The sequence below is a fragment of the Pseudomonas syringae genome, assembly GCF_000737245.1.
GTDB lineage: Bacteria > Pseudomonadota > Gammaproteobacteria > Pseudomonadales > Pseudomonadaceae > Aquipseudomonas > Aquipseudomonas syringae_J.
Genome location: NZ_JPQU01000011.1, coordinates 57,672 through 115,342, shown reverse-complemented (window position 1 = coordinate 115,342; position 57,671 = coordinate 57,672). Strand labels below are relative to the sequence as shown.

The 57,671-nt window shown below is 56.7% G+C and carries 50 protein-coding genes, 2 tRNA genes, 1 other RNA gene and 3 pseudogenes (1 of these 56 only partly in view); 22 read left to right on the top strand and 34 right to left on the bottom strand.

Features of this window, described 5'->3' with window-relative positions:
- Nucleotides 1–140 precede the first annotated feature (140 nt).
- The 11 genes from infB to rlmE form a co-directional block, all read right to left on the bottom strand.
- Nucleotides 141–2,669 carry a translation initiation factor IF-2 gene (infB, locus tag IV01_RS23920; protein WP_032624963.1) on the bottom strand — a complete coding sequence of 843 codons (2,529 nt, stop codon included), beginning with the start codon at nt 2,667–2,669 and terminating at the stop codon, nt 141–143.
- Nucleotides 2,670–2,696: 27 nt separating this feature from the next.
- Entirely contained in the window at nt 2,697–4,178 is a 1,482-nt protein-coding gene (gene nusA, locus IV01_RS23925) for a transcription termination factor NusA (protein ID WP_032624962.1), read from the bottom strand.
- Nucleotides 4,179–4,237: 59 nt separating this feature from the next.
- Nucleotides 4,238–4,696 (bottom strand): ribosome maturation factor RimP, encoded by a 459-nt coding sequence (gene rimP, locus IV01_RS23930; protein WP_032625028.1) that lies wholly within the window; start codon nt 4,694–4,696, stop codon nt 4,238–4,240.
- Between the two features lie 138 nt (nt 4,697–4,834).
- Nucleotides 4,835–4,911: transfer RNA gene (locus IV01_RS23935), tRNA-Met, on the bottom strand.
- 96 nt (nt 4,912–5,007) lie between these two features.
- A tRNA-Leu gene (locus IV01_RS23940) sits at nt 5,008–5,093 on the bottom strand.
- A 45-nt stretch (nt 5,094–5,138) separates the two neighbouring features.
- Nucleotides 5,139–5,519: a preprotein translocase subunit SecG gene (gene secG, locus IV01_RS23945; protein WP_032624961.1), complete on the bottom strand. Its 381-nt coding sequence runs from the start codon at nt 5,517–5,519 to the stop codon at nt 5,139–5,141.
- A 4-nt stretch (nt 5,520–5,523) separates the two neighbouring features.
- A complete protein-coding gene (gene tpiA / locus IV01_RS23950; protein ID WP_032624960.1) occupies nt 5,524–6,279 on the bottom strand; it encodes a triose-phosphate isomerase in 756 nt (251 codons plus the stop codon).
- 66 nt (nt 6,280–6,345) lie between these two features.
- The gene (gene glmM / locus IV01_RS23955) at nt 6,346–7,686 is read right to left on the bottom strand and encodes a phosphoglucosamine mutase (protein WP_032624959.1); all 1,341 of its coding nucleotides are present in this window, start codon (nt 7,684–7,686) and stop codon (nt 6,346–6,348) included.
- A 15-nt stretch (nt 7,687–7,701) separates the two neighbouring features.
- Nucleotides 7,702–8,553 (bottom strand): dihydropteroate synthase, encoded by an 852-nt coding sequence (gene folP, locus IV01_RS23960; RefSeq protein WP_032624958.1) that lies wholly within the window; start codon nt 8,551–8,553, stop codon nt 7,702–7,704.
- A gap of 8 nt (nt 8,554–8,561) precedes the next feature.
- A complete protein-coding gene (ftsH, locus tag IV01_RS23965; protein ID WP_032624957.1) occupies nt 8,562–10,472 on the bottom strand; it encodes an ATP-dependent zinc metalloprotease FtsH in 1,911 nt (636 codons plus the stop codon).
- Nucleotides 10,473–10,664: 192 nt separating this feature from the next.
- The gene (gene rlmE, locus IV01_RS23970; protein WP_032624956.1) at nt 10,665–11,315 is read right to left on the bottom strand and encodes a 23S rRNA (uridine(2552)-2'-O)-methyltransferase RlmE; all 651 of its coding nucleotides are present in this window, start codon (nt 11,313–11,315) and stop codon (nt 10,665–10,667) included.
- Nucleotides 11,316–11,419: 104 nt separating this feature from the next.
- Between rlmE and IV01_RS23975 the strand changes: the two genes are divergently transcribed.
- Nucleotides 11,420–11,728, top strand: a complete 309-nt coding sequence (locus tag IV01_RS23975; protein WP_032624955.1) for a YhbY family RNA-binding protein — start codon at nt 11,420–11,422, stop codon at nt 11,726–11,728.
- A 21-nt stretch (nt 11,729–11,749) separates the two neighbouring features.
- On the opposite strand, the gene IV01_RS23980 is transcribed toward IV01_RS23975, so the two are convergent.
- The 8 genes from IV01_RS23980 to grpE all read right to left on the bottom strand — a co-directional run bounded on the left by IV01_RS23980 (nt 11,750) and on the right by grpE (nt 22,273).
- Complete coding sequence (locus IV01_RS23980; protein WP_032624954.1) at nt 11,750–12,190, bottom strand: hypothetical protein; 441 nt, start codon at nt 12,188–12,190, stop codon at nt 11,750–11,752.
- On the bottom strand, nt 12,171–12,647 hold the full coding sequence (gene greA / locus IV01_RS23985) for a transcription elongation factor GreA (RefSeq protein ID WP_032624953.1): 477 nt from the start codon (nt 12,645–12,647) through the stop codon (nt 12,171–12,173). Before greA ends, IV01_RS23980 begins: the two co-directional genes overlap by 20 nt.
- A complete protein-coding gene (gene carB, locus IV01_RS23990; protein ID WP_032624951.1) occupies nt 12,644–15,865 on the bottom strand; it encodes a carbamoyl-phosphate synthase large subunit in 3,222 nt (1,073 codons plus the stop codon). The genes greA and carB overlap by 4 nt, the downstream gene beginning before the upstream one ends.
- 129 nt (nt 15,866–15,994) lie before the next feature.
- Nucleotides 15,995–17,131 (bottom strand): glutamine-hydrolyzing carbamoyl-phosphate synthase small subunit, encoded by a 1,137-nt coding sequence (carA, locus tag IV01_RS23995; protein WP_032624950.1) that lies wholly within the window; start codon nt 17,129–17,131, stop codon nt 15,995–15,997.
- 268 nt (nt 17,132–17,399) lie between these two features.
- A complete protein-coding gene (gene dapB / locus IV01_RS24000) occupies nt 17,400–18,203 on the bottom strand; it encodes a 4-hydroxy-tetrahydrodipicolinate reductase (protein ID WP_032624948.1) in 804 nt (267 codons plus the stop codon).
- Nucleotides 18,204–18,223: 20 nt separating this feature from the next.
- The gene (dnaJ, locus tag IV01_RS24005; RefSeq protein ID WP_032624947.1) at nt 18,224–19,360 is read right to left on the bottom strand and encodes a molecular chaperone DnaJ; all 1,137 of its coding nucleotides are present in this window, start codon (nt 19,358–19,360) and stop codon (nt 18,224–18,226) included.
- A gap of 325 nt (nt 19,361–19,685) precedes the next feature.
- Nucleotides 19,686–21,605 (bottom strand): molecular chaperone DnaK, encoded by a 1,920-nt coding sequence (gene dnaK, locus IV01_RS24010; protein ID WP_032624945.1) that lies wholly within the window; start codon nt 21,603–21,605, stop codon nt 19,686–19,688.
- A gap of 104 nt (nt 21,606–21,709) precedes the next feature.
- The gene (grpE, locus tag IV01_RS24015) at nt 21,710–22,273 is read right to left on the bottom strand and encodes a nucleotide exchange factor GrpE (RefSeq protein ID WP_032624944.1); all 564 of its coding nucleotides are present in this window, start codon (nt 22,271–22,273) and stop codon (nt 21,710–21,712) included.
- A 273-nt stretch (nt 22,274–22,546) separates the two neighbouring features.
- Between grpE and recN the strand changes: the two genes are divergently transcribed.
- Nucleotides 22,547–24,220, top strand: a complete 1,674-nt coding sequence (gene recN / locus IV01_RS24020; RefSeq protein ID WP_032624943.1) for a DNA repair protein RecN — start codon at nt 22,547–22,549, stop codon at nt 24,218–24,220.
- Nucleotides 24,221–24,675: 455 nt separating this feature from the next.
- Here recN and fur read toward each other — a convergent pair whose 3' ends face one another.
- Nucleotides 24,676–25,083 (bottom strand): ferric iron uptake transcriptional regulator, encoded by a 408-nt coding sequence (fur, locus tag IV01_RS24025; protein WP_032625026.1) that lies wholly within the window; start codon nt 25,081–25,083, stop codon nt 24,676–24,678.
- Nucleotides 25,084–25,181: 98 nt separating this feature from the next.
- Between fur and IV01_RS24030 the strand changes: the two genes are divergently transcribed.
- Complete coding sequence (locus IV01_RS24030) at nt 25,182–25,703, top strand: outer membrane protein assembly factor BamE (protein ID WP_032624942.1); 522 nt, start codon at nt 25,182–25,184, stop codon at nt 25,701–25,703.
- 74 nt (nt 25,704–25,777) lie between these two features.
- Here the strand turns inward: IV01_RS24030 and IV01_RS24035 are convergent, their stop codons facing one another.
- Complete coding sequence (locus IV01_RS24035) at nt 25,778–26,089, bottom strand: RnfH family protein (protein WP_032624941.1); 312 nt, start codon at nt 26,087–26,089, stop codon at nt 25,778–25,780.
- Nucleotides 26,082–26,516, bottom strand: a complete 435-nt coding sequence (locus IV01_RS24040) for a type II toxin-antitoxin system RatA family toxin (RefSeq protein ID WP_032625023.1) — start codon at nt 26,514–26,516, stop codon at nt 26,082–26,084. Before IV01_RS24040 ends, IV01_RS24035 begins: the two co-directional genes overlap by 8 nt.
- 331 nt (nt 26,517–26,847) lie before the next feature.
- Here IV01_RS24040 and smpB point away from each other — a divergent pair, with 331 nt between their 5' ends.
- Entirely contained in the window at nt 26,848–27,330 is a 483-nt protein-coding gene (smpB, locus tag IV01_RS24045) for an SsrA-binding protein SmpB (protein ID WP_032624940.1), read from the top strand.
- Nucleotides 27,331–27,466: 136 nt separating this feature from the next.
- Here smpB and IV01_RS24050 read toward each other — a convergent pair whose 3' ends face one another.
- Nucleotides 27,467–28,234, bottom strand: a complete 768-nt coding sequence (locus IV01_RS24050) for a GntR family transcriptional regulator (protein WP_032624938.1) — start codon at nt 28,232–28,234, stop codon at nt 27,467–27,469.
- A 291-nt stretch (nt 28,235–28,525) separates the two neighbouring features.
- Here IV01_RS24050 and IV01_RS24055 point away from each other — a divergent pair, with 291 nt between their 5' ends.
- The 4 genes from IV01_RS24055 (at nt 28,526) to ssrA (ending at nt 34,167) form a co-directional block, all read left to right on the top strand.
- The gene (locus tag IV01_RS24055) at nt 28,526–30,217 is read left to right on the top strand and encodes a lactate permease LctP family transporter (protein ID WP_032624937.1); all 1,692 of its coding nucleotides are present in this window, start codon (nt 28,526–28,528) and stop codon (nt 30,215–30,217) included.
- Between the two features lie 137 nt (nt 30,218–30,354).
- Nucleotides 30,355–33,165, top strand: a complete 2,811-nt coding sequence (locus IV01_RS24060; protein ID WP_032624936.1) for an FAD-binding and (Fe-S)-binding domain-containing protein — start codon at nt 30,355–30,357, stop codon at nt 33,163–33,165.
- A gap of 207 nt (nt 33,166–33,372) precedes the next feature.
- A complete protein-coding gene (locus IV01_RS24065; protein WP_032624935.1) occupies nt 33,373–33,657 on the top strand; it encodes a hypothetical protein in 285 nt (94 codons plus the stop codon).
- 112 nt (nt 33,658–33,769) lie between these two features.
- Nucleotides 33,770–34,167, top strand: a transfer-messenger RNA (tmRNA) gene (ssrA, locus tag IV01_RS26050).
- Between the two features lie 301 nt (nt 34,168–34,468).
- Here ssrA and IV01_RS24070 read toward each other — a convergent pair.
- From IV01_RS24070 to IV01_RS24085, 4 genes are read right to left on the bottom strand one after another with little or no spacing between them, the layout of a single operon-like run.
- Nucleotides 34,469–35,380, bottom strand: coding sequence for a restriction endonuclease (locus IV01_RS24070; protein WP_032624934.1), 912 nt, complete (start codon nt 35,378–35,380; stop codon nt 34,469–34,471).
- Between the two features lie 27 nt (nt 35,381–35,407).
- Nucleotides 35,408–38,608: a type I restriction endonuclease subunit R gene (locus IV01_RS24075; RefSeq protein WP_032624932.1), complete on the bottom strand. Its 3,201-nt coding sequence runs from the start codon at nt 38,606–38,608 to the stop codon at nt 35,408–35,410.
- A complete protein-coding gene (locus IV01_RS24080; protein ID WP_032624930.1) occupies nt 38,608–39,978 on the bottom strand; it encodes a restriction endonuclease subunit S in 1,371 nt (456 codons plus the stop codon). The genes IV01_RS24075 and IV01_RS24080 overlap by 1 nt, the downstream gene beginning before the upstream one ends.
- Nucleotides 39,975–41,951 carry a type I restriction-modification system subunit M gene (locus IV01_RS24085; RefSeq protein ID WP_032624928.1) on the bottom strand — a complete coding sequence of 659 codons (1,977 nt, stop codon included), beginning with the start codon at nt 41,949–41,951 and terminating at the stop codon, nt 39,975–39,977. The genes IV01_RS24080 and IV01_RS24085 overlap by 4 nt, the downstream gene beginning before the upstream one ends.
- 300 nt (nt 41,952–42,251) lie before the next feature.
- Between IV01_RS24085 and fic the strand changes: the two genes are divergently transcribed.
- Complete coding sequence (fic, locus tag IV01_RS24090; RefSeq protein ID WP_032624925.1) at nt 42,252–43,373, top strand: protein adenylyltransferase Fic; 1,122 nt, start codon at nt 42,252–42,254, stop codon at nt 43,371–43,373.
- A 1-nt stretch (nt 43,374) separates the two neighbouring features.
- Here the strand turns inward: fic and IV01_RS0124420 are convergent.
- A pseudogene (locus tag IV01_RS0124420) lies at nt 43,375–43,599 on the bottom strand (glyoxalase/bleomycin resistance/extradiol dioxygenase family protein); the annotation flags it as partial.
- Between the two features lie 103 nt (nt 43,600–43,702).
- Between IV01_RS0124420 and IV01_RS24095 the strand changes: the two are divergent.
- Nucleotides 43,703–44,449, top strand: coding sequence for a class I SAM-dependent DNA methyltransferase (locus IV01_RS24095; RefSeq protein WP_032624923.1), 747 nt, complete (start codon nt 43,703–43,705; stop codon nt 44,447–44,449).
- Between the two features lie 77 nt (nt 44,450–44,526).
- Here IV01_RS24095 and IV01_RS0124415 read toward each other — a convergent pair whose 3' ends face one another.
- A complete protein-coding gene (locus IV01_RS0124415) occupies nt 44,527–45,717 on the bottom strand; it encodes an MFS transporter (RefSeq protein ID WP_032624921.1) in 1,191 nt (396 codons plus the stop codon).
- Between the two features lie 769 nt (nt 45,718–46,486).
- Here IV01_RS0124415 and IV01_RS0124410 point away from each other — a divergent pair.
- From IV01_RS0124410 to tnpC, 5 genes and pseudogenes are all read left to right on the top strand, one after another.
- Complete coding sequence (locus IV01_RS0124410) at nt 46,487–46,834, top strand: hypothetical protein (RefSeq protein ID WP_050507246.1); 348 nt, start codon at nt 46,487–46,489, stop codon at nt 46,832–46,834.
- A gap of 40 nt (nt 46,835–46,874) precedes the next feature.
- Nucleotides 46,875–46,994: pseudogene (locus tag IV01_RS26045) on the top strand (transcriptional regulator); the annotation flags it as partial.
- A gap of 95 nt (nt 46,995–47,089) precedes the next feature.
- Complete coding sequence (tnpA, locus tag IV01_RS24100; protein ID WP_032625018.1) at nt 47,090–47,407, top strand: IS66-like element accessory protein TnpA; 318 nt, start codon at nt 47,090–47,092, stop codon at nt 47,405–47,407.
- Complete coding sequence (gene tnpB / locus IV01_RS24105; RefSeq protein WP_032624919.1) at nt 47,404–47,739, top strand: IS66 family insertion sequence element accessory protein TnpB; 336 nt, start codon at nt 47,404–47,406, stop codon at nt 47,737–47,739. Before tnpA ends, tnpB begins: the two co-directional genes overlap by 4 nt.
- 49 nt (nt 47,740–47,788) lie before the next feature.
- Entirely contained in the window at nt 47,789–49,315 is a 1,527-nt protein-coding gene (tnpC, locus tag IV01_RS24110; RefSeq protein ID WP_032624917.1) for an IS66 family transposase, read from the top strand.
- Nucleotides 49,316–49,436: 121 nt separating this feature from the next.
- On the opposite strand, the gene IV01_RS26930 is transcribed toward tnpC, so the two are convergent.
- Together IV01_RS26930 and IV01_RS0124405 are read right to left on the bottom strand one after the other, a co-directional pair.
- The gene (locus tag IV01_RS26930) at nt 49,437–49,655 is read right to left on the bottom strand and encodes a winged helix-turn-helix transcriptional regulator (protein ID WP_229636070.1); all 219 of its coding nucleotides are present in this window, start codon (nt 49,653–49,655) and stop codon (nt 49,437–49,439) included.
- A gap of 55 nt (nt 49,656–49,710) precedes the next feature.
- Entirely contained in the window at nt 49,711–50,283 is a 573-nt protein-coding gene (locus tag IV01_RS0124405; protein WP_229636069.1) for a TetR/AcrR family transcriptional regulator, read from the bottom strand.
- 149 nt (nt 50,284–50,432) lie between these two features.
- Here IV01_RS0124405 and IV01_RS24115 point away from each other — a divergent pair, with 149 nt between their 5' ends.
- The 3 genes and pseudogenes from IV01_RS24115 (at nt 50,433) to IV01_RS24120 (ending at nt 51,403) form a co-directional block, all read left to right on the top strand.
- On the top strand, nt 50,433–50,795 hold the full coding sequence (locus IV01_RS24115; protein ID WP_032624915.1) for a darcynin family protein: 363 nt from the start codon (nt 50,433–50,435) through the stop codon (nt 50,793–50,795).
- A gap of 105 nt (nt 50,796–50,900) precedes the next feature.
- A pseudogene (locus IV01_RS26925) lies at nt 50,901–51,014 on the top strand (transcriptional regulator); the annotation flags it as partial.
- A 140-nt stretch (nt 51,015–51,154) separates the two neighbouring features.
- On the top strand, nt 51,155–51,403 hold the full coding sequence (locus IV01_RS24120) for a hypothetical protein (RefSeq protein ID WP_032624914.1): 249 nt from the start codon (nt 51,155–51,157) through the stop codon (nt 51,401–51,403).
- A 725-nt stretch (nt 51,404–52,128) separates the two neighbouring features.
- Here IV01_RS24120 and IV01_RS25795 read toward each other — a convergent pair.
- The 3 genes from IV01_RS25795 to IV01_RS24130 form a co-directional block, all read right to left on the bottom strand.
- Nucleotides 52,129–52,677 (bottom strand): hypothetical protein, encoded by a 549-nt coding sequence (locus IV01_RS25795; RefSeq protein ID WP_050507244.1) that lies wholly within the window; start codon nt 52,675–52,677, stop codon nt 52,129–52,131.
- 105 nt (nt 52,678–52,782) lie between these two features.
- Complete coding sequence (locus IV01_RS24125; RefSeq protein WP_032624913.1) at nt 52,783–52,965, bottom strand: DUF1289 domain-containing protein; 183 nt, start codon at nt 52,963–52,965, stop codon at nt 52,783–52,785.
- A gap of 3 nt (nt 52,966–52,968) precedes the next feature.
- Nucleotides 52,969–53,325 (bottom strand): hypothetical protein, encoded by a 357-nt coding sequence (locus IV01_RS24130; protein ID WP_032624912.1) that lies wholly within the window; start codon nt 53,323–53,325, stop codon nt 52,969–52,971.
- A gap of 413 nt (nt 53,326–53,738) precedes the next feature.
- Here IV01_RS24130 and IV01_RS24135 point away from each other — a divergent pair, with 413 nt between their 5' ends.
- The 4 genes from IV01_RS24135 to IV01_RS24150 all read left to right on the top strand — a co-directional run.
- Entirely contained in the window at nt 53,739–54,551 is an 813-nt protein-coding gene (locus IV01_RS24135; RefSeq protein ID WP_032624910.1) for an AraC family transcriptional regulator, read from the top strand.
- Between the two features lie 89 nt (nt 54,552–54,640).
- Nucleotides 54,641–55,027: a cupin domain-containing protein gene (locus IV01_RS24140; protein ID WP_032624908.1), complete on the top strand. Its 387-nt coding sequence runs from the start codon at nt 54,641–54,643 to the stop codon at nt 55,025–55,027.
- 231 nt (nt 55,028–55,258) lie between these two features.
- Nucleotides 55,259–56,509, top strand: coding sequence for an aspartate aminotransferase family protein (locus IV01_RS24145; RefSeq protein ID WP_032624906.1), 1,251 nt, complete (start codon nt 55,259–55,261; stop codon nt 56,507–56,509).
- Between the two features lie 185 nt (nt 56,510–56,694).
- Nucleotides 56,695–57,671: the 5' portion of a VOC family protein gene (locus tag IV01_RS24150; protein WP_032624905.1), read on the top strand. It continues 424 nt past the right edge of the window; 977 of the gene's 1,401 nt are visible here — the first part of the coding sequence; its start codon is at nt 56,695–56,697; the stop codon falls past the right edge of the window.

Here is a 57,671-nt window from a genome sequence, read left to right as displayed (position 1 = left end):
CCGGGGACGAAACCCTCGCGGTCTGAAAGCGGCAAACGCCCGGCCTGACAGAAGTCGGACCGGGCGTTGCGTGTTGAGCCCATGACAGGGGCTGCGGCATTTTCATGCTACGACCTGCCATGGCTCCTATAGCTCGCGACTTAAAGGCTGCGAGCCACTTGGACCTTCTCGAAGACTTCGATCTTGTCACCGACTTTGACGTCGTTGTAGCTCTTGACGCCAATACCACATTCCATGCCGGCACGAACTTCGGAAGCGTCATCCTTGAAGCGACGCAGGGATTCCAGCTCGCCTTCGAAGATAACGATATCTTCACGCAGTACGCGGATTGGACGGTTACGGTGCACAACACCTTCGATAACCATACAGCCAGCAATTGCACCGAATTTCGGCGAACGGAACACGTCGCGGACTTCGGCAACACCCAGGATATTCTCCCGGACGTCGCTGCCAAGCATACCGGTAAGGGCTTTCTTGACGTCTTCGATGATGTCGTAGATCACGTTGTAGTAACGCATATCCAGACCTTCCTGCTCGACGATTCTGCGAGCGCCAGCATCGGCACGCACGTTGAAACCGAACAGTACAGCGTTGGAAGCCAGCGCCAGGTTAGCGTCGCTCTCGGTGATACCACCGACACCGCCACCGACCACACGCACTTGCACTTCGTCGTTACCCAGGCCGTTCAATGCGCCCTGCAGAGCTTCCAGGGAACCACGGACATCAGATTTGAGGACGATGTTAAGCGTCTTCTTCTCTTCCTGACCCATGTTCTCGAAGATGTTCTCCAGCTTGCCAGCGTGGGCACGGGCCAGTTTGACTTCGCGGAACTTGCCTTGACGGAACAGAGCCACTTCACGGGCTTTCTTCTCGTCAGCAACAACGCTCATCTCGTCGCCAGCGTCCGGTGTACCGTCCAGGCCGAGAATTTCGACTGGAATGGCTGGACCTGCTTCCTTGATTGGCTTGCCGTTCTCGTCGAGCATGGCGCGAACGCGGCCGTAGTTCGAACCGACCAGCACCATGTCGCCTTGACGCAGCGTACCGTCCTGAACCAGAACGGTCGCAACCGGGCCGCGGCCCTTGTCGAGACGGGATTCAACGACAACACCGCGACCTGGGGCCGAAGGTGTAGCTGTCAGTTCCAGAACTTCAGCCTGCAACAGAACGGCTTCAAGCAGTTCGTCGACGCCGGTACCCATCTTCGCGGAGACCGAAACGAACGGCGTTTCACCGCCCCACTCTTCAGACGTCACACCGTGAACCGACAACTCGCTACGGATGCGATCGAGATCGGCGCCCGGCTTGTCGATCTTGTTCACTGCAACAACCAGAGGAACACCAGCAGCCTTGGCGTGCTGTACTGCCTCGATGGTCTGCGGCATAACGCCGTCGTCCGCCGCGACAACCAGAATCACGATGTCAGTCGCCTTGGCACCACGAGCACGCATCGCGGTAAACGCGGCGTGGCCCGGGGTATCGAGGAAAGTGACCATGCCGCGTTCGGTTTCAACGTGGTATGCACCGATGTGCTGAGTGATGCCGCCGGCTTCGCCCGCTGCAACCTTGGCACGACGGATGTAGTCGAGCAGGGAAGTCTTACCGTGGTCAACGTGGCCCATTACGGTCACAACCGGCGCACGGGAGAAGGTTTCACCTTCAAACTTCAACGACTCTGCCAGGGAATCTTCCAGAGCGGTGTCGCTTACCAGCGTAACTTTGTGGCCCAGTTCTTCAGCAACCAGTTGGGCAGTTTCCTGATCCAGTACCTGGTTGATGGTGGCTGGAGTACCCAGCTTGAACATGAACTTGATGATCTCAGCTGCCTTGACCGACATTTGTTGTGCCAGGTCGCCGACAGAGATGGTCTCACCGATTTTCACGTCACGAACCAGAGGACCTGTTGGGCTCTGGAAACCGTGAGCATTACGCTTCTTCAGTTTGGCCTTGCCACGACCGCCGCGACGGAAGCCATCGCTTTCTTCGTCGGTAGTGCGAGGCGCCACGCGTGGTGCCGGTGCTTTTTCTTTTACAGAAGCACGATGCGGGGCGTTCTTGCGATCGCCGTCGCCGCCACGTGCATTTCTGTCGTCGCTGCGCGGTTTGTCCGGGCGGCGCTGTTCGTCTCGCTTGCGAGCTTCTGCCGGAGCAGGGGCTGGCGCGGCAACCGGCGCTTCGTGCGCTGGCTGCTGAGCGGCTGGAGCAGGGGCTGCCGGAGCGGCCACGGCTTCAGAAGCAGCATTCGCGGGAGCAGAAGGCTGGTTGCGCGCTTCTTCTTCAGCGCGACGCTTGGCTTCTTCTTCAGCCTTTTGACGTGCAGCATTTTCTACCGCACGACGCTCGTCCAGCTCACGCTTACGCTCGGCTTCGATTTCTTCCGGGCTACGCTGTACGAATACTTTTTTCTTGCGTACTTCAACACTGATGCTTTTGCTGCCAGCAACACGCAGGGTGCTGGTAGTTTTACGCTGCAGCGTAATCTTGCGTGGTTCTTCCACTTTCGCCTTGTGACTGCTCTTCAAGTGAGTCAGCAAAGATTGCTTCTCACTGTCAGTCACATGTTCTTCGGCGGCGGTGTGCGGCAGACCTGCCTCACGCATCTGCTGCAACAGGCGCTCTACCGGTGTTTTGACCTCATCGGCCAGTTGTTTCACCGTGACTTGCGTCATGCACTTCTCTCCTCAGGCCGCGCCTAATTACTCGAACCAGTGGGCTCGGGCGGCCATGATCAACTTGCCGGCACGAATATCGTCGATGCCGTCGATGTCGAGCAGATCGTCAATAGACTGCTCGGCCAGGTCTTCGCGGGTAACTACGCCGCGCACCGCCAGTTCCATCGCCAAATCCTTGTCCATACCCTCAAGTGAGAGCAGGTCTTCGGCCGGATGGGCGTCTGCCAGCTTTTCCTCTGTAGCGATGGCTTTGGTCAACAAACGATCCTTGGCCCGAGCGCGAAGCTCGTTGACGGTTTCCTCGTCAAAGCCGTCGATGTTGAGCATCTCCTCCACCGGTACGTAGGCAATCTCTTCCAGGCTGGTGAAGCCTTCATCAACCAGCACCTGCGCCAGATCTTCGTCGACTTCCAGCTCTTCGATGAAGTTGCGCAGAATGTCACCGGTCTCTGCTTGCTGCTTGGCCTGGATGTCCGATTCGGTCATGACGTTCAGGGTCCAACCGGTCAACTGGCTGGCCAGACGCACGTTCTGACCGCCGCGACCAATGGCCTGAGCCAGGTTGTCGGCACCGACCGCGATATCCATGGCATGGGCATCTTCATCAACGATGATTGCCGCAACTTCCGCCGGGGACATCGCATTGATAACGAACTGAGCCGGATTGTCGTCCCAGAGGACAATATCCACTCGCTCGCCACCCAGTTCGCCCGAAACAGCCTGAACTCGCGAACCGCGCATGCCGATGCAGGCGCCTTGTGGGTCGATTCGTTTGTCCTTGGAGCGAACAGCGATTTTTGCACGCGAACCCGGGTCACGAGAGGCAGCCATCACCTCAATCAGACCTTCGGCAATTTCCGGCACTTCAATGCGGAAAAGCTCGATCAGCATCTCTGGCGCTGTACGCGACAGGATCAGCTGAGGGCCACGGTTTTCAGTACGAATTTCCTTCAGCAGGGCCCGCAAACGGACACCTACGCGGAAGGTTTCGCGGGAAATAATGTCTTCACGGGCCAGCAACGCTTCAGCATTGTTACCCAAGTCAACGATCACGTTGTCACGGGTAACTTTCTTGACGGTACCGGAGATGATCTCGCCCAGACGCTCGCGATACGCATCAACAACCTGCGCGCGCTCAGCTTCGCGAACCTTCTGCACAATGACTTGCTTGGCGGTTTGCGCAGCGATACGACCAAATTCGATAGATTCGATTTTTTCTTCGATCAGATCGCCCGCTACAGCACCCGGGCGCTTCTCTTGAGCCTGATCAACTGCCAACTCGTAAGCCGGATCGTCCAGGTCTTCGTCTTCGACAACAGTCCAGCGGCGGAACGTCTCGTAGTTACCCGTCTGACGATTGATTTCTACACGCAGCTCAACTTCATCTTCAAAGCGTTTTTTAGTCGCGGTGGCCAGAGCCAACTCAAGCGCCTCAAAAATCACTCCTGCCGGGACGCCCTTTTCATTGGACACCGACTCAACAACCAGCAGTACTTCTTTGCTCATCGTACGCCTCGCCTTTCGCAAGCCATTGGATCCGCGGGATCCGCAGTATTTGGCACGTATCAGTCAAACGTGGGAATAATGTTGGCCTTGTCGATCATATCGATCGGCAGCAGGAACTCATGGTCTTCAACCTGCACCACAATGTCCTGCTCTTCTACACCGCGTAGAAGGCCCTGAAAGTTGCGTCGGCCTTCGAAAGGCGAGCGCAGCTTGATCTTCACTTGTTCACCGGCAAATTTTGCGAACTGCTCAAGAGTGAACAGTGGGCGTTCCATGCCAGGCGAGGAAACTTCAAGGGTGTATTCAACGGAAATCGGATCTTCAACGTCCAGGACACCGCTGATCTGACGGCTGACGATGGCGCAATCGTCCACCAGCACGCCGCCCTCTTTATCGATATAAACGCGCAACATTGAGTGGCGACCTTGAGCCGAAAACTCAATACCCCAGCATTCATAGCCTAGGGCCACGACCACCGGGGCCAGCAAGGCCTGCAGCTCTTCTAGCTTGCTCGACACCTGAACCCCCTCGTGCATGTATGTGCATGCTATGCAAAATAAAAAAATGGGCGAAACGCCCATCCTTGAAACGCCGTCGAACAGCGGCGTTGAAAGTATCCAGCTAACAAAAAGCCCCTTAAAAGGGGCTCCTTAAACTGGTTGCGGGGGCCGGATTTGAACCGACGACCTTCGGGTTATGAGCCCGACGAGCTACCAGACTGCTCCACCCCGCGACAAAGCTGGGGCGGAAGTATACGACTGATCCCTTGCAGGGTCAATGTAACCTTCCACCTACAAGAAAGCCCGCAACAGCGGGCTCTCCTGATAATTGGTACCGAGAAGGGGACTCGAACCCCTACACCCTATGGGCACAACCACCTCAAGGTTGCGTGTCTACCAATTCCACCACCTCGGCAATACAACTCTTTGGCAGCCTCAAACATCACTGCCTGTTGAAACCTTACTTCTGCTCTGGAGCTTGAGGTACGTCAGCAGGAACTACTGCTGGCTTTTGCGCTTCGAGCACCGGAACATCATCTGCTGCCGGTTTTTGCTTCACTTCCATGACCGCTGGATCTGGCAAACCTGCTTGAGTCAGCCCATGAGCTTTCTCTTTAGCATAGTAACCTAACCCCAAGCTGGTTATGAAAAAAGCTGCGGCGAGTATACCAGTAAACTTACTAAGAAAGGTAGAGGAACCTTGGCTTCCGAATACAGTATTTGATGCACCTGCTCCGAAAGACGCACCAGCGTCCGCACCCTTACCCTGCTGCAGCAATACCAGAGCAACAACGCCCAGAGCGGCCAACAGATGAAAAACGACTACGACTGTTTCCAGCATTTTTTCAGTTTCCCGCGGCGCGACAGATCGCACCGAACTCAGCTGCATTCAGGGAGGCACCACCAATGAGGCCCCCATCGATATCCGGCATGCCGAACAGTTCGACCGCATTGGCCGCCTTCACGCTGCCGCCATAAAGAAGTCGCACGCCTTGTGCGACCTCAGCATTCTCTTTCGCCAACTGCGCACGTATAGCTGCGTGCACGTCCTGCGCCTGTTGAGGCGAAGCAGTCAATCCGGTACCAATGGCCCAGACAGGCTCGTAAGCGATTACTGCATTTACGAAGGCTTCGATACCCAGCTCTACGATGATGCTATCGAGCTGCTGCCCGACAACTTCAAGCGTTTTACCAGCTTCACGCTCTTCAAGGGTTTCACCAATGCACAGTACCGGCGTAAGGCCGCTTGCCTGAGCTGCAGCGAACTTGCGAATCAGCGCATCATCGCTTTCGCCCATGATCAGGCGACGCTCCGAATGCCCAACAAGCACCAGCTTGCAACCTGCATCGGCCAGTTGAACGGGAGATATCTCACCGGTCAACGCACCCTGCTCCGCCTGGTGCGCACAATCCTGCGCACCTACAGAAATCGATTTGCCCTGCAAACCATCAACCACAAGGTTGATGTGCAGACTCGACGGAAACACCGCCACATCAACACCGCCAGGGAGAACCTGATTACCAAGGCCCTCGATCAGCTCAGCGACGCTGGCGCGGGTACCGTGCATCTTCCAGTTACCAGCTACCATAGGGCGACGCATGCTGTACCTCGTCGGTCAAAGTGGGCGCAGATGTTACCCAACACTTTCAACACTGGCAAGCCGAAATCAGGCGCAAACTTCGCTTACCAGCTTCGCCAGCTCCTCGGCATAGCCGCGGACCTGATCTTCATCCTCACCTTCCACCATTACACGAACCAACGGCTCGGTGCCTGATTTGCGCAACAGCACCCGACCACGACCCGCCATTGCAAGCGTTACACGCTCGCAAGCTTCCTGCACAGCAGGATGAGTCACCGGATCAACGCCACCGGAAAACCGGACATTGATCAGCACCTGCGGACACTTGCGCAGCGCCTGACGGGCCTGAGCAAGGCTTTCACCACTGCGACGCAGTGCGAGCAGCACCTGAAGCGCCGCAATGATCGCATCACCCGTAGTGGTGTGCTGGAAGCAGACAACATGACCGGAGTTCTCTCCACCGACCTGCCAGTTACGCTCCAGAAGCTCGGCAATGACGTAGCGATCCCCCACATTGGCGCGGACAAACGGGATATCGAGATCAGCCAAAGCCAACTCAAGACCCAGATTGCTCATCAACGTGCCGACGACACCGCCCTGCAGACGACCACGCGCATGAAGATCGCGAGCAATGATAAACAGCAACTCATCACCATCAACTACAGCGCCGGTGTGATCAACCATCAGTACCCGGTCACCATCACCGTCAAAACCGATGCCGAGATCAGCATGCCCGGCGAGAACCGCAGCCTGTAGCGCACCCATATGGGTAGAGCCGCAGTTTTCATTGATGTTCAAACCGTCAGGCTGCGCTGACAGCACAGTCACTTGCGCACCCAATTCGCGAAAGACATTGGGCGCCACTTTGTAGGTCGCGCCGTGAGCACAGTCGATGACCAGCTTCAGGCCAGCGAAATCGGTGCTGGTCGGGACGCTGCTTTTACAAAACTCTATATAGCGACCGGCCGCGTCGTTGATACGCGAAACCTTGCCGAGCTTCTCCGATTCGACCACGGTCATCGGAGTATCCATCAACTCTTCGATCATGAGCTCAATCTCGTCAGGCAACTTGGTGCCCTGACCCGAGAAGAACTTGATCCCGTTGTCGTAGTGCGGATTGTGCGATGCGCTGATCACAATGCCCGCTTCTGCGTGGAACGTACGCGTCAGATAGGCAATGGCAGGCGTTGGCATCGGGCCCAGCAGCATCACATCTGCACCGGCAGCGGAAAGTCCGGCCTCGAGCGCAGATTCGAACATGTAGCCAGAGATACGCGTGTCTTTTCCGACCAGAATGCGGCAGGCACCAAGACGACGGAAGGCCATCCCTGCCGCCCAGCCCAGCTTGAGCATGAATTCGGGAGTGATGGGGAATTGCCCGACTCGACCGCGGATACCGTCGGTTCCGAAATATTTTTTTGTAGTCATGAGTGCTCCGTGTTCTTACTTCGCCGCTTCAACGGCGGCAATCATGCGCACAACATCAACCGTTTCGGCGACGTCGTGAACACGCAAAATTTTTGCACCCTTGGTCATGGCCAGCGCAGCAAGCGCCAGACCACCATAGAGGCGCTCACCCACCGGACGACCCAACGCGGCCCCGATCATGCTCTTGCGCGATACACCGACCAACAACGGTCGCCCCAGCGCATGCAGCTCCTGCATATGCTTGAAGAGACTTAAATTATGGTCGAGGCTTTTCGCAAAGCCAAAGCCAGGATCAAGAATAATCCGCTCGTGGGGAATGCCTGCTGCGGCGCATTGCTGCATGCGCTCACGCAGGAAGGCACCGACCTCAGCCAGCAGGTTTTCGTATTGTGGATTGTCCTGCATGTCTCCAGGCTCGCCAAGCATGTGCATCAGACACACAGGCAGTCCGGTCGCTGCGGCGGCCTTTAGCGCACCCTCTCGACGCAACGAGCGAACGTCATTGATGAGCCCTGCACCGAGGCGGGCTGCCTCAGTGATGACTGCAGGAGTCGAGGTATCAACCGAGATGATGACATCGAGCTCGCGACTCAACGCTTCAACGACTGGTGCCACGCGCTCAAGCTCTTCTGAAGAAGTGACTGCCCGCGCGCCAGGACGAGTTGACTCGCCGCCAACATCAATCAGGGTCGCGCCTGCCGCGACCATCGCTTCTGCATGGCGCAAGGCGGCATCCAGCTGCGTGTAGCGACCGCCGTCAGAGAAGGAGTCTGGAGTGGCATTGAGAATACCCATCACGTGCGTGTGGGCTAAATCAAGAACCCGGTTGCCGCAAGGCAACCGGGTTGGGTACAGCGCAGAAGTCATGTCAGACCTTAGTGTTCAGCAGCTGGGCCGCCAATCGGGGCTTCCGGACGAACATCCGGAGGAGTTGCCGGCGTACTTGGAGTACCCGAACCACCTTCCCAATCGCGCGGCTCACGCGGAATACGGCCAGCCATAATATCGTCGATCTGCTCGGCATCAATCGTTTCATACTTCATCAACGCATCAGCCATCGCGTCGAGCTTCTCACGATTGTCGGTGAGGATCTGCTTCGCGGTGCCATAGCACTGATCAATGATGCTGCGAACTTCCGAATCGATCAGGCGAGCCGTGTCAGCCGACAGACCACTGCTCGGGCCACCGCCACCACGCCCCAGATAACCCTGGTCTTCATCTTCACCGTACAGCAGCGGGCCCAGCTTCTCGGACAAGCCCCACTTGGTCACCATGTTCCGCGCAATCTGACTTGCGCGCATGATGTCATTGGATGCACCAGTTGTTACGCCATCAAAGCCCAAGGTCATTTCTTCAGCAATCCGACCACCATACAGCGAACAGATCTGGCTGATGAGCGCACGCTTGGACAAGCTGTAACGATCTTCCTCTGGCAGGAACATCGTCACACCCAGCGCACGGCCGCGAGGAATGATCGACACTTTGTAGACCGGGTCATGCTCAGGCACAACACGACCAACGATTGCGTGACCCGCTTCATGGTAAGCAGTATTGCGCTTCTCTTTCTCGGACATGACCATGGATTTGCGCTCGGCACCCATCATGATCTTGTCTTTGGCGAGCTCGAACTCTTTCATCTCGACAATGCGCTTGCCGGTACGAGCCGCAAACAGAGAGGCCTCGTTGACCAGGTTGGCGAGGTCGGCGCCGGAGAAGCCCGGTGTACCACGAGCAATAACACCCGCATTGACGTCGTCGCCCATCGGCACTTTACGCATGTGGACTTTGAGAATCTGCTCACGACCACGAATGTCTGGTAGACCAACCACAACCTGGCGGTCAAACCGGCCTGGACGCAGCAGAGCCGGGTCCAATACATCCGGACGGTTGGTTGCGGCGATGACGATGATGCCGTCATTCATCTCGAAACCATCCATCTCTACCAGCAACTGGTTGAGGGTCTGCTCACGCTCATCATGACCACCGCCCATGCCAGCGCCACGATGACGGCCGACGGCGTCAATTTCGTCGATGAAGATGATGCAGGGAGCGTGTTTCTTGGCTTGCTCGAACATGTCACGGACGCGGCTCGCGCCGACACCTACGAACATCTCAACAAAGTCAGAACCGGAAATGGTGAAGAACGGTACTTTGGCTTCGCCAGCAATCGCCTTGGCTAGCAAGGTTTTACCGGTACCGGGTGGACCCACCATCAGGACACCACGAGGAATTCGCCCCCCCAGGCGCTGGAACTTGCCCGGATCGCGGAGGAACTCAACAAGCTCGCCGACCTCTTCCTTGGCTTCGTCGCAACCAGCAACGTCCGCAAGGGTAGTCTTGACCTGATCTTCAGAGAGCAGGCGCGCCTTGCTCTTGCCGAAACTCATCGGCCCGCCCTTGCCTCCAGCGCCACCTTGCATCTGACGCATGAAGAACATGAACACGGCAATGATCACCAGGATCGGGAAGCTCGCAACCAGCAGCTGAGTCCAGATGCTCTGCTGCTCAGGCTGTTTGCCTTCGACAACAACGTTGTTATCAACCAGGTCGCCGATCAGGCCATTGTCCTGAATTGCCGGACGGATGGTCTTGAAATTGTCGCCATCGGTGCGCTTGCCCGTAATGACGTAGCCATCGACAGCAACTTTCTCGACCTTGCCATCCTTGACCTGCTGGATGAACTCAGAGTAGTTGAGGGTCTGCGGCTCGTTCGGGCTGGAGAAGTTGTTCATCACCGTCACAAGGACAGCCGCGATGATCAACCACAGGATCAAATTCTTTGCCATATCGTTCAATTAGCTACCCTCTGAAGCAAGCTCCACGCTGGAGCGTGCCTCGCATGATATTCACCGGCCTAACTTACTACAGATGTTACAGATGTGGCAGGCGCCGTCTGTAACCCTTTGTGAAACTTTGACTACACGATGCTCGGTGATGCTGCATCGACAAGGCCATTTAAAAAAATCTATCGCTCACTATCAGAAACGCTCGATGCTCTCCGAGCCATCAATGCCCTTGAAGCCGCGCCCCAGCAGATATTGCTCACGGGAGCGATCACGGGACGACAAAGGCTTGCGCATCTGCACCTTGTCGAACAGTTTCCGGATGTCCTTGTGGTAGGTATCGAAGCCTTCACCCTGGAAGACCTTGATCAAAAAATCACCACCTGGACGCAAAACCCGGCCGGCAAGGTCGAGTGCCAACTCGCAAAGAAACATTGCTCGCGGCATATCAACAGCGCTCAATCCACTCATATTGGGGGCCATATCGGAAATCACAAGGTCCACTTGCGTATTACCAACGGCTTCCAGGATCTGAGCCAGCACCGCGTCCTCTGTAAAATCGCCCTGAATAAAGGTCACATCCGGGATGCTGTCCATTTCAAGGATATCGGACGCAATCAGGCGGCCCTGACCACCAATCAGACGACTGGTCACCTGCGACCAGCCACCAGGGGCCGCGCCAAGGTCGATTACGGTCATGCCAGGACGGATGATTTTGTCCTTTTCCTGGATCTCCAGCAGTTTGTAGCTAGCACGTGAACGATAGCCGTCCTTTTGCGCCATTTTGACGTATTTGTCGTCGAAGTGTTCTTTGAGCCAGTTATGGCTTGTCTTGGAACGGGCCACGGGGCACCTCAAAAATAAACGAGTCGTGATTAAGTGGGCGGTCCCGGACTCGCTCGGGTAAACTGGCCGCCGCTTTTTACAAGATCAGACGCAGGGGTCAGATTATGCCGCTCACTCAAGAGCAGAAGAAACAGTACAAATCCATTGGCCACCATCTGAAACCGGTATTGATCGTGGCGGACAATGGTTTGACTGAAGGTGTGTTAGCCGAACTGGAACGCGCATTGAGCGATCACGAGCTGATCAAGATCAAGCTCAATATCCTCGACCGCGAAAGCCGTCTGCAGACCATTGCAGAATTGTGCAAGGCTGGTACCGCGGATCTCGTGCAGGTCATCGGCAAAATGGCGCTGATCTATCGCAAGAATCCGAAGGTTAACAAACAGCTTTCAAACGTACACCGCGCACACTGATAAAACGAAGCCAGGGCCGCATCAGCGTGCCCTGTTGCCTCTTCCCGGCACGGGCTGCAAAACCAACAGCAAGCCTGCCAGACCTAGAAACAGATAACTCATCAACAGCCAGTGCACCGCATCGGGCAACCAATGCCTGAGACCGTAGAAGCTGATCGCAGAAAACAATGCGACCAGCAGCAACCGCCCTCGCACATCCCGCCAAATACTCGAAGCGCGCTCGATCCTGATCAGCACCGCCATCTGCATCATTGCGCACAATCCTGCAAAACCGACCAGCAATGCGCCAGGAATGCCAACAAAGCCGTGGATCAGCAACGGTATCAGACCTGTCTGGTCCAACACCGTCAGGATCGCCAGATGCAACAACACCAGGCCGCCCACCCAAAAGGTCTGGGTAAGCTGCCAAATCGATGCGCCCGCCAGAAACGGGCGACTCGAGTTAAATGTGGCGAACTTCAACGATCTCGTACTCGATCACGCCACCTGGGGTCTTCACCGAAACCACATCACCCTCTTCCTTGGCAATCAAGGCGCGAGCCAAGGGTGAGCCAACCGAGATCTTACCGAGCTTGAAGTCAGCCTCATCCTCACCAACGATGTGGTAGGTGACGCGATCATCCGTCTCGACGTTAGCGATTTCCACGGTAACGCCGAAAATCACTTTGCCGGTATGAGGGATGGACGTGACATCAATGATGACCTGATTCTGAATCCGGCCTTCAATATCACGAATCCGCGCCTCAACCATACCTTGCTGCTCACGAGCTGCGTGGTACTCGGCATTTTCCTTCAGATCCCCCAGCTCACGGGCCGTACCAATGTCCTGGCTTAGCTTGGGACGCACGACCTTGGTGAGGTGAGCATGTTCTTCTTCCAGGGCCTTGGCGCCCTGGACCGTCATTGGATATTTGATCATGCCTTCAATCCTGCATGTAGATCCTGCAAGCGACGCACGGTTTTTTCAGGACCGAACTTGAGCGCTTCGCAGATAGCTTCGCCAGCAGCAATCGTGGTGGTGCAATAGATCTTGTGCTGCAAGGCATTACGACGAATGGAATAGGAATCAGCGATCGACTGACGCCCTTCCGTAGTGTTGATAATCAGGGTGACTTCGTCATTCTTGATCATGTCGACAACGTGTGGACGACCTTCAGTCACCTTGTTCACACGACGGACCTTCAAGCCTGCATCTTCAATCAGTTTCGCGGTGCCGGCAGTGGCAACGATTTCGAAGCCCAGGCTGATCAGGTCGCGAGCAACCCCGGCTACCAGCGGCTTATCGTCATCACGAACGCTGATGAAGGCAGTGCCACCTGTGGGCAGCACTTCGCTTGCACCCATCTGAGCCTTGGCGAACGCTTCACCGAAGGTATCGCCGACGCCCATGACTTCGCCTGTGGATTTCATCTCAGGGCCAAGGATCGGATCAACCCCAGGGAATTTGGCGAATGGGAACACCGCCTCTTTCACGCTGTAGAAGTTCGGGATGATTTCCTTGGTGAAGTTGAGCTCTTTCAGGGTTTTGCCTGCCATGACGCGCGCCGCGATCATTGCCAGGGAAACACCGATGCACTTGGAAACGAACGGCACGGTACGCGAGGCACGCGGGTTCACTTCGATCACGTAGATGTCTTCGCCCTGCAAGGCTAGCTGCACGTTCATCAGGCCAACCACGCCCAATTCGAGAGCCATCTTCTTGACCTGCTCACGCATCTCGTCCTGGATGTGCGCCGGCAGCGAGTACGGCGGCAGCGAGCAAGCGGAGTCACCGGAGTGAACGCCAGCCTGTTCGATGTGCTGCATGATCGCGCCGATCACGACATCAGTGCCGTCGCAAACAGCATCCACATCCATTTCGATAGCGCAGTTCAGGAAGTGGTCAAGCAGCACCGGGCTGTCGTTGGACACTTTCACCGCGTCGCGCAGGTAGCGCTTGAGCTCTTCTTCTTCGTATACGATTTCCATCGCCCGGCCGCCCAACACGTAGGAAGGACGAACCACCAGCGGGTAACCAATCTTGCCAGCAGCGCGAATGGCTTCGTCTTCACTGCGAACAGTGGCGTTCGGTGGCTGACGCAGGTTCAGACGCTCAACCATTTGCTGGAAGCGTTCACGGTCTTCTGCACGGTCGATTGCGTCAGGGCTGGTGCCGATGATCGGTACGCCAGCTTCTTCCAGGGCGCGAGCCAGTTTCAAAGGGGTCTGACCGCCGTACTGGACGATCACACCTTTTGGCTTCTCGACGCGGACGATTTCCAGCACGTCTTCCAGTGTTACGGATTCGAAGTACAGACGATCCGAGGTGTCGTAGTCGGTGGACACGGTTTCCGGGTTGCAGTTGACCATGATGGTCTCGTACCCGTCTTCGCGCAGAGCGAGAGCCGCGTGCACACAGCAGTAGTCGAACTCGATACCCTGGCCGATACGGTTTGGACCGCCGCCCAGGATGATGATCTTGTCACGATCCGACGGATTGGCTTCGCACTCCTCCTCGTAGGTGGAGTACATGTAAGCGGTGTCGGTGGCGAACTCGGCAGCGCAAGTGTCAACGCGCTTGTAGACCGGGAACACTTCAAGCTTGTGGCGATGACGACGCAGGTTCTTCTCGGTGACGCCCAGCAGCTTGGCCAGACGCGCATCGGAGAAGCCCTTGCGCTTGAGGCGATACATCAGATCGCGGTCAATGGTCGCCAGACCCAGGGTCTTGATCTTCTCTTCGTCCTTGATCAGATCTTCGATCTGAACCAGGAACCAAGGGTCGATCATGTTCATGGCGAAGATTTCTTCGACAGTCATGCCAGCGCGGAATGCATCAGCGACGTACCAGATACGCTCGGCACCTGGAACGGTCAGCTCACGCTTGAGTACGCTCATGCTTTCCGGGTTGCTCAGGTCCAGCTTTGGATCCAGACCGCTAACGCCGACTTCCAGACCGCGCAGGGCTTTCTGCAAGGATTCCTGGAAGGTGCGGCCGATAGCCATGACTTCGCCAACCGACTTCATCTGAGTGGTCAGACGCGCGTCAGCCTTGGAGAACTTCTCGAACGCGAAACGTGGCAGCTTGGTGACGACGTAGTCGATCGAAGGCTCGAAGGACGCCGGAGTCTTGCCGCCGGTGATTTCGTTTTGCAGCTCGTCCAGGGTGTAACCGATGGCCAGCTTGGCGGCGACGCGAGCGATCGGGAAGCCGGTCGCTTTCGAGGCCAGTGCCGAGGAACGCGATACACGCGGGTTCATCTCGATCACGACCATACGGCCAGTGTCCGGGCAGATGCCGAACTGAACGTTGGAACCGCCGGTTTCAACACCGATTTCACGCAGTACCGCCAAAGAGGCGTTACGCATGATCTGGTATTCCTTGTCGGTCAGCGTTTGGGCTGGCGCAACAGTGATGGAGTCGCCGGTGTGCACACCCATCGGGTCGAAGTTTTCGATGGAGCAGACGATGATGCAGTTGTCCTTTTTATCGCGGACAACTTCCATTTCGTACTCTTTCCAGCCGATCAGGGATTCGTCGATCAGCAATTCCTTGGTCGGAGACAAGTCCAGACCACGGGTGCAGATTTCTTCGAACTCTTCACGGTTGTAAGCAATACCGCCACCGGTGCCGCCCATGGTGAACGACGGACGAATGATGCACGGGAAGCCGAGCTTTTCCAGAACCGCGTAGGACTCTTCCATGGAGTGGGCAATACCCGAACGCGGGCAGTCCAGACCGATGGATTTCATCGCCTTGTCGAAGCGCGAACGGTCTTCAGCCTTATCGATGGTGTCGGCATTGGCACCGATCATCTCAACGCCGAACTTCTCCAGAACGCCTTCGCGCTCCAGATCCAGTGCGCAGTTCAGTGCAGTCTGGCCACCCATGGTTGGCAGAAGTGCATCAGGACGTTCTTTTTCGATGATCTTGGCAACGGTCTGCCACTTGATCGGCTCGATGTACGTCGCGTCCGCCATGGACGGGTCAGTCATGATCGTCGCTGGGTTGGAGTTCACCAGAATGACGCGATAACCCTCTTCGCGCAGGGCTTTACAGGCCTGGGCACCGGAGTAGTCGAATTCACAGGCCTGACCGATCACGATAGGACCGGCGCCGAGAATCAGGATGCTTTTTATGTCTGTACGTTTTGGCATGGGTTGTCACTCAAATCCGTAGGTCAGTCGGCAAGCCGTCTTGAATTTCTCTGCAGTGCCGGGCGGTCTTCGCCGAACGTTGTTCAGGTCCGGCCCGGCAGCTGCGCATTACATTCTCAAGGCAACCGCTCAGCGTCGCTTGGCCATGGTTTCGATAAAGCGATCAAACAGCGGAGCCACATCGGTAGGGCCCGGACTTGCTTCAGGGTGACCCTGGAAGCTGAAGGCGTCCTTGTCGGTGCGCTCGATGCCTTGCAGGCTACCGTCGAACAACGACTTGTGGATGGCGCGAACGTTGCCGGGCAAAGTCGCTTCATCGACTGCGAAGCCGTGGTTCTGGCTGGTGATCATCACGACGCCAGTGTCCAGATCCTGAACCGGGTGGTTGGCACCGTGGTGGCCGTGACCCATTTTTACTGTCTTGGCACCGGAAGCCAGGGCCAGCAACTGGTGACCCAGGCAGATACCGAATACCGGAATATCAGTTTCCAGTACTTCCTTGATGGCCTTGATCGCGTAGTCGCAAGGCTCAGGGTCGCCAGGTCCGTTAGACAGGAACACGCCGTCCGGCTTGAGCGCCAGGACCTCGCTCGCTGGCGTCTGAGCTGGCACCACGGTGATGCGGCAGCCACGCTCAACCAGCATGCGCAGGATGTTGACCTTGACGCCGTAGTCGTAGGCAACAACATGGTACTTCAGGTCGCTAGCCGGGATTTCCGGGCAGCTGTCAGTCTTGAGTGACCAGACGCTGGAACGCCATTCGTAGCTTTCCTTGACGCTGACGACTTTCGCCAGGTCCATACCCTTCAGGCCCGGGAAACCGCGCGCTGCTGCGATTGCCGCTTCTTCAGTAATATCGTCACCGGCCATGATGCAGCCGTTCTGAGCGCCTTTCTCACGCAGGATGCGGGTCAGGCGACGGGTGTCGATACCGGCGATCGCTACCACGCCATTGGCTTTCAGGTAATCGCCAAGGGACATCTTGTTGCGCCAGTTGCTGGCAACCAGCGGCAGGTCACGGATGACCAGGCCAGCAGACCAGACGCGGTCAGATTCAGCATCTTCCGGCGTGGTGCCGGTGTTGCCGATGTGCGGGTAAGTCAGAGTTACGATTTGCTGGGCATAGGAAGGATCGGTAAGGATTTCCTGATAGCCTGTCATGGCAGTGTTAAACACTACCTCGCCAACGGTTTGACCGTCGGCTCCAATGGCTTCGCCGCGAAAAATGCTGCCATCAGCAAGGGCGAGTATGGCTGGCTTAGTCAAGAAGACCTCCCGTAAGTAAAGCCTGAAAGGGCGTTCGCAGGTTGCAAAAAAGCGGAATGACGTAGTTACGTCACCCCGCTTTCTTATGGAATCATCTGCGCGCTTTTAGTGGACACACTAAAGCTGTAGCTTACAGAAAAAGGCTATTTTGGTCTACCGCCAATGAGGCAAAAAGACGGGGGATTGCGACAGAAGTTCCCTCGAGCGGGAAATAGAAGGCGCAAACCCTGCTGTTGACGGGTTGCGCCTCTGCTGCATGATCAGGCGATCAATGCAGTTCAAGCACGTCCTGCATGTCGTACAAGCCTGCCTCGCGACCCTCAAGCCACAACGCAGCACGAACCGCGCCCTTGGCGAAGGTCATGCGGCTGGATGCCTTGTGCGTGATCTCGACACGCTCACCCTCTGCGGCGAACAGTACGGTGTGATCACCTACTACATCGCCAGCCCGAATAGTCGCAAAGCCGATGGTCTGGCGATCACGCGCGCCGGTCTGACCCTCACGACCATAAACCGCGACCTTCTCAAGATCACGACCCAAGGCATTCGCAACCACTTCACCCAAACGCAAGGCAGTGCCCGAAGGCGCATCAACTTTGTGCCGGTGGTGAGCTTCGATGATTTCGATATCCACATCATCACCCAGCACGCGCGCAGCGGTATCAAGCAACTTCAGGCAAAGGTTAAGACCCACGCTGAAATTGGCAGCAAAGACGATTGGAATGTCTTTGCCCGCTTCGGCGATGCGCAGCTTCTCTTCAGCACTGAAACCGGTCGTGCCGATAATCATGGCTTTGCCGGCCTTGCGGCAGAACGCCAGATTTTTCAGCGTCACTGAAGGATGCGTGAAGTCGATCAGCACATCGAACTCATCGACCACTTTGGCCAGATCACCCGACAAAGGCACACCGATGCGACCCAGTGCAGCCAGCTCGCCTGCGTCTGCACCCACCAGCGTGCTATCCGGACGATCGATCGCCGCCGTCAAACCCGCGCCTGGCGCTTGCTGAACGGCTTCGATCAAGATTTTGCCCATGCGCCCAGCGGCGCCCATCACAGCAATACGTCGCATATTCTGCTCCCGTTAAAGCGTTACAGATCGCCGAAGAAACGCTTCACACCGTCGAACCAACCCGTGGCTTTCGGTGAGTGAGAGCTATCACCCTCAAGCGTTGAGCGGAACTCTTCCAGCAGTTCGCGCTGACGGCGACCCAGATTGACCGGTGTCTCTACGGCCACACGGCACATCAAGTCACCCGCACCGCCGCCACGTACCGGAGCAACGCCTTTGCCACGCAGACGGAATTGCTTGCCGGTCTGCGTACCCTCAGGAATCTTCAGTTTCACGCGACCATCGAGGGTTGGCACTTCAAGCTCGCCGCCCAAGGCAGCGTCAGTGAAGCTGATCGGCACTTCGCAGAACAGATGCTTGCCATCGCGCTGGAAAATCGCGTGCTCACGAACATTGATCACGACGTACAGGTCGCCAGTCGGCCCACCCTGAGTGCCCGCTTCACCCTCACCCGACAGACGAATGCGGTCACCAGTATCAACACCAGGCGGCACTTTGACGGACAGGGTTTTGTATTCTTCAACACGACCTTCGCCGTGGCAGGAATCGCACGGGTCGGAAATGATTTTGCCGTGGCCATGGCAACGCGGGCAGGTTTGCTGCACCGAGAAGAAGCCTTGCTGCATACGAACCTGACCGATACCGCCACACGTAGGGCAGGTCACCGGCGATGAGCCCTTCTTGGCACCGGAACCGTCGCACGGTTTGCAGTTGACCAATGTCGGAACGCGGATGTTGACCGTCGTACCGCGCACAGCCTCTTCGAGATTCAGTTCCAGGGTGTAACGCAGATCACTACCGCGCTGTGCGCCGCCACGTCCACCACCACCGCCGCGACCGCCACCGAAGAAGTCGCTGAACACGTCGCCGAAAATGTCGGAGAAATTCGCACCGCCTGCGCCACCACCGAAACCGCCACCGCCCATGCTCGGATCAACACCGGCATGACCGTACTGGTCGTAAGACGCACGCTTGCTGGCATCGGAAAGAACTTCGTAGGCCTCGTTGGCCTCCTTGAACAGCTCTTCAGACGCTTTATCGTCAGGATTGCGATCAGGGTGATGCTTCATCGCCAGACGACGATAAGCCTTCTTCAGATCTGCTTCGCTGGAGCCTCGCTCCACCCCCAATACTTCGTAATAGTCACGCTTTGCCATAATTCTTCCGCACTCTTGAGGACGTCCGGCAAAACCCTCCTGAGCCTTGCCAAACTCGTTGAGCCCCATACAGGCCCGGACCCAACTCACGTCAATTCAACGATCCTGGTTTCTATTTCAACGGCCAGACAGACCGAGAAAGCGGCAGAACAAGCCGCCATGCAGGAGCATAACGGCCTTGCCACATGGGCCAGCGGTACATAAACCACTGACCAGAAAATTTCGCTTGTTCCAGACACGCCAACGCGGGAGCAAGCTCCCGCGCGGCGACATCCTACCAGTCACCGCCCAAAAGCGGGCAACTGGCTTACAAGTGAGCCTGCGCTTACTTGTTTTCTTTCACTTCTTCAAACTCTGCATCGACAACGTCGTCAGCAGGCTTGGCTTCTTCCTTCGCCGCCTGAGCACCGCCTTGTGGCTGCTCAGCCTGCTCGGCGTACATTTTCTGGGCAACAGGTGCCGACACTTTGGACAGCTCTTCAACCTTGGCGTCGATAGCAGCTTTGTCGTCGCCTTTGACAGCAGCTTCCAGAGCAACCAGCGCAGCTTCGATCGCAGTTTTTTCTTCGGCAGTGACCTTGTCGCCAGCGTCGGAAATCATTTTGCGAGTCGAGTGAACCAGTGCGTCGCCCTGGTTGCGGGCTGCTGCCAGCTCTTCGAACTTGCGATCTTCTTCAGCGTTGACTTCAGCATCACGAACCATCTGCTGAATTTCTTCCTCGGACAGACCCGAGTTAGCCTTGATCACGATCGACTGCTGCTTGCCGGTCGCCTTGTCTTTGGCGCCGACGTGCAGGATGCCGTTGGCGTCGATGTCGAAAGTTACTTCGATCTGTGGAACGCCACGTGGTGCTGGTGGAATCTCGGCCAGGTCGAACTTGCCCAGAGACTTGTTCTGACCAGCTTGCTTACGCTCACCCTGCAGCACGTGAATGGTCACAGCGCCCTGGTTGTCGTCGGCAGTCGAGAACACTTGGGATTTCTTGGTAGGAATCGTGGTGTTTTTCTCGATCAGCGCAGTCATCACGCCGCCCATGGTTTCGATACCCAGCGTCAGCGGGCTAACGTCCAGCAGCAGAACGTCTTTAACGTCACCAGCCAATACCGCGCCCTGGATAGCAGCACCCATTGCCACAGCTTCGTCCGGGTTAACGTCTTTACGTGCTTCTTTGCCGAAGAACTCGGTAACCAGCTTCTGAACCAGCGGCATACGAGTCTGACCACCGACCAGAATCACGTCGTTGATAGCGCCGATGTCGATACCAGCATCTTTCAGAGCGATACGGCATGGCTCGATGGTGCGCTGAACCAGGTCTTCAACCAGCGATTCCAGCTTCGAGCGGGAGATTTTCACGTTCAAGTGCTTAGGACCGGTAGCGTCTGCAGTGATGTACGGCAGGTTAACGTCGGTCTGCATGCTCGAAGACAATTCGATCTTGGCTTTCTCAGCGGCTTCTTTCAGGCGCTGCATGGCCAGCGGATCACCTTTGAGGTTCATGCCGCTTTCTTTCTTGAATTCGTCAACGAGGTAGTCGATCAGACGGATGTCGAAGTCTTCACCACCCAGGAACGTGTCGCCGTTGGTCGCCAACACTTCGAACTGGTGCTCGCCATCAACTTCAGCAATTTCGATAACCGAAACGTCGAAAGTACCGCCACCCAGGTCATAAACGATGACAGTGTGGTCGCCCTTCGCTTTGTCCATACCATAAGCCAGAGCGGCTGCGGTTGGTTCGTTGATGATACGTTTTACGTCCAGCCCCGCGATGCGGCCGGCGTCTTTGGTCGCCTGACGCTGGCTATCGTTGAAGTAAGCCGGAACGGTGATCACCGCTTCAGTCACTGCTTCACCGAGGTAGTCTTCGGCAGTCTTCTTCATCTTTTTCAAGATTTCAGCGGAGATCTGCGGCGGAGCCATTTTCTGACCGTTGACTTCGACCCATGCGTCGCCGTTGTCAGCCTTGACGATCTTGTAAGGGACCATCTGGATATCTTTCTGCACGACTTCTTCGTCGAAACGACGACCGATCAGACGCTTCACCGCGTACAGGGTGTTATGCGGATTGGTCACTGCCTGACGCTTGGCCGATTGGCCAACAAGAATTTCGCCGTCATTTGCGTAAGCAATGATCGAAGGTGTAGTACGAGTGCCTTCGGCGTTCTCGATAACCTTGACGTTGCCGTTTTCCAGAATGGAGACGCAGGAGTTGGTGGTCCCCAGGTCGATACCGATAATTCTGCCCATCTTTGACTCTCCCGAAAATTTTGAATTTGGTTGCCGCAACTGCGTTTACAAATTGCGGTAGCTCTTAAACGCTTGGCCTATAAATGGGGGCCAGACAGCTGATTTCAAGCCTGCTCATCAATTGATGGCTGAACAGGCGATGGAGCCTTGCTGACCACGACCATTGCCGGGCGCAGCAGACGACCATTGAGCTGATAACCCTTCTGGAACACTTTCAATACGCTGTTTGGCTCGACATCCGCGCTTTCCTGCATCGCCATTGCCTGATGGTGCTCGGCGTTGAATGGCTGGCCGTGCGGATCAATGGCTTCGAGCTGATAACGCTTGAGGGTGTCGTTGAACATTTTCAGCGTCAGCTCGATACCTTCACGCATCGGACGAATGCTTTCGTCGTCCGGATTGGACAGGTCCAGCCCGCGCTCCAGGCTGTCGACAATCGGCAGCAAATCGCCAGCGAATTTCTCGAGGGCGAATTTGTGGGCCTTTTCTACATCTTGCTCTGCACGGCGGCGGACGTTCTGCAAATCCGCAGCCACTCGCAGGGACTGGTCCTGCGCCGCAGCCAATTGCTCTTCGAGCACTTGCACGCGGGTCACCAATTCTTCACCGGAAACTGCATCGGCAGTCTGGTCCTGAGTCTGCGCATCCAGATTCTGTTCGTCAGCCATAGATTTCTCCTTTCAAATACGTCCGCGAGCTCAACTCGCGCTTCTGTCCCCCTATATGGGAGCGGATTTCTCAGCTTCAAGAGCGAATTCACGCAGATCGATGAAAGCCCGCACAAATTTTCCGGTCACCGCCAAGCCCTTATCCGGCTTGAACAATTTCCCGGATCGACTACAAAAAGGATGAATGACATCGAACAAGGCCAAATCAGGGCATTGTCAGCAGCAAATAAAACACTGTATAAATAACCAGACAAATCGCCTGGGAGCCACTCCATGCTGGTGCACCTTTCCGTACATAACTACGCCATCGTTGAACATCTCGATCTCGAGCTGGACCGAGGCATGAGCGTAATCACCGGCGAAACCGGTGCTGGCAAATCCATCATGCTCGATGCATTGGGCCTGACCCTGGGTGATCGCGCTGACAGTGGCGTGGTTCGCCCTGGCGCGGAAAAAGCCGACATCCTGGCAACTTTTGATCTGGCAGATATTCCCGAAGCCCAGACCTGGTTGCAGGAACGCGATCTGGACAACGATGGCCCGTGCATTCTGCGCCGAGTCATCACTGCCGAAGGTCGCTCGCGCTCTTACATCAATGGCACCCCATGCCCCCAAGGCGATTTGAAGGCGCTGGGCGAGTTGCTGATCGATATTCACAGCCAGCACGAGCACCAGTCGCTCCTTAAGCCTGATACCCACCGCCGTCTATTGGATGAATACGCTGGCGCAACCGATCTTGCCCGTCAGGTTCAGCTTGCCGCGCAACGCTGGCGTCAGACACGTCAGGAGCTTGACCGCCTGTCCAATTCCGGCGATGAACAGCGTTCACGTCACCAGCTCCTGAGTTATCAACTGGAAGAGCTGGAAAGCCTGAGCCTGGGCGAGGATGAACTGGAACAGTTGGAACAGGAACACAAAAACCTGACCAACGCCGAAAGCCTGCTGAGCATCTGCCGTCAGGTGGTTGAGCAATGCAGCGAAGACGATTCCGGCAATGTGCTCAATGCATTGACCGCCAGTCTGCACCGGCTAGGCAGCGTCAATGATTCGCCCGTGGCCTTGAGTGAAGCGACCAACCTGCTGTCCAGCGCGCAGATTCAAGTGGAAGAGGCCATGGGCGAGCTCAATCGCTTCCTTGACCATTTCGACGCCGATCCGGCGCGCCTGCAACAACTGGAAGAACGGCTCGACGCGATCTATACGCTGGCGCGCAAGCATCGTATCCAACCCACGGAAGTGGCGACACTTCAGCAAAAGCTGCTGGATGAAATCGAAACACTGAATGCCAATGACGAGGCAATCGAGCGCCTGGAAAACGAACTGGCTTCCTTCGCTCGCCACTATAAAGAGAAGGCACGGGAGTTGAGCGACCTGCGTCATCGCGCGGCGCCGGAGCTTGCAACAGCCGTCGAACATGAAATCCAGCGCCTGGGTATGCCGGGCGGACGCTTCAGCATCGCACTCAAAGCTAACCCCGAAAAAGAGTTGTTACCCAACGGGCTGGAGCAAGTCGAACTGCTGGTCAGTGCCAACCCTGGCCAACCTTTAAAGGCACTGGCCAAGGTTGCGTCCGGTGGCGAGCTTTCGCGTATCAGTCTGGCGATTCAGGTGATCACCGCACAAACGTCGCGGGTACCCACGCTGGTATTCGATGAAGTGGACGTCGGCATCGGCGGGCCAACGGCAGAGATTGTTGGCCAACTACTAAGAAGACTCGGGGACCGCGGCCAGGTGATGACGGTAACGCACTTGCCTCAAGTGGCGGCTCAGGGCCATCAGCATTTGTTTGTGCACAAGGTTCGAGACAGCGAAGCAACGCGCACTGCCGTCTCGAAACTGAGCAAGACCGAACGCATAGAAGAAGTGGCGCGCATGCTGGGCGGCATAGACCTGACCAAAGAATCATTGGCTCATGCCAAGAAGATGGTGGTCACAGCCAAGGGCTGAGCCTTCGCCGAATCGAAATGCGCCCCGCCCCTGTAAGAGCGCGCGAGCACCGCGAGGCCACGATGGCGGTGCATCAGACACACCGCTAGCGCTGCCTCGCGGTGCTCGTGAGCTCTTACAGGAACCGTGGTTATCTATTGGAGCTGGGCTTGCCCGCGAAGAACGATAACGCCGTGTATTTGACAGACCCCAGCGCCTGAATCGCGGGAAAGCACCCACAGATCAGTTGAACCCGTATGACCGGCTTAAGCCGGGAGGACGTCGGTACAGTCGTTGCATCTCCTTTGTCAGAAACGCAGCTCTCCCGGCGAAAGCTGGTCCTACGAAAATGGAATGCAGGCAAACATAGAATCTGCCACAGAATTAAATCTCAGGGTTCCAAAACCCTTTCTGCCCCCCCAAAAACGCACAAAGGCGACCCTAAGGTCGCCTTCGCTGTTTGCCGCAAAAAAGACTTAAGCCTTTTTTTGGCGCACGTACAGTACCAGGTTGTGATCCACCAACTCGTACCCGTGCTTCTCGACGATCGCCTTCTGGAGCTTCTCGATTCCTTCGTCGAAGAATTCGATCACTTCACCAGATTCCACATTGACCATATGGTCGTGGTGGCCGCCGTCAGCCAGTTCGAATACCGCATGTCCACCGTCGAAGTTGTGGCGAACCACCAATCCGGCAGCTTCGAACTGGGTCAGGACACGGTAAACCGTGGCCAGTCCGACGTCCTCGCTAGCTTCCATGAGAGCCTTGTAAACATCCTCGGCACTCATGTGTCGCTGCTCGGCAGAATCGAGCATTTGTAGTATTTTGACCCGTGGCAGGGTCACTTTAAGTCCGGCTTTTCGTAGTTCGCTATTTTCAACCATGGTCAGCTTTCTCGCAGACGCTGCTTCGCAGCTTCTCTTAATGCAGGTATGATCGGGGTTTACGTTGTCCCAGCCAAGATAGTGGAAGTCGCCCACCGATGCAAAACACCAAGCTCCTGCTAACCAGTTTCACCCTCGTGGGACTGCTCGCACTCGCCGGTTGTTCATTCCCCGGGGTTTACAAAATCGACATCCAGCAAGGCAATGTCGTCACGCAGGACATGATAGACCAGTTAAGGCCGGGAATGACCCGACGGCAAGTACGGTTTATCATGGGCAACCCTCTGCTGACCGACACTTTCCACGCTGATCGCTGGGATTACCTGTACAGCCTGCAGCCAGGCGGTGGTGAACGTCAGCAAGAACGCATGACTCTGATCTTCAATAGCAACGATCAGCTTGTCAGCCTCAATGGCGACTTCATGCCAGGCGTAAGCCGTGATGACGCCATTCTGGGTCGCGGCAATGACACCAACGTCACGCCGGCCAATGGCGAACAGCCAAAAGCAGAAGAGCCACCGAAGCCGGGCTCGATGCTGGAGCAGATCCAGAACGACGTCGACAAAGTCGAGACCGTGCCGGTACCTAGCCAGGAACCGCTGGAAACATCGCCGCAGTAATAACGGCAGCGAAAGAAAAAGCCCGGCATGCCGGGCTTTTTGCTATCTGCAGTTTGCTTTGAGAAGCAAAGACGCTATTTAGTCAGATCCTTCCGCGCCTTCGCCGCCTTGGCTGCCCGTAGACGCCGAACTTCCATGGGGTCGGCCAGCAACGGTCGGTAGATCTCGATGCGCTCCCTGTTCTCCAGTACCCGCTCCCCATCCACCACTTTGCCAAAAATACCGACAGGGCAATGGGCGACATCCAGCTCTGGAAAAGCGCTAGTCACTTCAGCCAGCAACAAAGCCTGCCGGACAGTCGTCCCAATGGGCACGCTGATACTGAGTAGCGCCTGACAATCAACGGCAGCGTAGACCACCTCGACCGAAATCATGTGCTCAGCCATGCAGCTCTTTCGCCCGCTGGCAAAAGGCGTCAACCAACGTGTTGGCCGCCTGATTGAACAGCGGACCCAAGGTAGCCCGCACGATGGGACCGGCGTAATCGAAGGATAGATCCAGGCTGATCTTGCAGGCCTTTTCGCCCAGAGCCTTGAACGTCCAGACACCGTGCAACTGATTGAACGGGCCTTCCACCAGATCCATCACGATGGACTGCCCTGGCACCAGGGTGTTTTGTGTAACGAAATGCTGGCTCAACCCGCCCTTGGCGATTTCCAGGCTGGCGCGCATATGGCCTTCGCTCGCATCAAGCACTTTGGCGGCGGAGCACCATGGCAGGAATTCAGAGTAGCGGGCGACATCATTGACCAGGTCGTAGAGAACCTGAGCCGGGTAAGGTAAAAGGGCAGAACGTTGAATATGCGTAGTCATGTCAGCGTCACTTCCAAAGCTGAGCGGCAAACCCGACAGGTCCGCCGAACGGCGCCACATAGCGCATCAAAAGAACGTCAAAGCAAAGAGCGCCAAGGCCCGTCACCCAAACCTGCAATACGGTAGCGGTCACTCATCGACGAAAAGTCGCAGGGTGATCAGTCGACCCGACAAGCCTGCATCGGTTCGCTCTAAATGCTACCGGGTTTCGATTCAGGGCGAAGAACACAGCCCGTCGAAGCAGGCGCATTGTCCGGGATTCAACCAACGTGCTCAAGCACGCAGGTTGCCCATAGCCGAGTTTGAAGCGAGTCCCTATAATGCGTCGCCTATGGCTAAGCTCAAGAAACACCCTACAGGGACCATCGCGCAAAATAAAAAGGCGCGTCACGATTACTTCATCGAACACAAGTTCGAGGCCGGTCTGGTCCTGGCTGGCTGGGAAGTAAAAAGTCTGCGTGCCAACAAGGTACAGCTGGTAGACAGTTACGTGCTGCTCAAAGACGGTGAGGCATGGCTGATGGGTAGCCATATCTCGCCGTTGACGACCGCAAGCACCCACGTCATCGCTGACCCGACACGTACCCGCAAACTGTTGCTGAACCAGCGTGAGCTTGAAAAGCTGACCACGTCTGTTCAGCAAAAAGGCTATGCCTGCGTGGCCCTTTCCCTTTACTGGAAACAGCACTTGATCAAGTGTGAAATTGCTCTGGGTAAAGGCAAGAAGGAATACGACAAGCGCCACACCGAGCGTGAACGCGATTCCGATCGCGAGCTGCAACGTGCCGTGCGGACCAAGGGCAAGGATGATTAGTCGTCCTGCCTGATCATCCCACGTGGGACCGGCTTCAGCCGGGAAGAGGCCGGTACAGTCGCAGATTCTGTATAGGCAGGAGCGCCGCCTTCCCGGCTAAAGCCGGTCCCACGGGTTAAACCGCACAATCCCAATCTCACATCCCATTGCGCCGCTCAGCCCGAGCCGTGCGCTGAGCCTGCTGCCTGACCTCCTCCAGCACCTCCTGAACATAAAGCAGATGCTGACTGGAAATCTCCCGCGCGTCGTCCGCACGACCTTCGATGATCGACGCATAGAGCTCCCGGTGCTGACTGATGAGCATGTCGCGGGTTTCACTGCGTTGCTTGTACATCCCGCCGATATTGATCACCACGTTGCGCTTGAGCAGATCAAACAAGCCGCGAATCGTATGCAGCAAAACCGCATTATGACTGGCTTCGGCAATTGCCAGGTGGAAGCTCGCATCGGCAGCACCCTCCTCTGCCCGGCTGACCTCGCCAGCTCGTGAGTAGCAATCCTGCAGTGTTTCAAAAGCCTGTCGCAGCCGTTCTCGGTCTAGATCAGTGGCGCGCATGGCCGCGTAATAAGCGCAGGACGCCTCCAGGGTGTGACGAAACTCAAGCAAATCCCGCTGAGCCTCCGGGCTGCTTTCGAGCAAGTGCAGCAGCGGATCACTGAACGTCGAGCCGATATTTTCCACCACATAATTGCCGCCACCCTGCCGACTTACCAGCAAGCCTTTGGCGGTCAGCTTCTGAATCGCCTCACGCAGTGAAGGCCGTGAAACGCCGAACTGCTCCGCCAGGGCACGCTCGGCAGGCAAGCGACCGCCCGACTTGAGCGTGCCTTCCAGAATCATTTTTTCCAGCTGTTCCACAATATCGTCAGACAAACGGCGCTGACGCACCTGATCAAAGCCCATAACCCTCACTCCACATCCCCGATCAGTTACCGGGACCGCACATTCTGGCTGATTGCCGCTACGCAAACACCCCTCAGATGAAGCCGCCAATGGCGTGTCAGTTGAGAATTCAACGAAATCTGCGACGAAAGTCGCACCAACTCAAATTGACACAGCAATAGCAAGGCTTCTACCCTACGATCACGACATTGTAAATTGGTATTACCAATTTACAAATGATCATTAGTGACTAACCTTCACTTCGCTACAAGACCTTTTGAGCCTATCCAAAAATAATTCGGGGCCATACATATGCAAACCTGGCAACAGTTCTACACTCCGCTGGGCAGCCTGGGCCTTTCGGCCGTCGCTGCACTCATTCCCATCGTGTTTTTCTTTCTCGCATTAGCGGTGTTCAGGCTCAAAGGCCACATCGCCGGTAGTATCACGCTGGTCTTGTCTGTGCTGGTGGCGATATTCGCCTTCCAGATGCCGGCCGACATGGCGATTGCAGCCGCGGGGTATGGATTTGCATACGGCTTGTGGCCGATTGCCTGGATCATCGTAGCCGCCGTTTTTCTCTACAAATTGACCGTCAAGAGCGGACAGTTCGAGATCATTCGCAGCTCGGTCATGTCGATCACCGACGACCAGCGCCTGCAAGTCCTCCTGATCGCTTTCTGCTTCGGCGCGTTCCTCGAAGGTGCAGCCGGTTTCGGCGCTCCAGTGGCGATCACTGCTGCGCTGCTGGTTGGTCTCGGCCTGAACCCCCTCTACGCTGCGGGCCTGTGCCTGATCGCCAACACAGCGCCGGTTGCTTTCGGCGCGCTGGGGATTCCGGTGATCGTTGCTGGCCAAGTGTCCGGGATTGATGCGTTCAAGATCGGCGCCATGGCCGGTCGGCAACTGCCCTTCCTGTCACTCTTCGTGCCGTTCTGGCTGATGTTCATGATGGACGGCCTCAAAGGCGTCAAGGAAACCTGGCCAGCCGCGCTGGTGGCGGGGGCGAGTTTCGGGATTACCCAATTCTTCACCTCGAACTACATCGGCCCTGAGCTGCCGGACATCACCTCAGCCTTGGTCAGCATGGTTTCCCTGACCCTGTTCCTGAAGGTCTGGCAGCCACAGCGCGCCACTGAAAGCGCGGTCATCGGTTCCGGTGGCGCAGCCATCATCGGCAGCCCGGGCGGCTTCGGTCAGCCACGCAATTCGGTGAAATCGCCTTACACACTCGGGCAGATCATCAAAGCCTGGTCACCGTTCCTGATTCTCACGGTAATGGTCACCATCTGGACCCTCAAGCCCTTCAAAGCAATGTTCGCCGCCGGTGGCGCGATGCAGGCGTGGACCTTCAACCTGCCGATTCCGCATCTGGACCAGCTGGTGATGAAAACTGCCCCTATCGTCGCCAACATCACGGCCATGCCAGCGGTATACAAATTCGACCTGATTGCCGCATCGGGCACCGCGATTCTGTTCTCGGCCATCCTCGCGATGTTCGTCTTGAGAATCAGCCCCCTCACTGGCCTGACCACTTTCAAGGAAACGCTGAAAGAACTGCGCTGGGCGATAGTTTCCATCGGTATGGTGCTGGCCTTCGCCTTTGTCATGAACTACTCAGGCATGTCGTCGACACTGGCGCTGGTTCTGGCCGGTACCGGCGCTGCGTTCCCGTTCTTCTCGCCGTTCCTCGGCTGGCTGGGCGTGTTCCTGACCGGCTCGGATACCTCGTCCAACGCGCTGTTCGGCTCCTTGCAGGCGACCACTGCGCATCAGGTGGGCGTTAGCGATGTGTTGATGGTGGCGGCCAACTCCACCGGCGGCGTAACCGGCAAGATGATCTCGCCGCAATCCATCGCCGTGGCCTGCGCAGCCACCGGATTGGTGGGCAAGGAATCCGATCTGTTCCGCTTTACCCTCAAGCACAGCATTTTCTTTGCCACCATCATCGGCTGCATGACCTACGCCCAGGCCTACTGGTTCACCGGCATGCTGGTGCATTGATAGACGCAACACTGCGCAACCCGACGGCGCACTCACCTGCGCCGTCGACTCTTTTCCAACTGCTTGGTCTGCCGAGCGGTTTTACCTGTACGACGCACACGGCGCTCATGCCTTGATGTGCTGACTCTGGAGGATGCATGAGCCTGCCCGCCGCCTTCCTGCGCGACGCCCGACAGCTGATCCCCGAACAAAGGCGCTTCGACGACGCATTGTCGACCCTGGCATTCGGCACCGACGCCAGCTTTTATCGGCTGATTCCCAAGCTGGTGATCCGGGTTGAATCAGAAAATGAAGTGGTGCAGCTACTCAAGCTGGCCCAGCGCGACAAGGTCTCGGTCACTTTCCGCGCAGCGGGCACCAGCTTGTCAGGCCAGGCCATCAGTGATTCGGTACTGCTGGTGCTGGGTGACAATTGGAATGGCCGCGAACTACGCGATGAAGGCGCACAAATCCGCCTGCAACCCGGGGTGATCGGCGCGCACGCCAATGCCTGGCTCGCTCCGTATGGCCGTAAGATCGGACCCGACCCAGCGTCGATCAACGCCTGCAAAATCGGCGGGATCGTCGCCAACAACGCCAGCGGCATGTGCTGCGGCACCGCGCAAAATACCTATCACACCCTGGCGGGCATGCGGCTGATACTGGCCGATGGCACGGCAGTGGACACTGAAGACCCACAGAGCGTCGCGGCTTTTCGCATCAGCCATGCCGACCTGCTGCAACAGCTGTCAGTACTCGGCCAAAAAACCCGTGCCAACGCCGAACTGGCCGCTCGAATTCGCCACAAATACCGTCTGAAAAATACCACTGGCCTGTCGCTTAATGCCCTGGTGGATTATGAGGAACCGCTGGATATCCTCAGCCACCTGCTGGTGGGTTCCGAAGGTACCCTGGGCTTTATCAGCTCGGTTACCTACGACACCGTGGTCGACCACCCCAGCAAAGCGTCAGCCCTGATTGTTTTCCCGGATGTGGAAACCTGCTGCAACGCAGTCACCGTGCTGAAAACCCAGCCCGTCGCCGCAGTAGAACTGCTCGACCGCCGCAGCATGCGCTCGGTGCAGGACAAACCGGGAATGCCGGCTTTTGTGCGCGAACTGTCGAGCAACGCCTGCGCGCTGCTCATCGAAGCCCGTGCCGCCTCGCGCGTACTGCTCCATGAGCAACTGGCGCAAATCATGGGCTCCCTTGCTTCGTTCCCCGTGGAAAAGCAGGTCGACTTCACCGAAGACCCTGTGGAAAACGCCCGCCTGTGGGCAATCCGCAAGGACACCTTCCCTGCCGTCGGCGCTGTGCGATTGACCGGGACGACGGTGATCATCGAAGACGTCACCTTCCCGGTCGAGCAACTCGCCGTCGGCGTGCGTCGGCTGATCGAACTGTTCGACAAACATCATTACGACGAAGCCATCCTGTTCGGCCATGCCCTGGAGGGCAATCTGCATTTCGTCTTCACCCAGGGCTTCAACAACCCGGAAGAAGTCGCGCGTTATCAAGCGTTCATGGAAGACGTTGCGCAGCTGGTGGCGGTGGAATTCGGCGGCTCATTGAAGGCCGAACACGGCACCGGTCGCAACATGGCGCCCTTTGTCGAGTTGGAATGGGGTAGTGATGCCTATCAACTGATGTGGCAACTCAAACGCCTGCTCGACCCTAACGGCATCCTTAACCCAGACGTGGTGCTGAGCGAGGATCCGCAGATCCATTTGAAGCACCTGAAACCCCTGCCAGCCGCTGATGAAATCATCGATAAATGCATCGAGTGCGGCTTTTGCGAGCCGGTTTGCCCTTCCAAAGGCCTGACCCTCAGCCCACGCCAGCGCATTGTGATCTGGCGCGACATTCAGGCCCGCAAACGCGCCGGTATCAATACCGACGAACTGGAAAAGGCTTACCACTATCAGGGCATCGAAACCTGCGCCGCGACCGGCTTGTGCGCGCAACGCTGCCCGGTGGGGATAAACACCGGGGAACTGGTCAAAAAGCTGCGTAGCCAGGAGGCCAGCCACCGCCAGGTGGCAGGCTGGATGGCCCAGCACTTCAGAACCATGCTGCAAGGCGCGCGCTTCACCCTGCACGCCGCCAACGGTGCGCGCATGCTGCTGGGTGCTCCACGCCTGGCGAAAATCTCCGCCGCGCTCAGCAAAGCATCAGCCGGCCGCGTGCCACAGTGGACACCCGCCATGCCTCAGGCCGAGCATGCGATCAGCTTTACGCCGCCAGTTGAAGATCAGCGCCCACGCGTGGTTTACCTGGCGGCCTGCGTGTCCCGAGTGATGGGCCCGGCCGCGGCTGACAAAGAGCAAATGTCGCTCATGGACAAAACACGCGGCCTGCTGGAGAAAGCCGGGTACCAAGTGGTGTTCCCCGAGGACCAGGACAGCCTCTGCTGCGGCCAGCCATTTGCATCAAAAGGTTACAACGAACAGGCTGACAGCAAGCGCGAAGAACTGCTCGCCGCCCTGAGCAAAGCCAGCCGTGGCGGGCTTGATCCGATCTATTGCGATACCAGCCCCTGCACCCTGCGCCTGGTGCAAGACCTCAAGGACACCCGCCTGGATCTGTACGATCCCGTGCGATTTATCCGCACTCATCTGCTGGACAAACTGACCTTCACCCCGCAACGGGAACCCATCGCCGTTCACGTCACGTGCAGCACTCAACATTTGGGAGAAAGCCAGGCGCTGATCGAACTGGCAAGGCTGTGCAGCATCAACGTGGTCATCCCCGAAGGCATCCATTGCTGCGGCTTCGCGGGCGACAAAGGCTTCACCACCCCCGAGCTGAATGCCCACTCGCTGCGCTCTCTCAAGGACGCCGTGCAGTATTGCAGCGAAGGCATCTCCACCAGCCGCACATGCGAGATTGGCCTGACCCAACATGGAGGTATCGACTACCACGGGTTGGTGTATCTGGTGGATCGCGTCACACAGGCCAAAACCACCTGATCGCCGCATAGAAGCGGCGTTCGCCCTATTTTGGTGCCGAGATCGTCAAATATGGCTTTTTCACATGAGTGCAAAAAAAAATAGAACCCCTGCGTTTGTGGACAGTCAGTTTGTTTAAGCCCGCCAATGAAGTCGGGCTATTTTCAGACCTCGGCACAGGCCTTATCGACCGGCCACACCGAGTCCACAGGCTTAAGGAGATACACCATGAAGCGCACAGCACTCACAGGTTTGTTCCTCACCGCTGCACTGTTGGGTTCCCCGGTTTTTGCCGCAGATGACCTCTGTGATGCCAACCTTCAAGCTCTGAAGGATGCTCACACGTCCTCGGCTACCAACATGTCGGCTGACGACAAAATGGAAATCGAGAAAACTGAAAAAGCTGCGATGGCCGCTAAAGCTGCTGGTAACGAAAAAGAGTGCATCGAGATCACCACCAAACAAATCACTGCGTTGAAAAACATCGGCTCGGGCAGCGAAGGCGCCAAGTAAAACACCAGCCGGGCCAGACACATGGCTGGCCCGCAGGTGGTTTGCGTCAGAAGGTCGACGCGAACGCCTCGTTGGAGTACACTCCACGACCTGACCGCGAAAGCAGTCAGCTGGGGCCGATTAGGATTCGACGCCGGTGATGAAACTTTAGGTGCATGCCGACTTGGTAACAGAAGTCGTAAATCCACTGTTGCAACTACTTATAGTTGCCAATGACGCTAACTACGGCCAGGAAGAAATTCTAGCTGCGTAAGCAGCCTTAGAACCTGAGCTTCTGGTGCCTTCGGGCCCAGCAATCACTAGGGGATGTCTGTAAACCCGAAGTGATTGTCATATAGAACAGAATCGCCGTGCAGTACGCTGTGGACGAATCGGCTAAAACTTACACAGCTCGCCCAAAGCACCCTGCCCGTCGGGTCGCTGAGGGTTAACTTAATAGACACGGCTAAGCATGTAGGACCGACAGCGGAGTACTGGCGGACGGGGGTTCAAATCCCCCCGGCTCCACCAAATCCAGCAGTACAAAAAAGCACCTCGCGGCGACGCAGGTGCTTTTTTTGTGGCTGCAAGAAAGGTTGTTGAGGTTGCGTGATGCCAGCTTCAGAGCAGCCTTGCTAACACAGCCACATCTGCGGCTAGAGCCTGGTGATGTAGAAAATCAGCGAATGTGATGCAGTCATTCAGCATCTCGCCGAGTGCGAAGAACAATGACTACTCAAGCACAGAGCCCCCTGCAAGGGATAAAAACTGCCGGCCCAACAGTGATCTCCATCCTCACCTACGTGACTGAGCCTGCAAGCAGCCTTACGAATTACTCCTCCGCGAAATAATCACTGTCCAGATGCTTCACCTCGTAGACCTGCTTAACGCTCACGCCCAGATTGTTCTCCACCATCAGTCGCGCAAGTTCAACACCGTCGATCAGCACCACTTTAATGTCCAGACCCAGCGCTGCAGTACGGGCTCCTTCGGAGAACTCTGAAGTGGTGATAAACACCCCCTTGCGTGCACGCTGTCGGGTGAGTGCACCGATAAACTTGTCGATCTCCGGACGATGCACAACGTTGGTCCAGCGCTTGGCCTGCAGGTAGATCACGTCGAGGCCGAGCTTGTCTTCTTTGATGATGCCGTCGATACCGTCATCATTGGTCGCCTGAGTCGCTTTACCGGCCTCCTTGCGGGAGCCGCCATAACCCATGGCGATCATCAGATCGACCACCAACTGCTCAAAGAACCTAGGTGTAGCTGCCCGAACTTGTACCAGCAGCTCGTCTGCGAGGGACTGCACCAACGCCTGGTGCGCCTCGGCCAACTGCTCGTCCGGCGTAGTTTCGGCAATATCAACGTTCAGCGAGACGGGTACGTCAACTGATTGCGGCCTTGCCGTATGGAAGTCCGCAAACTCGGGGAACTGCTTCAACCAGCGCACAGTGATGCGCTCCGGACCATCAGCCAAGGCATCGAGGCCACGTGGCGTGATCTGCACCATGCCCTTAGCCGGAATTGTCAACAGCCCGGCTTTGTTCAGATAAGTGCGAGCCCAGCCTACGCGGTTGTTGATCACCGTCTGATTGCCAGATGGCAGGCGCTCCTTGCGCTCCTCCTCATTCAGTTGGAACTGATCTGCCACTCGCTCGCGCAACTCATTAAGCGGCAAAGGCGCGCCACTCTGTACGGTGCTCAGCACTGGGCGCATCACGCTTTGAAAATCCGGAATCGCCATTGTCACTCCCTACCCCTGCCGCCGCTTTCAGACACCACGCACGCCGCTCTCATCGAGGGCAGACGCCGTCTTCAGCATCTTCAAAATCACCAGAGCAAACGCCCGACTCTTAGTCTCGTTATCCAGCACTTCCAGCGAAAGCTTCTCATGATCGGTCATGGCGTCCAGCACTGTATCCAGTACTCGCTTGGGAAACAGGCCATGCATCACCTGATCTACCGAGTGGTTATTTACCTGAGCCATCACATCTTCTTGGCGACTAATACGCTGGGCGATGCCGGTGAGAAATTGCAGTTGGTCGTCATCGCTTACCTCAGCACCAAAGATGTCATTGAGCGCTTCGATGATTTCCGACAGCCTCTTCTTCTCCGGGTCATGCGGCTTACCACTGCCAACGTCACTACCAGGCTTGAGTCCGTATGTGCCCCCCTCCTCACTCAGGCGCAACTGGTGCTCGGCACGTTTGCTCAGGCGGTAGTGGCTCAGTTGCAATTCGCCCACGTCCACGTCGTCCTGTAAGAGACGATCTACTCGCAAAAGCGGGTGAAGGTGTTTGGCATACACACAAAGTTGCTCCAGCTCGCGATCCTCATAGGGAACGATCTGTGAGAGAAACTCATACAGGCGCACGAAACTTTGCAAGTTCTTGCGGAACAGGTCGAGCTGGTCAACCTGCTCGCCAGCCTCTTTCAGCGCATGCTCAGCTTTCTTCAGGCCGGCACTGTCGCCATTGCCTTCAGCGGTGCGTTTGTAGTCCAGCGCTTGCTGGCGTGACTCCAGCGAAAATGCATAACGCTTGGCAAAGCGCTCCTTGGCCGGGGTGCAGTAATAACTGAGCTTGCTGGCCGCCGCTTTGGGATCGAAGAAAGCCATGGCGAACGCCTCGACCTCCTGCCAATGATAGATCCCTTCGGCATCCAGTTTTTTCTGCAGGTCATAGATGATCTGCGGGTCGGTTACATCGGTCAGCTCGGCCTTGGTGTAGTACGGCAAAAAGGCGTCGAGGATGTCCTGCGGCTCATTGAAGAAGTCGAGGATGAAGGTTTGCTTGCTATCACCGAAAGTGCGGTTCAGCCGTGACAGGGTCTGCACGCAGTCCACGCCTTGCAGCTTCTTGTCCACGTACATCGCGCACAGTTTAGGCTGATCGAAGCCGGTCTGGTACTTGTTGGCCGCGATCATCACGTTGAAGTCCTGGGTGTCAAATGCGTCGGCTAGGTCGCGGCCATTCAGGCCAGCGTTCAGCAAACTGCTATTTTCCGTCACCTCTTCGGGGATCACCTCATCCGCCAGCACACTGCCGGAGAAGGCCACCAGTGGATGAACATCGGCGTAACCCATCTGCTGCACATATGCCTTCACTGCCAACTGATAACGCACCGCTTCTTGGCGGCTGCTGGTCACCACCATGGCCTTGGCTTGGCCATTCAATAGCCCGCGGATATTGGCGCGGAAGTGCTCGACGATAACCTCGACCTTCTGGCTGATGTTGTAGGGGTGTAAACGCACCCAGCGCGCTAGCTTGATACGCGCCTTCTTGCTATCCACCTCATCGTCTTCGCCATCGGGGTGGGCGATCTTCCAGGCAGTGCTGTAAGTGGTGTAGTTACGCAGAACATCGAGGATGAAACCCTCCTCAATTGCCTGACGCATGGAGTACAGATGAAACGGTTCGGGCTTGTTGCTGGAGCTGGCTGGCAACGTTGGATCGGCCGGACGACCAAACAGCTCCAGGGTCTTGGCCTTGGGTGTAGCGGTAAATGCGTAGTAACTGATGCGCTCATTCGGTTGCCGGGCCTGCACAGCGGCATCGAGCAGCTCTTCGGCGCTTACTTCCTCGGCATCCAGCGCATCGCTGCCTAGAATCTGTTTCAGCTTGCTGGCGGATGAGCCGGTCTGCGACGAATGCGCCTCATCGGCGATTACCGCATAGCGCCCGCTGGCCAGCTTGGGGTATTTGTCCAGAGCGTCAAACAGTGCAGGAAAGGTCTGGATGGTGACGATGATGATGCGCATCTGCTCAGCCAGCGCCTCGGCCAGTTGTTCGGATTTGCTCTGATTGCCGACATCACGGCTGATCGGCTTGACCACGCCCTGCGCGTGCTCGAACTGATAAATCGTGTTCTGCAATTGGCTGTCGAGCACGGTGCGGTCAGTGATAACGATCACTGAGTTAAACAGCCGCTGCCCGTCCGCGTTATACATCGAGGCGAGTTGGTGTGCAGTCCAAGCGATAGAGTTGGACTTGCCGGAACCCGCGCTGTGCTGAATCAGATAGCGTTTCCCCGGCCCTTCACCATGGGTAGTTTCGATGAGTTTGTTGACCACTTCCCACTGGTGGTAGCGCGGGAAGATCATTGTTTCCTTGGTAACCAGCGTACCGTCAAAGCCTTCGCTGATTGTTTTCTCCAAGTGCAGAAAGCGCCCCAACAGTTTTAGCCAGGCGTCTGGCTGCAACAGCCGTTCCCACAGGTAGCCGGTTGCATATTGGCTATCGTCGGCAGGCATTGGGTTGCCAGCTCCGCCTTCGTCACTGCCGAGGTTAAATGGCAGGAAAAAAGTGTCCTTCCCGGCCAGCTTGGTGGTCATGGCCACCTCGTTCTGACCGACAGCAAAATGCACCAGTGCGCCGCGTTTGAAGGTGAGCAGAGGTTCGTGCTTGCGCGTCAGCGGATCTTTTACCGGGCGGTCGTCACGGTATTGGCGCTTGGCGTTTTCCACCGACTGCTTGAACTCGCTTTTCAGCTCCAGTGTTGCGGTGGGAATGCCGTTGACGAAAAGCACCAGATCCAGACGCGGGTCGTAACTCTGCCCGCCCTTGCCAGCATCACGCGCATGCGGCGAATAAGACACTTCCGGCACCACGCGCAACCGGTTGCAGTGGTAACGCTTGAGGGTGTCCGGGTTCATGCCGTGGTCAGGCTGAAAACTGCACAGTTCCACCTTCACTGCGGGCAGTTTGAAGCCATGGCGCAGCACATCGAGCGTGCCGCTCTGCTCCAGCTCGCGTACCAGCTTTTGTACCAACACATCATCCGGGTTATTCGGATTGGCCTTGGCGAACTTGTCCCAACGCTCAGGCCAGGCGTCTTTGAAGTAGCCCAGCACATCTTCGGTATATAACGCCGTGCGACGGTCGTAGCCGCTAGCAGTACCGACTAACCAGCCTTGGGCCACCAGAGCCTCAATGATGTCCTGTTGGAATTGCGCTTCCTTGCTGTTCGCCATTACGCGGTCTCTTGTACTAATTCGAGGGATGTTGCGCTGGCTGGGGGCTGCCAGCCGCGTACGTCGATTTTGCCGGTGACGGCGGCGGAGATTAGGGCGGAGCGGCGTTCGCCAAGTAACCTCGTAACGGTAGCTGCCTCAGCAATCAAATCATCGATCTTGCTTAACTCCATACTCAAAACCTCACAAATCCGGATCTGCTCCTCTCTAGGGGGAAGCGAGAACCAAATTTTAATCATCCGGGTCAAGCCAAGATCCTGATTGGTAGCGCCGCGAGTATACAACTGAGACTGCTCATAACAACCTATGCTATTAAGCGAAAACGCCATGTAATACGGGTCAACCTGCTCACGATCAAGTTTAAGAACCGCGACATGTACCCAGACTTGAAACCTGTCATCCAGATCAACAACTCGAGCAATTCCTGTAGTGCCGCCCTTTGTGTAAAGAACATCACCCTTTTCCGGGATGATACGACGGCAGAACTCTAGGTAATCTTCCTCAGATACAAATTTTGCATCGTCAAGTTGCCAACCATCCATAGCGATATTTCTTGCCGAAAGAAACATCACGCCTTCATCAACATAGTTAGGCGAGAAATGCGGCCCATCAGAAACCTTTCGGCAAACCCTGCCTACCTGAATAGAACTCCAATGCGCCGGCACCTCGCCGAGCCACTCCACGCCTGAATCTTTCATCGGCACCGTGGGGTCTAGGCCTTTGGTGACGGCGTGGGAGATCACGGCCTGGCGCTTTTCCTTGAGCAGTTCAATCAGGCGCTGCTGCTCTTCGATCAGCGCGTTGATGCGGGCGGTTTCATGGTCGAGGAAGCGGGCGATTTGGGTTTGCTCGGATTTCGTCGGCATTGGCAAAGGGACGGCAGCAACTTTTTCAGCCGTAAAATGCGCAATAGTCGATTTATTGCAAAGCACATCGATATAGCCATTTGTCTTGATAGCTATCATCCAAAAATACAGGAACCGCGTGCTATTGCCGTCAATTGATCTAATTCGATTGATTGAGTTCTGGAAGTAACACTCCTCATCATCAAAGTCCCAGATTGCGGACCTACCAACATCTCCCCCTTCACTGACTAACAAATCGCCTCGACGCAGTAGAAGTGATTTCTTTTCTTCTGCGCCAAACCACATCCGCTTCACATTCCCAGTATCAACGCCTGATAACTGGATATTTGCTGCTCTTAGATAAGGCAAAAATTCGTCATCGTCGCGCCTAGGTTCTGGTTGAAGCATCTTGCCTAATACAACCTGATAGCCCCGCTTCAACAACGTGACGGCCCAATGATCAGGAACAACTCCTAGCCACTCGACATCTGAATTTTTGTACGTGGGATACGCAGGAAAACTCATGCCGACATCCCCTCAATCATCTGCTTAATGCGGTCGGTACAAGCTTTCAGATCACGGTCGATCTCGGCCAGTGGACGCGGCGGCTGGAACACGTAGAAGTGGCGGTTAAAGGGAATCTCAAACCCAACAATGCCGACTTCACCATCCTGCACATCGGTCTTGCTCTCGTCGATCCAGGCATCTGGCACGTGGGGGATGACTTCGCGCTGGAAGTAGTCGTACACCGACTCGCCCATCGGCACGTTCTCGTTATCACGCAGGCCAGTGTCCGCTTCCGGTTGGCCTTTGGTCATACAGATATCCGCCTCAGAATCACGCTCGCTCAAGGCATTGAGCAGGGCTCTTAGTTCCGGCGCGCTAAGGCTGACGCCATGCACGGTCAGGGCTTTTTTCAGCAGCTTGGTGAATTGCTCGCGGTTGCGGTGCAACACGCTGGCGTCCATCGCTTGCAGGGCGGTCATCAGTTGCTGCCGGATGGCGCTGTCGAGCTTCTGCAGGGCCTTTTCTTCGAGTACTTTGCTGAGACGTTCGGCATTGGTTTGGAAGTTCAGGCGCAGCGGGCGCTCAACGGTAATACGACGGTAACCGAAGGCATCGATGGGGAGGATCTTGCTCTGCGCAGTTGCCTCGAAGCTGCCATACAGACGCACCAGCTCGCTGATTTGATCCTCGGTTATGTACTGGCGCTTGCTGCCCAGCGATTTGCGCATTTTGGCGAAGTGCTGGCTGCCGTCGATCAACTGCACCTTGCCTTGGCGCACGGCGGCTTTGTGATTGCTTAGGATCCACACATAGGTGGCGATGCCGGTGTTGTAGAACATGTCTGTCGGCAACGCGACGATGGCTTCGACCAGATCGTTCTGCAGCAAATAGCGGCGAATCTCCGACTCGCCCGAACCCGCGCCGCCAGTAAACAGCGGCGAACCGTTGAGGATAATGCCGATGCGCGAGCCACCTTCACGCGGGTCACGCATCTTGCTGACAAGGTGCAGGAGGAACAACAACGAACCGTCGGACACGCGCGGCAGGCCAGGGCCGAAGCGGCCGTCAAAACCTTTGTGGCTGTGCTCATCGGTGATCTGCTTTTGTACCTTCTTCCACTCCACGCCGAACGGCGGATTGCTGAGCATGAAGTCGAAGTGCTTGCCGGCCAGTTGGTCGTTGGACAGGGTGTTGCCGAGCTTGATGCTGGCCACGTCCTGACCCTTGATCAGCATGTCCGCCTTGCAGATGGCGTAGGACTCGGGGTTCAGCTCTTGGCCGTGCAGGGAGACGCTGACCTTTTCGCTGATGGACTGGATGTACTCGTCGCCCTCGGACAGAAAGCCACCGGTGCCCGCGGTTGGGTCGTAGATGGTGACGATGCTGTTTGGCGCGAGCTTGCCATCCTGCCCGGTAATCACCAGGGACGTCGTCAGGTGCACGATATCGCGGGGGGTGAAGTGCTCACCGGCGGTTTCATTGGAGCTCTCTGCAAACTTGCGGATCAGCTCTTCGAAGATGATGCCCATGCCGAAGTTGCTGATGAACTCGGGGCTCAGGTCGGTAGCGGCGAAACGCTGCGCCACCTGATACAGCAGATTGGCGTTTTCCAACTGCTGCACGAAATCCTCGAAGTGGAAGTGCTCAAAGATCTCGCGAGCATCCTTGCTGAAGGCCTGCACGTAGCTCATCAAATCGGAGGCCGTCTGCGTGTCGGACAGAGTGCCGAGAGTCAGCGGCGAGGCATTGAAAAATTGCTGACCAGCAGTGCGCAGCAGAATCATTTCGCGCACGGTATCCGGGCGGCCTTCTTGCGCGAAGGTCTGCTTGATCACTTCGTTCTTTGTCGGCGCCAGCACGCACTCCATACGGCGCAAAAGGGTAAACGGCAGGATGATGCGCCCGTACTGAGACTGCTTAAAATCACCGCGCAGCAGATCGGCAATGGACCATAGAAACGCGGCCGTCTGGGAATGATTTTCCGTATTCACGCAACAATTCCTTGGGGTAGGGGCAAATGCCGAGAGTTTATCATCCGAGCGTGCTCATCAGGAGCTGCTGCTTTAGTTATCCACACTCGCCAAGCGCCGCGCTAACACATCGCCAAAAATCCATCCCAAGAACACGTTATGCATATGTGTCGCCGCCAGCGACACGAGTTCTAGACATGTCGCCGAAACAAGAAAACAGCGACACGTAATAAACACATGTTTACACTGACGACACGAAAGCGGCGCTCATCTGAGCTCCCTTGCTCTTAGATGGATACACCAAGGATCAGGATCCCATCCATGACCAAATCTCCCCTCCCCTGGCAGGCCGACAGGGCCTACAACCAGCTGCCGCCCCTGCCGCCAGGAGCCGAATTAGAAACCCGTGCTGTGCTCAAGCGTTGTATTGAGGCCCGAACAGCCTTGGCCGAGTTGAAACAGGCGGCCGAGCTGATTCCCAATCAAACGATGCTGATCAACACCATCCCGCTGCTGGAGGCCAAGGACAGCTCGGAAATCGAAAGTATCGTCACCACCACGGATTTGCTCTTTCAGCACGCCCAGGATGGCGATAGCCACGCCGATCCCGCGACCAAGGAAGCGCTGCGCTACCGCAAGGCCCTTCATCATGGTTATCAGTCCCTGGACGAGCGCCCACTCTCCACTGGCACGGCAGTCGAAATCTGCCGCACGCTCAAGGGCGTGAACATGGATATACGTCGGGTGCCGGGCACTCAACTGGCCAACGAACGCACTGGAGAAATCATCTACACGCCACCGGAGGGTGAAGACCGCTTGCGCGACATGCTCGCCAACTGGGAGCGCTTTCTGCACAACGAGACCGACCTGGATCCGCTGGTGCGCATGGCCGTCGGGCATTATCAGTTCGAGGCTATTCACCCGTTCACCGATGGCAATGGCCGTACCGGGCGCGTGCTCAATACCCTGTATCTAATCCAGGAAGGTCTGCTGAATCTGCCGATCCTCTACCTCAGCCGCTACATCATCGCCCACCGTGCCGACTACTATCGCCTGCTGCTGGATGTCACCCGCGAACAAGCCTGGGAACCCTGGCTGCTGTACATGCTAAGTGCTGTTGAAGAAACCGCCCGCTGGACCACAGCCAAGATTGCCGCCATCCGCAGCCTGTCCGAGCACACTGCCCAGTTCGTTCGCGAACAGCTGCCGAAGACCTATTCCCGCGAGTTGGTGGACGTAATTTTCGAGCAGCCCTACTGCCGCATCAGCAACGTCGTCGACAAGCAGATTGCCCAGCGTCAAGCCGCCTCTCGTTACCTCAAGGAGCTGGTAGTCATCGGCGTTCTGCAGGAAGTGCAGGTAGGTAAGGAAAAGCTCTTTATTCACCCCAAGCTGATGCAGTTACTGATTCGCGATACTCACGATTTCAGGCACTACGCCTGACTTCAAGATCATCCGCGTACAGGATCACCAGCGGCCCGCCTGGTCGAACGGGTTCTCCGGTAGTGAACCCGCCGGTCAGTCGACCATCGCTGAACTCGGTGTAGGTAGGGCCGTAATCGACGAATGTCCAGCCGAAAACTGCACCATAGAAGGCTTTACTGCGGGCGATGTCGCCCACGTTGAACTCGATATTGTCGATCTGTCGGTCTTGCCCGCGGACGCTCATGGCTGCCTCCTTGGCGGATGGTTGAGGTGCGAGCATAGCGGTTTACGCCCAGGACTGGGTTACCATGCCGCCGCGAAATTCCCGCCGAACCCTCTGGCCACTTATGTCCTCCAATGCGCTGTACACCGACCTGTCCATCTACTACGACCTGATGTGCGCCGACATCGACTACCTGGCCCAGAGCGACAGCGCACGCCGCCTGCATCAACTGTTCGGCAATAGCGGGCGCCGCCATCTCGATCTTGCCTGTGGCACCGGCCCGCATGTGCGCCATTTCCTCGACTTCGGCTACGACAGCGCCGGTCTGGACATCAGCCAACCGATGCTGGACCTCGCCCAACTGCGCTGCCCCGAAGCACAGTTCAGCCTCCAGGACATGGCCGTTTTCAAGGTGGACGAACCGCAAGACCTGATCACCTGCTTCCTGTACTCGACCCATTACAACTCCGGGCTGGCCCAACTGCGCGCCTGCTTTGCCAGCGTGCATGGCGCACTCGCAGAGAACGGCGTGTTCTGCTTCAACGCGGTGGACAAACTGCATATCGACAATCGCTTGCTTGTGCGCCATAGCGTCGAGTTTGAAGGCAGCCAATTCACCTTCGGCTCCGGCTGGCATTACAGCGGAGAGGGCGAGCAGCAGGCGCTGCGCCTGAGTATCGAAAAGACCACGGCGGGGGTGACTGAAGCTTGGCAGGATGAGCATGCAATGGTGGCGCTGAGTTTCATCGAGTTGCAGACGCTGTTACAGCCGTACTTTGAAGTGCAGGTTTTTGAGCATGACTATGAGCGGATCACGCCTTGGGAGAGCGTGACCGGGAATGCGCTGTTTGTGTGTGTGAAGCGTTCATAGACTGCTAGAAAGCTCTGAGGCGGCGATGGTCGGCATTCATTGTTCTTGATTGGGTGAGTCCTGACCGGTCGCCACAACTACCCATCCCCCTTGCCCACTTCCTCATGCACCTGAATCTTGCGCACCACCGGCGCACCCGCCGCAACGATCGCGGCGATGAACCAGAACACCGCACTGACACCAATCAGCGCGCCGAATGATCCGGCCACCATGGGTATCAGGAAGCCCGATGCGTTGATGGCGGTCATGCGGATGCCTAAGGCTTCGCCGTGGCGGGCGGTGGGTGTTACTTGCATGAGCAGGCTTATGATCATCGGTTGAACGCCGCCCAGTGCTGCGCCGAGTACGACGGAGCAAGCGATCATTTGGGACGGCAGCGCGGCGAATGGGTAGGCGATAAACACGCTGACGGTGATGACGAAGGACGTAGTAATGATTTGCTTTTCGCTGAAGCGGCTGGCGATCAGCGGCAGGACCAACCGTATCAGGCCGGTGGCGAGGGCAAACGCGCCGAGGACTACGCCGATGGTTGAGGCATCAATCCCCCGTTCGAAGCCCAGCACAGGGACGAGAAACGAGTGGATATCCCAGATGCAGGAGAGCAGCCAATTGACGAAGAGGATGTAGCGAAAGTTGGGCGATTTCAGCAGCCCCCAGGCCCGTGTCGGTAGAGCGCTGGAGTCACGCGGTTCAATAGGGAGTTCGCGGACAAAAAACAGCAGTAACCAGGTCACCAGCGGCAGGCAGCCCAGCACGGCGAAACAGATGCGAAAGGAGGACAGATCACTCGACGCCTGGGTGGCGTGATCGATGATCAGCCCTGCCGAGTACGGGCCGATAAAGCTTGATATGGAGGGTGATATCGCCAGCCAACTGAAGAACTGCCGTCTTTGCACGATTGAGTTTGCGGCGCGGCCAATGTGGCGCTGCAGCACGATCTGCGTCACCCCCGCGGCGGCACCGACCACCATGGCAGCCACACACAGTGATGCGATATTCGGGAACAGTGTCAGCGCTGCCAATGCCAGTACCGCTGCGAATATCGCGTAGGTCATGGGCCGCTTGAAGCCTTGCCGGTCCGAGTACTTGCCGACCGGAATGGCCATGAACATCTGGCTCAGCGCGAACAGCGCGACAAGCGCACCCACCGCACCGGCGCTGTATCCAAGCGAAAGAGTAAACAGCGGAGCCGCCAGACGCAGACCACTCATGGCGGTAAGCAGAAATACTTGGGCGAAGATCAGTTGCAATAATTCTTTTCGCGACATGAACGACTTCTTTTCACACGCTCAGGTTTCAAGCAGATCGGTGCTTGAGAGCGAAATAAGAATACGGACTTTGAGGTGCAAGAGATCCCAAACGGGAGCTGTTGCATCACAAGACAAGAGCGGAAAAAAACGCGATGCAGCGGTTGCCGATCTTATCTAGCCAGCAGCGATGTTGCCAGCACGCTGCACCCTCTGTACCGATTTTTGTAGGAGCGTGTTTGTTTAACGCACGCTTCACTGTCGCGCAGCCAACACGATCCCGGTAGGAGCGCACGAGCACCGCGAGGCCGCGATGGCGTCGCATCAGGCCGACCGCTATCGCTGCCTCGCGGGGCTCGTGAACTCCTGCAGAAAAGCATTCCAATTCAGAAAGTTATTTCATGTTGAGGGGAGCTGCCGCAGGCTGCGAAAGTGATCTGCCTGGCACACCGTTGTTCGCAGCCTTCGGCAGCTCCTACGGGTCGGTTGTCCGGCTTTAATGCCTGGTAATAGATGCGGGCTTTGATTGGGCGAAGGGATAGATATAAATACCGCATTCGCAACCTGCTGAAGCTCTAATCTGCGCACCGTCGTTGCCAAATCAGCGACCGGATTTGACGATCCGTTTTCACATAGGTGCAGCAGATGTCACCGTTATGGTGGCTGTGCGTGGAAGGCTTTCGAGCCTGCCGGGTTCCTATGTCACCGGTTCGTCAATCCACGTACAGCCGCCACCCTGATCGCTTGACGACGGTCTTTAGGTTTCCATATGACATAGGATTTTCGATAAATGACCGACAGCAACCTGCCTCCCCGCTACATCCCCCTCACCCAACCCGGCCAGGAAAACCCGGTCTTTCTCCTGGACACCCATGCGCCACTGAAAGACCTGCACGCCTGCGCCGAACTGCGGGTCAGCCTCGCCACGCGCTTCCTCGACGCCATGGTCAACATGAAGCCCTCCAACGCAGACGAACACGACCTGACGACCATCGCCAGCACTGCGCATTTGTTGATGCTGGAAGCCTGCGATGTGCATCGGGTGATTGAGAGGCGGCTCTGGCAGTCCGACGCCGCAGCGTTTGCTGATCGGAGCCGATGTTCAGTCACTAAGAGTTGTCAGCATTCGAGAGGTTAAAAAAGTGATGAATTAAGCTACTGACGCTCAAATCCTCAACGACCTGATCCCTCATGAGGTTGTGAGCCGGATTGTCGATGGAGCCTCTCCTATCCGCGCCTGCCGTGAATACCTGCACCTGACTCAAGAGGAGTTAGCCAATCGACTGGGCATCAGTAAGCGGATGGCGAACGCATCTATCGAACTCCAGCATTAAGGGCGATGGTGGCCGCGTATTTTGAAGCGGACGCGATCGCCCTTATCGCCAGGATATCCATGCGCCAACGAAGCTCTTACCCCAAACCATTTAAAGCCCAAGTCGTCCAGGAATGCCTGCAACCCGGAACGACGATTTCCAGCGTAGCCATCCATCACGGCATCAACGCCAACGTGATCCGCAAGTGGCTACCGACTTACAGGGATCAGTCGCCTGCAACCTTGCCTGCTTTCGTTCCGGTAAAAACGGCACCATGGCGAGCATCAGAAGAGATGGTGATCATCTCGCTGCCTCTGGGCGATAAGTCCATCACCGTAAAGTGGCCAGCCTCGGATCCGGACGGCTGCGCGTGTTTCATTCGTGGCTTGGCCCTATGATTCGCGTCGATGCAATCTGGCTCGCCACCGAGCCCATGGACATGCGCGCCGGCACTGAGACTGCATTGGCCAGAGTGGTCGCGGTGTTCCGTGCGGCGAAGCCGCACTGCGCTTACCTCTTTACCAATCGCCGGGCCAACCGGATCAAAGTCCTGGTGCACGACGGCGTCGGTATCTGGCTGGCGGCGAGGCGCTTGAACCAAGGTAAGTTTCATTGGCTAGGCATCCATCGTGGGACGGAGGTCGAACTCGACCTTGAACAACTTCAGGCGCTGGTACTTGGATTGCCCTGGCAACGCGTCGGTGCGGGCGGCGCAATTACATTGCTTTAAACGCTCCTTTCAGCTGTAGCACTCGGGCTGCTTTGGTAAAATCCACGGCATGACTGCCTTGCCCGATCTCGATCAAATGACTCCCGAACAACTGCGCGCACTGGCTGCGCAGTTGATGTCCAAGATCGAGACCCAGGACAGAAAGATTCATCGTGATGAGACGATCATCGAGCAACTCACTCACGAAATCGCCATTCTCAAACGCTACAAGTTCGCCAAGCGCAGCGAGCAGATCAGCCCGGCGCAAGGCAGCCTGCTCAATGGCCTGCTCAGTACCGACCTCGAAGCCATCGAGGCGGAGTTAAAAGCCCTTCATCCCGCACCTGCGCAGACAGAACCACGCCAGCAACCCAAGCGTGCGCCGTTACCGCCGCAGTTCCCGCGTACCGTGATCCATCACGAGCCAGACAACACCCAATGCACCTGCGGCTGCCAGCTTCAGCGTATCGGCGAAGATGTCAGCGAGAAACTGGACTACACGCCGGGCGTGTTCACCGTCGAACAGCATGTGCGTGGGAAATGGGCCTGCCGGCAGTGGGAAACTCTAATCCAGGCGCCGGTACCCCCGCAGGTGATCGACAAGGGCATCCCCGCCGCCGGCCTGCTGGCGCACGTGATGGTGGCCAAATTCGCCGATCACCTGCCGCTTTATCGACAGGAAAAGATCTTCGGTCGTGCCAGTCTGGCCATCCCGCGTTCGACCCTGGCACAGTGGGTGGGCCAAACTGGCGTGCAGCTTCAGCCCTTAGTCGATGCGCTGCGCGAAGTGGTGTTGGCCAAGCGCGTGGCTCATGCCGATGAAACGCCGGTACAAATGGTGGCGCCTGGCGAAAAGAAAACCCACCGCGCCTATGTCTGGGCCTACAGCACTACACCGTTCTCGGCCCTCAAGGCCGTGGTCTACGACTTCAGCCCCAGCCGTGCTGGCGAACATGCGCGTAACTTCTTGGGCACCTGGAACGGCAAGCTCGTCTGTGATGACTTTGCCGGCTGCAAGGCCAGCTTTGAGCTGGGCATCACCGAGATCGGCTGCATGGCCCATGCACGCCGCAAGTTCTTCGACCTGCACATGGCGAATAAAAGCCAGTTGGCGGAGCAGGCACTTCACTCGATTGGCGGGTTGTACGAAGTCGAGCGACACACCAAGAAAATGAGCGACGAAGACCGTTGGCGATTACGTCAGGAAACAGCCGTGCCCATCGCTGAAAAGCTGCATGAGTGGATGTTGGCCCAGCGTGAACTTGTGCCTGAGGGTTCGGCCACGGCCAAGGCTCTGGATTACAGCCTCAAACGTTGGGTAGCGCTGACGCGCTACCTGGAAGATGGTGCTGTGCCCATCGACAACAACCAGATCGAGAACTTGATCCGGCCATGGGCGCTTGGGCGGTCGAACTGGTTGTTTGCGGGGTCGCTGCGCAGCGGCAAGCGGGCGGCGGCGATCATGAGTCTGATACAGTCGGCGCGCATCAACGGGCATGATCCGTATGCTTATTTCAAGGATGTGCTGACGCGGCTGCCGACGCAGCGAGCAAGCGAGATTGACCAACTGCTGCCGCATCAGTGGGTGCCGGCCTGAATTACGCAAGGTTAGCTGGACAGACGATGTCATCGGACTGGCGACTCTTGACCCAGAGCCCAAACCGTTTCATTACCTCGACAACATGCTCTAACCGCCGTCCGTCAACGGTGAGTTCGTATTAAACCGTGACGGGCACGATGGGAAATACTGTACGTTTTACGAGTCCTGCTTCCTCAAGAGCGCGTAAATCGATGGTTAGCATTAGTTGCGAAATAGCGGGAATGTCCCGCCTAAGCGCATTAAAGCGCTTTGGCCCATCTAGCAGGTAGGATGCAAGGAGCAGGCGCCAGCGGCCACTTAATCGGCCTGCGCGCTCCGCTCGCTTAAGGATCGACATCATCCTCGGCGCGTGTAACTAGCTAACCATCCCAAATGATTAAAAGCGCAAATCATCAATGCTGGTCAGGCCGCAGGAGTTGCGCTCCATCATCAAGCGACAAATAACCAAATACCGCGCGCTTAACGCGCCTTTCCACTGCTGCTGGTTCAACATCGGCGTCCGAACCTGACGCATCAACGATCCCTTTAATAACTGCAATAACATCCCGCGCAGCTATCCGCACATCCACCAATATAGGGAAGTCAAGACGTCCAATTATTTGCATAGCGATTTCTCCGACTCGCTCGTTAACATTCTGAGTGGCCACATCGAATGGTAAACGCGCTTCTTCAAAGTCGAGAATTCTTGCAAGCTTCGGTCGTTTAAATTGGTGCTCAATGGCAGCCGCAATCAAAACTGTTAGAGCATCTTTGGCGAGTGGCTGGTCAAGCGCAGTGGAAGCACGTGAAAGAAACTGCGTCGTTTCTCGGGCAATGAGTGCTCCCAAGATGGCGTTTTTGTCCGGGAAGTATTGGTACAGGGTGCCGATACTGACTCCGGCTTTGCCTGCTACAGCATTGGTTGAGAAACCACTGTGGGCATCAGTCTCCAAAATGCGAGCTGCTGCTTCGATAATGATACCCACTGTCTCCACAGACCTGGCCTGTGTTGGGCTCTTACGGGGCGGAGGGCGATTTTTCGAGGTTGAAGGCATAGGCGGAAGAATGCGAGTAGTGAAACATGAGTGATAACTCGCATACTACACGCTCCTTCTACAGCTTGATAGGCTCGAAAATGAATCAGCCAAATGTAAATTTTGAACCTAAATTCACTGCTTTTTTCCTTGTCAAAACCTCCCCTGAATGGCTCGCGTTTTCTTTCGAGACCCGGCTTGCGCACGCCACAGGCACATTCCAGCCGATACTGGAGGAGTTTGCAAACGGTGTGAAACTGCACTGGTATGACACCGAGTTTTACACCGCAACGGTTACTGACATCTGGATGATTGAAGCTCGGGATCACGAAAGTTATCAGCTATTTTGCGAAAAGCTTCGCGAAACCGCCTTTTGGGACAACTTCTTCTTTATTAAGGAAATCTTCTTGGGTGAAAAAAACGCTTGGGCGAAAAATTATGATGTGGCTGCGCTGACCGACTGATTCGCGAGCGGCATAATCGTAACCGTGAGCCAACACACCTTCTTGAACCCAAAACCATCGCTTTTATCGTCCTGGTCACGAAGGTGTGTTGGCCGGACGCTTACGGGCATCAGCCAGCCTGCCTACGCTCAACAGAAAACTGTCGCCAAGCCACGCAAAGCCACCCGCGAAAAGATTGCAGCCGCATTCGGGATCAAGGCCAGTCAGTTGGAGTTGTAGGCGTGCATCGACCGTGGGGTACCCTTACTAGTCATACGCCAAATATCTCCTTAATTTTTTACGCCCTTCTGCCCCGTTTTAGACCACTATGAGCGGCTGACCGCCCGCCCCTGCACCGGTCGAGAATTATGGAGAGCTTGATGCCACAAGAACGGTTGGACCTGCTGAGGCTGCCCAAGCCTATTCGTGGGCCCATTGATAAGTTGCTGCGTTCCCTGGATGCGGCCAGTACGCGCGAGGATGTGGAGAGCGAGGGTGAATTGCAGATCGCGTTTATTCTGGGGCTGGAGACGGCCAAGCGCCTGCGGCCCGCTGACGTAGAAGCCCTGTATATGATTTTTGATGATGCGGTGCAGGCGCGGCTGGAAGGTTTTCCAGCGCAGAAGTAGCGTTCCAGCACACGCCCCAGAGCACAGCAACATAAGATCTGTGGAAGCGAGCTTGCTCGCGAAGGCGGTTTACCTGGCAAGCAGACGCACGAATGTACTGGCCCCTTCGCAAGCAAGCTTGCTCCCACCGATTTGTGGTTGAACTTGATCCTGTGGAAGCGAGCTTGCTCGCGAAGGCGGTTTACCTGGCAAGCAGACGCATGAATGTACTGGCCCCTTCGCAAGCAAGCTTGCTCCCACGGATTTGTGGTTGAACTTGATCCTGTGGGAGCGAGCTTGCTCGCGAAGGCGGTTTACCTGGCAAGCAGATGCATGGATGTACTGGCCCCTTCGCAAGCAAGCTTGCTCCCACGGATTTGTGGTTGAACTTGATCCTGTGGAAGCGAGCTTGCTCGCGAAGGCGGTTTACCTGGCAAGCAGACGCATGAATGTACTGGCCCCTTCGCAAGCAAGCTTGCTCCCACGGATTTGTGGTTGAACTTGATCCTGTGGGAGCGAGCTTGCTCGCGAAGGCGGTTTACCTGGCAAGCAGATGCATGAATGTACTGGCCCCTTCGCAAGCAAGCTTGCTCCCACGGATTTGTGGTTGAACTTGATCCTGTGGGAGCGAGCTTGCTCGCGAAGGCGGTTTACCTGGCAAGCAGATGCATTGAATGTACTGGCCCCTTCGCGAGCAAGGTGGAGCGCCACCCCGATCGCTCCCACAGAAAAACAACTAGCCGCTATTACTTCACCACCTCGATTTTCTTCACAAAGATGAGCTTTTCGTCCCCTGCCGGCCCGGCGATGCGGTCGTTGTTGAGCTCGCTGGCGATGGTGACTTTCACGGTTTTGCCGATCATCGCTGGCAGCAAGCTGGCTTCCCCTTCGTCTTCGGCGATGAACCAGGAACCGCATTTGCCATCGCAATAAGCGCTGAAACGGCGGCCGTCGTTGAGCAAGACGGTGACGGTGTAATCCTCGATTCCGTTGCCAGAAATCAGCGCGCCCTGGAAGGTTTCCGGCTTAGTCAGGGTGAAACGGCAGAAGTCCGGCGCGTTCGGGTCGTCGCCCAGCAAGCCGCAGCCTCGTTCGACTTCGCTGTTGATCAACTCGCAGCTGTTGGCCACGTTGCAAGGCGGTCGAGTCGCCGGAGAGACGCTGGTGCATTGTTTGACCAACACCTCTGCACGCTTTTGGCCGATGGCATCGGCGCAGGTTTTATCTGCCGCGTTGGCCTGAAAAACGGCGAACAGGCTGATGAGCAACGACAACAGCAGGCTTTTTGTTTGCATGAACGCTCCAGGTGACAAGCGGGAACTGAGACTCGCCAGCGTCGGGTTACAGGACAGTTTGGCGAAGTATTGCAGAGCGAAGCAGGTTTCACACGACTGCTCGACTCAGCTTTTCTTTTTGTTGAGGCTCTTCAGACGTTGACTGGCTCGCTGCACGGCGGCCATTTTTTCCGGTCGGTTCATGCGACGCCACTTCCTGATGTCTTCCTTGTTGCGACCGCAACTGACACACAGATCACCACTGAGCTGGCAGACGGAAATGCATGGGTTTTCGATGTCCTTGGCCACGGGTCAACCTCGCGCCAGACGTTGCTGCCAGTTGCCGCCGTTGGCCCGCTGGCATTGCTCTTCGCTGTCGAACTGCACGTGAGCGGCCACGTTTTTAACCGCGACATCTGCGGCCTCCAAAGCAACGGCAGTCAGCTCGACCATGCGTTCTCGCTGGCCAACAGCGAGCGCCTGGTCTTTATTGACCTGCGTGTCGAAAATCCACACAACCCGCAGGCTGGCAGGAAATGCTGCGTAATCCACTTCGTGGGTCAGCCAGGAAAAGCCGACGATCTCTGACTTGGCGGTCTCGCACGCCTCGGTCAAGGTGGCCGCCAGGCGGCGTTCGATTCGCGCCTGATCGCGCTTGCTCAACAGCATGTAGATTTCCTGGGTGATTTTTCGATGAACGCCATCATACGTTACCTATCAGCGTCGTCCCCCTCCCCCTGCAATGTAGGAAAATTCTGATTTTCTTCAAACGCTGCTCAAGCGCTTGTTTACCGAGGGTCGGCTCTCTAATCTGCGGCCCGTCATTACAACAGTGACCGGGTGACGTCGACGGATGGCACCCGAGCTTGTACTTCTCCATTTCAGACATCTACCTGTCTGCTTTAGGGCGGCTGTACGTGACGCATTTCCGGGTGTGCCGATTTTATCTGGTGGATCGGTCACTCCCCCGCGTACAGCTCCCACCTTTTTTGTCACGAAAGCGCCCTCCCAAACTCACGCACTGCCATTGGCTCAGCTTTTTGGCTATGGTGTGCCCATCCGCAATCAGGGTTTCGAATCAAATGGCCAACGATCGCACCACCCGCGATTGGCTGCTGCGAGCGCCGCGGTCGCCGAAGATGGAACGCATTGAAGCGTATTTCGGTGGCCATGGTTACACCCCTCATCGCCACGATACTTACGCGATCGGCCGCACGTTGTCGGGCGTACAAAGCTTTCAGTATCGCAACGGCAAATGTCACAGCCTGCCGGGCGGAACAATGGTTCTGCACCCGGATGAACTGCACGACGGCGAAGCTGGCACAGAGGCGGGCTTTCATTACCGGATGTTCTACATCGAGCCTTCTTTGATTCAGCAGGTGTTGGGCGGTAAGTCGTTACCCTTCATCGCTGGCGGATTGTCCAACGATCCGCGTCTGTTCGCGGCCACCAGCGCTTTGCTCAGAAGCATGGAGGAAGCCATTGATCCGCTGGAAGAAGAAGACGCGATCTATGATCTGGCCCTGGCGCTGGATTTCGCCGCTGGCAATCGCAGAGGGCGACGGGCGCTGGACTACGCGGCGGCTGAAAGGGCCCGACTCTATATTCATGACTCCCTGAATCAGATCATCACCCTGGACGATCTAGTTGCTGCCAGCGGTCGTGATCGATGGAGTCTGTCCCGAGATTTTCGCGCGCTGTACGGCACCAGCCCTTATCGCTATATCACCCAGCGACGCCTGGACACCGTGCGCCGCTTGCTGCTCGTCGGACATCCTTTGAGTGATGCTGCGCTGGCCTGTGGTTTTTTTGATCAAAGCCACATGACGCGACAATACAGCCAGACATTCGGTATTTCCCCCGCACGCTGGTTAAAAATGCTCGGGCGCGCCTGAGCACTCGCTCAAAGTTGCACGATCATGCAATACACACCTCTCGCCCATGATTAAGGTTGTCGCATCTTCAATGAACAGCGAGCACAGTCATGGAAACCAGCACATCTGCCCCCTCCTATTCCGCGATTAATTTCGCCGCGAAGTACGCACTCTTCAATGAGCAATGGACGCCGAAAGTCGTTGCCGAGATGAACGACTATCAATTCAAAATCGTGAAGATTCAGGGCGATTTTATCTGGCACTCCCACGTCGATACCGATGAAACCTTCATCGTTCTGGAAGGCGAGTTGCGCATCGATTTTCGCGATGGCTTCGTCATGATCGCAGCGGGCGAAATGTATGTAGTCGGCAAGGGTATCGAGCATAAACCCAGTGCTGAACACGAAGTAAAACTGCTGTTGATCGAGCCGCGCGGCGTGTTGAATACCGGCCATGAGGACAGCGACAGAACAGCGGTCAACGATGTATGGATCTGACGGTTTTTGCAGTCGGCTCATTTGCCTGCGGCCAACACCCCACAGTCCACTTCCCGACTTAATGGAATGACGGCGCGAGTTTATTTCGCTTGTGGCTAGTCGGCCTTCCTCGCTTATATAGGGGCAACATCTCTCAAGAAGGTTGCCCCTAATGTCTTCGCCCATGCGCTGTATTGATCGCCCACTCTCACCGGCATTGAATGTCGTTGCAGCCGCGAGTGGGCAGCGATCATGAGCCGCGAAAACATCAGCCAGTCTATTTCCCATGTGCATCCTCTGACGTTGTCCCACGGCAAAAATGCTGAAGTCTGGGACACCGACAACAAGCGTTATATCGATTTCGTCGGAGGTATTGGCGTGTTGAACTTGGGGCATTGCAATCCGCAAGTTGTGGCGGCCATTCAGGATCAGGCGACAAAACTGACCCACTATTGTTTCAACGCCGTGCCTCATGCGCCGTATACGCGCTTCATGGACGCCCTGGAAAAATTTGTTCCGGTCTCCTATCCACTCAGCGGCATGCTCACCAACAGCGGTGCGGAAGCGGCGGAAAACGCGCTGAAGATTGTGCGGGGCGCCACCGGCAAGACGGCGATCATTGCCTTTGATGGCGGGTTTCATGGTCGTACCCTGGCGACGCTCAATCTCAATGGCAAGGTCGCGCCCTACAAGCAAAAGGTCGGCGTCCTGCCGGGCCCGGTGTTTCATATTCCATTCCCAAGCCAGGATAACGGCGTGACCACCGAGCAAGCGCTCAAAGCCATGGACCGCTTGTTCAGCGTCGAAATCGATGTGAATGACGTCGCCTGTTTCATCCTCGAAGCGGTTCAGGGCGAAGGCGGTTTTCTGGCCATGGAGCCCGCATTCGCCCAAGCGCTACGTAAATTCTGCGATGAAAAAGGCATTCTAATCATCGCCGATGAAATCCAGTCCGGCTTCGGTCGTACCGGCCAGCGTTTTGCCTTTACGCGGCTGGGTATTGAGCCGGATCTGATCCTGTTGGGCAAAAGCATCGCAGGCGGGATTCCGCTGGGTGCGGTTGTCGGACGTCGGGCGCTAATGGATACCTTGCCCAAGGGCGGTTTGGGCGGAACCTATTCGGGCAACCCGATTGCCTGCGCTGCGGGCGTCGCCAGCCTTGAGCAGATGAGCGATGAAAATTTGTCGTCCTGGGGGGAAATGCAGGAAAACATGATCGTCAGCCGTTATCAGGCCTGGCAGGCGAACAAGCTGTCGCCGTACCTGGGGCGCCTGACAGGCGTGGGCGCGATGCGCGGTATCGAGCTGATGACCCCGGACGGTGCGCCCGGCACGCAGCAACTCGCCCAATTGCTGGAGGCAGCCCGGGATGCCGGGCTGCTGTTGATGCCCAGCGGCAAGGCCCGGCACATCATTCGCCTGCTCGCGCCGTTGACCATCGAGCCTGAGATATTGAGTGAAGGCCTGGACATTTTTGAGCGGTGTTTGGCGCAGCTTCAGTAACGCCGATACCTATTGGATATTGCGCTGTAGCGCAGCAAACATAGGCCCAGTAGGAGCGCGCTTGCCCGCGATGGCAATTTGTCAGGCGATGAAGATGCATTGACCATGCTGACGCCATCGCGGGCAAGCGCGCTCCTACTGGGGTTGATCGTTTTTCGAAATTATCGCTGTGGAGAATCATCGCAATGACTGCTGCAAGCTTTGCAAACCGTGACGAGATCCGAGCCAGTTTTTCCCGAGCCATGTCGCAGATGTACAAGGCCGAAGTGCCGCTTTACGGGACGCTGCTGGAGCTGGTGGCAGAGACCAATGAGGCCGTGTTGGCCAGTGATTCGCAGATTGCCCGCAGCCTGACACAGACAGGGGAAATCCAGCGTCTGGACATGGAGCGCCACGGTGCAATCCGGGTCGGCACGGCCAACGAGCTGGCAACCCTGGGCCGGCTGTTCGCCGTCATGGGCATGGAGCCGGTGGGTTATTACGATCTCACACCGGCAGGCGTACCGGTGCATTCCACTGCCTTTCGAGCGGTGCATGAAGAGGCGCTGCAAGTCAGTCCGTTTCGGGTTTTCACGTCGCTGCTGCGCCTGGAGCTGATCGACAATCTCCAATTGCGCGCCTTCGCCAGCGACGTATTGAGCAAACGTAATATCTTCACTCCCCGGGCCATGGAGCTGATCGAAAAATCCGAAACTGATGGCGGCCTGACTGAAGCCGACGCCGAGGATTTCGTCCGGCAGGCGCTGGAGACCTTCCGCTGGCACAACACCGCCACTGTCACTCTGGACGAATACAAGCAACTCAACGCTCAGCACCGGTTGATTGCCGATGTGGTGGCGTTTCACGGGCCGCACATCAACCATCTGACGCCACGCACTCTGGACATTGATGTGGTGCAAGACGGCATGCCGAAAAAGGGCATCACTCCCAAAGCCGTAGTTGAAGGCCCACCGCGTCGCAATTGCCCTATTCTGCTGCGCCAGACCAGTTTCAAGGCCCTGGAAGAGTCCATCACTTTCGTAGGCCAGTCCGACAATGAGTCCGGCAGCCATTCGGCACGCTTCGGGGAAATCGAGCAACGTGGCGCAGCGCTCACCCCCAAAGGTCGCGAACTGTATGACCAGCTGTTGAATGTCGCTCGCGAGGAGCTGGGCGAGTTTCC

Coding starts and splice junctions, on each gene's coding strand:
- IV01_RS25795 (WP_050507244.1), bottom strand. CDS start 52,677: ATGCAAACAAAAAGCCTGCTGTTGTCGTTGCTCATCAGCCTGTTCGCC.
- dnaJ (WP_032624947.1), bottom strand. CDS start 19,360: ATGGCAAAGCGTGACTATTACGAAGTATTGGGGGTGGAGCGAGGCTCC.
- glmM (WP_032624959.1), bottom strand. CDS start 7,686: ATGACTACAAAAAAATATTTCGGAACCGACGGTATCCGCGGTCGAGTC.
- IV01_RS24065 (WP_032624935.1), top strand. CDS start 33,373: ATGAAGCGCACAGCACTCACAGGTTTGTTCCTCACCGCTGCACTGTTG.
- dapB (WP_032624948.1), bottom strand. CDS start 18,203: ATGCGACGTATTGCTGTGATGGGCGCCGCTGGGCGCATGGGCAAAATC.
- IV01_RS0124415 (WP_032624921.1), bottom strand. CDS start 45,717: ATGTCGCGAAAAGAATTATTGCAACTGATCTTCGCCCAAGTATTTCTG.
- dnaK (WP_032624945.1), bottom strand. CDS start 21,605: ATGGGCAGAATTATCGGTATCGACCTGGGGACCACCAACTCCTGCGTC.
- infB (WP_032624963.1), bottom strand. CDS start 2,669: ATGACGCAAGTCACGGTGAAACAACTGGCCGATGAGGTCAAAACACCG.
- IV01_RS24070 (WP_032624934.1), bottom strand. CDS start 35,380: ATGGCGATTCCGGATTTTCAAAGCGTGATGCGCCCAGTGCTGAGCACC.
- nusA (WP_032624962.1), bottom strand. CDS start 4,178: ATGAGCAAAGAAGTACTGCTGGTTGTTGAGTCGGTGTCCAATGAAAAG.
- IV01_RS24050 (WP_032624938.1), bottom strand. CDS start 28,234: ATGGGCTTTGATCAGGTGCGTCAGCGCCGTTTGTCTGACGATATTGTG.
- IV01_RS24115 (WP_032624915.1), top strand. CDS start 50,433: ATGAATCAGCCAAATGTAAATTTTGAACCTAAATTCACTGCTTTTTTC.
- grpE (WP_032624944.1), bottom strand. CDS start 22,273: ATGGCTGACGAACAGAATCTGGATGCGCAGACTCAGGACCAGACTGCC.
- IV01_RS24035 (WP_032624941.1), bottom strand. CDS start 26,089: ATGGCTGAGCACATGATTTCGGTCGAGGTGGTCTACGCTGCCGTTGAT.
- ftsH (WP_032624957.1), bottom strand. CDS start 10,472: ATGGCAAAGAATTTGATCCTGTGGTTGATCATCGCGGCTGTCCTTGTG.
- folP (WP_032624958.1), bottom strand. CDS start 8,553: ATGACTTCTGCGCTGTACCCAACCCGGTTGCCTTGCGGCAACCGGGTT.
- smpB (WP_032624940.1), top strand. CDS start 26,848: ATGGCTAAGCTCAAGAAACACCCTACAGGGACCATCGCGCAAAATAAA.
- IV01_RS24055 (WP_032624937.1), top strand. CDS start 28,526: ATGCAAACCTGGCAACAGTTCTACACTCCGCTGGGCAGCCTGGGCCTT.
- carB (WP_032624951.1), bottom strand. CDS start 15,865: ATGCCAAAACGTACAGACATAAAAAGCATCCTGATTCTCGGCGCCGGT.
- IV01_RS24040 (WP_032625023.1), bottom strand. CDS start 26,516: ATGACTACGCATATTCAACGTTCTGCCCTTTTACCTTACCCGGCTCAG.
- fic (WP_032624925.1), top strand. CDS start 42,252: ATGACCAAATCTCCCCTCCCCTGGCAGGCCGACAGGGCCTACAACCAG.
- secG (WP_032624961.1), bottom strand. CDS start 5,519: ATGCTGGAAACAGTCGTAGTCGTTTTTCATCTGTTGGCCGCTCTGGGC.
- tpiA (WP_032624960.1), bottom strand. CDS start 6,279: ATGCGTCGCCCTATGGTAGCTGGTAACTGGAAGATGCACGGTACCCGC.
- IV01_RS24130 (WP_032624912.1), bottom strand. CDS start 53,325: ATGCTGTTGAGCAAGCGCGATCAGGCGCGAATCGAACGCCGCCTGGCG.
- IV01_RS24075 (WP_032624932.1), bottom strand. CDS start 38,608: ATGGCGAACAGCAAGGAAGCGCAATTCCAACAGGACATCATTGAGGCT.
- tnpB (WP_032624919.1), top strand. CDS start 47,404: ATGATTCGCGTCGATGCAATCTGGCTCGCCACCGAGCCCATGGACATG.
- IV01_RS24120 (WP_032624914.1), top strand. CDS start 51,155: ATGCCACAAGAACGGTTGGACCTGCTGAGGCTGCCCAAGCCTATTCGT.
- tnpA (WP_032625018.1), top strand. CDS start 47,090: ATGCGCCAACGAAGCTCTTACCCCAAACCATTTAAAGCCCAAGTCGTC.
- IV01_RS24030 (WP_032624942.1), top strand. CDS start 25,182: ATGCAAAACACCAAGCTCCTGCTAACCAGTTTCACCCTCGTGGGACTG.
- fur (WP_032625026.1), bottom strand. CDS start 25,083: ATGGTTGAAAATAGCGAACTACGAAAAGCCGGACTTAAAGTGACCCTG.
- greA (WP_032624953.1), bottom strand. CDS start 12,647: ATGATCAAATATCCAATGACGGTCCAGGGCGCCAAGGCCCTGGAAGAA.
- IV01_RS26930 (WP_229636070.1), bottom strand. CDS start 49,655: ATGTCGATCCTTAAGCGAGCGGAGCGCGCAGGCCGATTAAGTGGCCGC.
- IV01_RS24060 (WP_032624936.1), top strand. CDS start 30,355: ATGAGCCTGCCCGCCGCCTTCCTGCGCGACGCCCGACAGCTGATCCCC.
- IV01_RS23975 (WP_032624955.1), top strand. CDS start 11,420: ATGCCGCTCACTCAAGAGCAGAAGAAACAGTACAAATCCATTGGCCAC.
- recN (WP_032624943.1), top strand. CDS start 22,547: ATGCTGGTGCACCTTTCCGTACATAACTACGCCATCGTTGAACATCTC.
- IV01_RS24080 (WP_032624930.1), bottom strand. CDS start 39,978: ATGAGTTTTCCTGCGTATCCCACGTACAAAAATTCAGATGTCGAGTGG.
- IV01_RS24145 (WP_032624906.1), top strand. CDS start 55,259: ATGAGCCGCGAAAACATCAGCCAGTCTATTTCCCATGTGCATCCTCTG.
- tnpC (WP_032624917.1), top strand. CDS start 47,789: ATGACTGCCTTGCCCGATCTCGATCAAATGACTCCCGAACAACTGCGC.
- IV01_RS24135 (WP_032624910.1), top strand. CDS start 53,739: ATGGCCAACGATCGCACCACCCGCGATTGGCTGCTGCGAGCGCCGCGG.
- IV01_RS24140 (WP_032624908.1), top strand. CDS start 54,641: ATGGAAACCAGCACATCTGCCCCCTCCTATTCCGCGATTAATTTCGCC.
- IV01_RS0124410 (WP_050507246.1), top strand. CDS start 46,487: ATGACCGACAGCAACCTGCCTCCCCGCTACATCCCCCTCACCCAACCC.
- IV01_RS24095 (WP_032624923.1), top strand. CDS start 43,703: ATGTCCTCCAATGCGCTGTACACCGACCTGTCCATCTACTACGACCTG.